Here is a 56,269-nt window from a genome sequence, read left to right as displayed (position 1 = left end):
CTCACCGGGCTCCTTCCGCCCCGTGTTCGCCGTCGGTCGCCGGTGTGCTCGGCGTCGTACGCGCCCCTTCCACGGCGCGCGCGACCCGTACCGCGTCGGCTGTGGCGCGTACCTCGTGCACCCGTACCGCCCACGCGCCGGCGTGTGCCGCGAGGGCCGAGACGGCGGCCGTGGCGGCGTCTCGCTCGCGGGCCGGCGGGGGTGCGCCCTGCGGGCCGGCGAGAACGCGGCCGAGGAACCGTTTGCGGGAGGCGGCGACGAGCAGGGGGTGGCCGAGGGCGTGCAGGCGGTCGAGGTGGGCGAGGAGGCCGAGGTCGTGGTCGGCCTCCTTGGAGAAGCCGAGGCCGGGGTCGACGACGATGCGGTCGGGGGCGATGCCGCCCGCGAGAACGGCCTCCACGCGCGCGTGCAGTTCGTCCACGACTTCGGCGACGACGTCCTGGTACATGCCCTTGACGTTGCCGCCGTCGAGGAAGCCGCGCCAGTGCATGACGACGAAGGGGGCGCCCGTGGCGGCGACCACGGGGATCATGGCGGGGTCGGCGAGGCCGCCGCTGACGTCGTTGACGAGGGCCGCGCCGGCCGCGAGGGACTGTTCGGCGACGGAGGCGCGCATGGTGTCCACGGAGACGACCACGCCTTCGGAGGCGAGGCCGCGGACGACGGGGATGACGCGCCGGAGTTCCTCGGCCTCGTCGACGCGGGTGGCGCCGGGGCGGGTGGACTCGCCGCCGACATCGACCAGGTCCGCGCCCTCGGCGACCAGGTCCAGGCCGTGTTTGACGGCGACGGTCGTGTCGAACCAGCGGCCGCCGTCGGAGAAGGAATCGGGGGTCACGTTGACGACGCCCATGACCGCGCACCGGTCCCATGCCGGTAGACCCGCCACTTCGCCGCGCCCGCTGAGGTTGTTCATACGTTCAGCGTAGGCCCAGGGCGGCACCGTGAACGCGCTGTGGCCCGGGCGGAGGCCCCTGTGCCGGAGGGGGTGGGGCTTCCGCCCGGGCCGGTCGGGGGCCGGTCCGGGAATGGGTGCCGGGACCGTGGGGTCCGGAGGATGTACGGCGACAGGCCGGGGTCAGGCGGCTCGGACGTCGCGTTCCGCGACGGCGTGCGCGCAGGGGCGCTGGGCGGCCGCCCAGCGCCGGCGCAGGAAGCGCGGCAGCGGCAGGGCGAGGGTGACGAAGCCTTCGGCCTGCATGGCGGCGAAGCCGATGCGGGGCAGGTCGGCGGGGGCGCGGTAGACGACGAAGCGCGGCTCCCAGCGCGGCTGGAACTTCGCGTTGAACTTGTACAGCGACTCGATCTGGAACCAGCGGGAGAGGAACACGAGCAGTCCGCGCCAGGCGCGCAGCACCGGGCCTGCGCCGATCTTCTCCCCACGGGCGAGGGCGGAGCGGAACATCGCGAAGTTCAGCGAGACCCGTGTGATGCCGAACTTGGGTGCGGCCTGCAGGGCGGCGACGATCAGCAGTTCGTTCATGCCGGGGTCGGCGCTGCGGTCGCGGCGCATGAGGTCCAGGGAGGCGCCGTCCTCGCCCCAGGGCACGAAGTGCAGGATCGCCTTCAGGTCGCCGTACTCGCCGGGCTGGTCCTCTGCCTTGTGGGCGGTGGCTATCAGGCAGTCGCCGTCGGCGGGGTCGCCGATGCGGCCGAGTGCCATGGAGAAGCCGCGCTCGGTGTCGGTGCCGCGCCAGTCCTCGGCGGCCCGGCGGATGCGCTCCAGCTCGGCGTCGCCGAGGTCACGGATGCGCCGTACCCGGGTTTCGTAGCCGGCCCGCTCGATGCGCTTGACCATCTGGCGCACGTTGCGCATCGCGCGTCCGGCGAGTGAGAAATCCGCCACGTCGACCACCGCCTCGTCGCCCAGTTCCAGGGCGTCCAGGCCGGTCTCGCGCGTCCACACCTCGCCGCCCGTCTCCGAGCAGCCCATGACCGCGGGGGTCCAGGAGTGGGCCTTGGCCTCGTCCATGAAGCGTTCGATGGCGCCGGGCCACGCCTCGACGTCGCCGATCGGGTCGCCGCTGGCGAGCATCACGCCGGAGACGACGCGGTAGGTGACGGCCGCCTTGCCGCTGGGGGAGAAGACGACCGCCTTGTCGCGGCGCAGCGCGAAGTGGCCGAGGGAGTCGCGGCGGCCGTGCTTCTCCAGCAGGGTGCGCAGCTTGGCCTCGTCCTCCTCGGTGAGGCGGGCGGCCGGGTGTTCGGGGCGGAAGGCCAGGTAGATGGTGGTGGCGGCGGTCAGCCAGCCGAGGGCGCCGAGGGAGAAGGCGACCGTCCAGGAGGTGTTCCCGGCGTAGTCCACGGGGCCCTCGAAGCCGAACAGGCCGTAGACGACGTGGGTCAGCCGATCGGCAAGGCTCGGGTCGCCGACCATGCGGTGGGGGTGAACGCTGACGATGACCAGTCCGAGGGCCAGGGAACCGGCGCTCATGAGGACGAAGTTGGCGAGCGCGCGCCAGCGGCTGCGCGGGTCGGGCAGGGCGGCGAACTCGTCGCGGTGGCGCAGCAGCGGCACGAGGAGCGCCGCCGAGACGAGCATGCCGATGAGCGAGTGCCGGTACACGAACTGGGCGACCGCACCGGCCGGCAGCAGGGCGACCGCGGCGCGCCACGCGCGGCGTTTGCGTCGTTTGAGCCCGTGCGCGAGCAGCAGCAACAGCACGCCCGCGCTGAGGGAGAGCGCCGCGGCGAAGGGCCCGAAGGAGCCGGGCAACACCTCGGCCATGGCGTGCATACGGCTGTGACGGAAGCGTGGGAACACGCCCGCCGCAATGTCCACCACGCCTACGAGGGCGCACGCCCTGGCGACCAGGGCGGGGGCGGCCTCGGGGCGCGGGCCGCGCAGTATGCGCCGCGCCCGGCTTGATCGGCTCGGAACCCCGCCCGACATTTCCCCATCTATCCTGACAGACATCGCATCCCGTAGTTCTGCGAGAGACCTTGAATCCGGTGCCGATTGGGGCATCCGGCGACATTGCGCCCTCTAGGACGGTGTCTCGGGGAGAGAGGTTCACTCCCCACCGGAAAGCCGGGTCAAAGGCCAAGGAAAGCCCCGGGCAAGCCCTCGCGACGATGCGTGGACGGCCACGGGCGGAAAGCGCAGGCAGGAAGCAGCCCATGGGTCTCACGAGCAACAAAGTGCTGGCGCTCGCGGTCGTGTTCGCCGCGGTGCTGTTCGTCGCCACGGTGTGGCTGTGGCCGCGGCTCGCCCGGCGGAGCTGGCGGGCCGTCAGCGGGCGGGTCGGCCTGCTCCTTGCCACCCAGCTGGCGCTCTTCACCTCCCTGGGGATCGCCGCCAACCAGGCCTTCGGCTTCTACGCCGGCTGGGCGGACCTGTTCGGCCGGGAGACCGACCAGGGCGTCGTCGTCAACCACTCGGTCAACGGCAGTACGGGCGGCCCGCTCCAGGTGCTCTCCACCGCCGCGGTGCAGGGCGTCAGCGGTTCGCGGCCGCAGACGACCGGGCAGATCCAGCGGGTCGGCATCGTGGGCCGCACGTCCCACATCGCCACACCGGCGTACGTCTACCTGCCGCCCGAGTACTTCCTGCCGCAGTACCGCACGCGTACGTTCCCGGCGGCCGTCGTGCTGACCGGCTACCCCGGTACGGCCCAGGCGCTGGTGAACAAGCTGCACTATCCGCGTGTGGCACAGGAGCTGGCCAAGGACGGGCGCATGCAGCCGATGATCCTGGTGATGCTGCGACCGACCGTGGCGCCGCCGCGCGACACCGAGTGTGTGGACGTCCCGGGCGGCCCACAGACGGAAACGTTTTTTGCGAAGGATCTTCCGGAGGCGGTACTGGCTCACTACCGGGTGGGCGGGCATCCCGGCAGCTGGGGTGTCATCGGTGACTCCACCGGCGGCTACTGCGCGCTGAAGCTCGCCATGCACCACCCGAACGTCTACGCGGCCGGCGCGGGTCTGTCGCCGTATTACAAGGCGCCGCTCGACCCCACGACCGGAGACCTCTTCCACGGCGACGGGAATCTGCGGAATCGCGCCGATCTGTGGTGGGTCCTGGCGCACAGCCCCGCGCCCGACACCTCGCTGCTCGTCACCAGCAGCAGGATCGGCGAACACAACTACCGGGACACGCTCAGGTTCATAGAGCGGGTGCGGGCCACGAACCTGACCCGGATCTCGTCGATCATCCTGGACAGCGGCGGGCACAACTTCAACACCTGGCGGCGGGAGATCCCGGCGACGCTGCAGTGGATCAGCGGGCGGCTGAGCGACCGCTGAGCCACCGGGTACCGTGATGCCGCGTGAAGCCTGCGGTGCGGCTGTCCCCGTGAAGCTGCGGTGTGGCTACTTTTTGCGGGGCGGGGGTCCGCGAACCGCCTACGCGCGGTAAGTTTCTGGCCATGCCACGTGGACGCCACCGCCATTCCCCGCCTCTGCACCGGCTGTTGCCTCCGTCGGCGATCGCCGCAGTCTCCGTCGTCTGCGCGCTGGGTCCCTGGGTGTTCTCCGAGGTCATCGTGTTGCGCACGCTGGCCGCCGGCGCCGCGGCGACGGCGGTCGTCGGCGCGGTCGTGATGCGCCGCTGGGACGCCCAGGCGGGCAGGCAGGTCGCCGACCTCACACGCGCGCGTGCCAGCGACGAGTGGCGCTACGAGGAGCGGGTCGCCGAACTGGAGACCGACCTCGAGGAGTCGCGCGAGCTGCGCACCAAACTGGAGCAGCGACTGCGCGCCAAGCGCGCGGAGCTGGCCGGGCTGCGCAACGAGCACGCGGCCCTGCTGCGCCGCTACGCCACGGCGGAGACCGAGCGGGCGAGCGCCCTGGAGGGGCGCCGGCTGCTGGAGATCGAGGCGGCCGTGCCGTCGGGCGTGCCCGCGCTGCCGCCCGCGCGCAGCGCCGAGCCCGAGGCCGCCGAGACGGCCGGGGCGGGCGGGAAGGAGCCCAGGACCGGCGCCGCGTTCTCCGCCGAGGGTGCCCAGCTGTTCCTGAAGGCCGCGGTGGCACTGTCCCGGCTCGACCGTGACGGGGCGTCAGCCAGGGCCAAGGACGAGACGGTCGAGCCCGAGTCCCTGAAGGCCGAGCCGGCCAAGGCCCAGCCCGCGGTCGAGCCGGCCACGGCCCAGCCCGCGGTCGAACCGGACACGGCCGGGTCCGCCGAGGCCCGGGGTGACGGTCCGGAGAACCAACCCGCGCAGGAGGCCGCTCAGGAGGGCGAGGCCCAGGGGAAGCCCGAGGCGGCCGACGGGCACGCGCGCGCGGCCGCCTCCTCGACCGCGCCGGAGCGGCCCGCCAAGTCCGCCGGCCGGCAGCCCTCCGGTCACTTCACCGTGCCGACCGCGGTCGCCGTCGTGCCGGCCGCGCCCGTCCGGCGCCCGGCGATCGAGGGCGGGTTCGACTTCTTCGGCACCCAGAAGCAGACATCGTCCGCCGCGCTGGAGTCCGTGCAGAACGAGGACCTCGCCGACGTCGTCGGCCAGGAGGCCCTCGCGCTGCACAAGGCGGAGACCGAGGCGCAGTTCAAGCCGGCCGACGCGGAGTCGCGCGGCGTCGGCCAGGTGATCGACCTGACCGCGCACGACGAGACGGAGCAGATCGACATCCAGGGACTGCGCACCGCGGCCTCCTGACACCTCACCAGGCACCGGGCCCGGCTCATCCCCGAGGGGTGGGCCGGGCTCACGCCATCCAGCGGTCCGGGCGGGCGTCCCTGCGGCCGGTACGGGACCGCTCCGCCTGGGCGCACAGCAGCCGCGCCGCGTCCTCGGCGTCCCACAGGCGGGCCGTGACGGTCTTGCCGGCCCCGGTGTCCACATGGACGTCGGCGAGCCGCCACAGACGCTCCCAGGGCCCCTGGGTGAGCCGTACGCTCTGGACCTTGGCGTGCGGAACCAGTGACAGGCGGCGGCGCAGCAGGCCGTGCCGGGCGGCGAACACCGTCTCGGTGACCGCGAGGCCGTGCCCGCGCCACCACACCGGTACGCACCACCCGGCCCGCCGCGGCGGCCGGGACAGCGACGCCGGTACGGTCACACCGGGCAGTATGCGCGCGATGACCGACTCGGCGACCGCGCGCGGGGCGACCGGCACCAGCACGGAGTTGTCGGAACCGGCCACGTCCAGCTCCACCCGGACCCAGCCCAGCCGCCGCCACAGCAGTGGCTCCACGATCCGCACGGTCTGCACGCGCCCCGGAGGCACTGTCTCGTGCGCGCGGTCGAGCAGCCCGTGGTCGATGCGCAGCCCGTCCGGGGACTCGGCCACCGTCCAGTCGTACTCGGTGACGAACCGGCCCGCGCTGCTCGCGCCCGCCGCGCCGAGCAGTGGCAGGCCCGCGGCGAGCACCGTCCACACGCTCTGGGTGGCGAGCCAGAGCACCGGCGGTACGACGAGGGCGGCGATCAGGGAGCCCCAGGTGGCGCCCGTCAGCACCAGGGAGAGCGCCAGCTCGCGCGGCGGCACGCGCAGCAGCTCGTGCGCCGGCGCCTCGCCGACTTCGTGCGCCGTCTCGGGCGCGAAGCCCGCCGCGCGCGCGAGCAGCTCCGCGCGCAGGGCACGCGCCTCCTGTTCACCGAGAAAGGCGAGTTCGTCCTTCTTGTCGGCTCCTACGACGTCGATCCGGAGCTTGGCCACGCCCGCCACGCGCGCGAGGAGCGGACGGGTGACGTCGACCGCCTGGACGCGTTCCAGCCGGATGTGCGCGGTGCGCCGGAACAGCAGCCCGGTGCGGATGCGCAGTTCGCTGTCGGTGACCGCGAAGTGGGTGAACCACCAGGACAGGAAGCCGTAGAGGCCGGCCGCAGGGACCAGCACGGCGAGCCCGACGAGGAGCATGGTGGAGGTCAGCCGCTGCAGCTGCTCCTGCGCGCCGTTCGGGTCGTGCACGGCCCATCCGGCGAGTACGGCGACCGGCGCCCAGGCCCGGCGGAAGGGCGTGACGGGGTGCAGCCGCCGCTCGGCGACGGTCGGGCGCGCCGGTGCGTCGTCGAGATCCGGCGCGGTCACAGGCCCGCCGATCGGGCCTGCCCGAGCTCGGTGAGCCGGTCGCGCAGCCTCTCCGCCTCGGCCGGGTGCAGACCCGGGATGGCCGCGTCGGTCGCCGCGGCCGCGGTGTGCAGCTGCACGCTGGCCAGTCCGAAGTACCGCTCCACGGGTCCCGAGGTGACCTCGACCAGCTGCATCCGCCCGTACGGCACCACGGTCTGCTCGCGCCACAGGACGCCGCGGCTGATCAGCAGGTCGTCGGCGCGCTCGGCGTACCGCCAGGAGCGCCAGTTGCGGCCCAGCAGCCGCCAGCCCCACGCGGCCAGGGCCAGGGGCAGCAGCGCGAAGGCGGCCCAGGCCGGTCCCGCGAGCAGGCCGGGCAGCAGCCCCGCCAAGAGGGCGAGCACGCCCGTCCACATCACCAGCAGCAGCCGCCGCATGCGCAGCAGGCCGGGCGGCAGCCCCCGCCACGCCTGCCCGTCCCCCGCCACCCCGGTCTCCTCCGGGATCCCCGTCTCCATGGCCTCAGCGTACGTAGGGGAAACTGGGTCCATGACTGCGACGGAGACCACGGTCGGCATCGGCGGCGCCGCCGAGAGCACCGACATGGTGCTCAACATCGGCCCCCAGCATCCGTCCACGCACGGCGTGCTGCGGCTCAAGCTCGTGCTGGACGGGGAGCGCATCCAGCATGCGGAGCCGGTGATCGGCTATATGCACCGGGGCGCCGAGAAGCTCTTCGAGGCGCGCGACTACCGGCAGATCATCATGCTCGCCAACCGCCACGACTGGCTGTCGGCGTTCTCCAACGAGCTGGGCGTGGTCCTCGCCGTGGAGCGGATGCTGGGCATGGAGGTGCCCGAGCGGGCGGTGTGGACCCGTACGCTCCTCGCCGAGCTGAACCGGGTCCTGAACCACCTGATGTTCCTCGGGTCGTACCCGCTCGAGCTGGGTGGGATCACGCCGGTCTTCTACGCGTTCCGGGAGCGCGAGGTGCTCCAGAACGTGATGGAGGAGGTCTCGGGCGGGCGCATGCACTACATGTTCAACCGCGTCGGCGGCCTCAAGGAGGACCTGCCGGCCGGATGGACCGCACGCGCGCGCGCCGCCGTCGCCGCCGTGCGGTCCCGCATGGACGTCTTCGACGACCTGGTGCTCGGCAACGAGATCTTCCGGGGGCGTACGCGGGGCGTGGGGGCGCTCGCGCCGGAGACGGTGCACGCGTACGGCGTGAGCGGGCCCATCGCGCGCGGCTCGGGCGTCGACTTCGACCTGCGCCGCGACGAGCCGTACCTGGCGTACGGCGACCTGCAGGACACCCTGAAGGTCGTCACCCGGACCGAGGGCGACTGCCTCGCCCGCTTCGAGGTCCTCCTGGAGCAGACCCACAACGCGCTGGACCTCGCCGACGCCTGTCTGGACCGGTTCGCCGAACTGCCGCCGGGCCCGATCAACCAGCGGCTGCCCAAGGTGCTGAAGGCGCCGGAGGGACACACGTACGCGTGGACCGAGAACCCGCTCGGCATCAACGGCTACTACCTGGTGAGCAAGGGTGAGAAGACCCCGTACCGGCTGAAGCTGCGCTCGGCGTCGTACAACAACATCCAGGTGCTGACCGAGCTGCTGCCGGGGACGCTGGTGGCGGACATGGTGGCGATCCTGGGGTCGATGTTCTTCGTGGTGGGAGACATCGACAAGTAAGGCCAAGTAAGGCCAAGTAAGGCCAAGCAGGGATCAAGCAGGCGCCGAGCAGGGCCGAGCAGGGTCGGGCACGCCTCAGGCGAGGGGGTCCGGGGCGAGTGGGTCCGGAATGCCAACCGGCTGGAGCAGCCAGCCGAAGTCGCCCAGCCCGCCCGGGGCGGTGAGTTCCGCGGCCTCGCCGGCGCTCGCGAGGGCGCGCACGTAGGCCGAGGGGTCCGTGGAGGCCAGCGCGAGTGGGGGGCGCGCGCCGGTGAGGTCCAGGGCGCGCAGAGCGGCGCGTTGCGTGAGCAGGCGTCCGGTGGGGAGCGTGCGCGCCTGCTCGGAGGGCGTGTGCGCTGTGTCGGGGAGCATGTCCGCATCAGGGAGCGTGTCCGCCGTACGAGGTGCCGCGCATGCGGCAGCGCACGCGTCCAGCGCGACGTGTGCCGTGATGTCGCACGACCCGTCCGGCACCGGAGCCGTCTCACGCCCCTCCCGGAAGCCGGTGAGGGTCCCGAAGGGGGGACGTGCGTCCGCGGTGTGCGCGTAGTCCACGGCCACCGCGAGCCCCCGCGCCACCGCGTCCACCGCCGCCGCCCACGCCCGGTCCCTGGGCAGCCCGATCTCCGCACGCAGCCCCTCCTCGGCCGGCAGCGGCCACCACCGCGCCAGCCAGTCCGCCTCCGCGCCCGACACCGGCTCCCCGAGCCGCTCGGTGCCGTCGTCCGCGACCAGCGCCAGCCGGGGCACGCCCGCCGCGTCCACCTCGGCGACGTCCACGGGCACGTTGTCCAGCCACTCGTTGGCGAACAGCAGCCCGGTGATCGCCTCCGGGGGTCGGCTGGACCAGGTGATCCGCTCGTCCAGGCCCGCCGGACGGCCGGCGACCTCGACGGCGTGCCCGCGCGCGCGGGCGGCCACGTCGGACGGCAGGGCGGCGAGCACGCCGGTGACCAGCTCGCCGCGCCCCGCGCCCATGTCGACGAAGTCCAGCGTCCGCGGTCGCCCGAGCACCTCGTCGACCCGGCACAGCAGCCGGGCCACGGCCCGGGCGAACAGCGCGGACGCGTGTACGGACGTACGGAAGTGCCCGGCCGGGCCCTCGGGCCGCCGGTAGAAGCCGCCGGGCCCGTAGAGCGCCTCCTCGGTCGCCTCCCGCCAGCCGCGTCCCTCGTGGCCGCTCTCCGCCGCCGCCTCATCCGTCACCGGGACAGACTAGGCGCACAGGTGATCAGGGCCTCCACCTTGCGGAGTACACGTCCCGCGTGCGGATCGGCCCTCCGGTTGACCCCTGCACGCATCCGGTTTCCCTACTCTGGGTTACGTGCAACGCCTCTATGACTTCCTCCGCAGGCACCCGACATGGGTCGACACCTTCTGGGCCGTCGTCCTGTTCGGGCTCTCCGGCGTGAGCGTGGTGAGTGTCAGCGGGGCGCACGACCACCACATGTCGATCGGTGCGGGGCTCGCGGTGTCCGCCGTCCTGTGCGTCGTCGTCGCCCTGCGCCGGCGCCACCCGGAGGCGATGCTGCTGCTGGCCCTCCTGACCGGGATGGTCCAGCTGGTGCTGGACATCGAGACGACCGTGGCCGACTTCGCCATGCTGGTGATCACCTACACGGTCGCCACGGTCGGCGCGCGCTGGGCCTCCCGGCTCGCGCTCGTCGTCAGCCTGTCGGCGGCGGCCCTGGCGCAGATCCGCTGGCCGGCCCAGCACAGCAGCCTGCTGGGCCAGCTGGCGATCGCGGTGTTCCAGACCGTGCCGTTCGCCCTGGCCTGGGTGCTCGGCGACTCCATGCGCACCCGCCGCGCCTACTTCGCCCAGCTGGAGGAGCGCGCCGCCCGGCTGGAGAAGGAGCGCGAGGCGCAGTCCAAGGTGGCGGTCGCCGCCGAGCGTGCCCGGATCGCCCGCGAGCTGCACGACGTCGTCGCGCACAACGTGTCGGTGATGGTGGTCCAGGCCGACGGCGCCGCCTATGTCCTCGACACCGCCCCCGACCAGGCGAAGAAGGCCCTGGAGACGATCTCCTCCACCGGTCGTCAGGCCCTCGCCGAGATGCGCCGCCTGCTCGGCGTGCTGCGCACCGGCGAGCACCAGGAGAGCGGGGAGTACGTCCCCCAGCCGGACGTCGAGCAGATCGACGAGCTCGTCGAGCAGTGCCGCAGCTCCGGGCTGCCCATCGACTTCAAGGTCGAGGGCACCCCGCGCCCGCTGCCCAGCGGAGTGGAGCTGACCGCGTACCGCATCGTGCAGGAGGCGCTCACCAACACCCGCAAGCACGGCGGGCCGAACGCGGGTGCGAGCGTGCGGCTGGTCTACTTCGACGACGGGCTGGGCCTGCTCGTCGAGGACGACGGCAAGGGTGCCCCGCACGAGCTGTACGAGGAGGGCGGCGCCGACGGCCAGGGCCACGGCCTGATCGGCATGCGCGAACGCGTCGGCATGGTCGGCGGCACCCTGGACGCCGGCCCACGCCCGGGCGGAGGATTCCGGATCAGCGCGCTGCTCCCGCTCAAACCGGCTCACTGACGCCGTCGCACACCCCCTGATGACACCTGTCACACCCCCCGTTGACGGCCCTGAAGCCGCTCAACGAAGACACGCAACGAAGACATGGAAGAGGACTCGATGACGATCCGCGTGATGCTCGTCGACGACCAGGTGCTGCTGCGCACCGGGTTCCGGATGGTGCTCGCCGCCCAGCCGGACATGGAGGTCGTCGCGGAGGCGGGCGACGGTGTCGAGGCCCTTCAGGTCGTGCGTTCCACCGCTGTCGACCGTTCCACCGCTGTCGACGTCGTTCTGATGGACGTGCGCATGCCGAAACTGGACGGCGTGGAGGCCACCCGGCGGATCTGCTCCGAGCCCAACCCGCCGAAGGTGCTGATCCTCACCACCTTCGACCTGGACGAGTACGCCTTCTCCGGGCTGAAGGCGGGCGCCTCCGGCTTCATGCTCAAGGACGTGCCGCCGGGCGATCTGCTGGCGGCCATCCGCGCCGTGCACAGCGGAGACGCGGTGGTGGCGCCCTCAACCACCCGGCGCCTGCTGGACCGGTTCGCGCCGATGCTGCCCTCCGCCGGCACGGAGCCCCGGCACAAGGAGCTGGAGCGGCTCACCGACCGGGAGCGCGAGGTCATGGTGCTGGTCGCCCAGGGGCTGTCGAACGGCGAGATCGCGGCCCGGCTGGTGCTGTCCGAGGCGACGGTGAAGACCCACGTGGGCCGCATCCTGACCAAGCTCGGTCTGCGCGACCGGGTGCAGGTCGTGGTGCTGGCCTACGAGACCGGGCTGGTGCGGGCCGGCGGCCATGGCTGACGCGCTGGGCTGTGGCTGACGCGCTGGGCTGTGGCTGGCGCCTCGGGCCGTGGCTGACGTGCTGGGCTGCGGCTGGCGCCTCGGGGCGTGGCTGACGCCCCGGGCCACAGCTGCGCCACCGGCCAAGGCTGACGCCGCGGGGCAACGGCTGACGCCGGTGGGATCCCGGCGAGCGGGGCGAAGACGTCGGAGAACGTCGTGCGCCACAGGAAGTCGGCCTCGCACAGCCGGTCGGCCAGGCCCCGGTCCAGCCGGGTCGACACGGCGGTCGCCCGGCGGCCCTGCAGCCGCGGGTGGTGGCCGGGCTCGCTGAGCGCGTGCAGCGCCATCCCCAGCTCCGCCGGCGGAGAGGGCACGACGGAAACCCTCTTCCACCTCTCGGCTTCGCTCGAGCCGGGGGCACCCCCATCGGCCGGCAGCCCGGTGATGTCGATGATCACGATCATGCCCCCATCGTGCATCCGGCCACTGACAGCGCCCCCGCCGATCGACGCCCGCCGTCAATCCACAGGACATCCGCCGTGAGCAGGAGCAACCTGAGGACACCGGGGCAGCCGCGGAGCCCGATCAGCCGCGTGAACAACCCTTCAGGTCAATACACCTGGCTAGGCCTTGTCCGGCAGACGGTCCACGAAGTCCCGCACCGCCGCGCGGACGTCGTCGGCGGTCCACTCCAGACCCTTGGCGCGGACGACGACCTCCGTGAACGCGATGCCGGGCCCCGGGTTGTCCCAGCCGTTCGCGAAGAGCATCACCGAGGTCTCCTCGGCCTGGCGCACGGCCGCCTCTGCCACCACGTCCGGCTCGTACGGCAGCCAGACCTGGAACTCGTGGGTGTGCGGCACCTCCGGGTGCACGCGGGCCCAGGGCACCCCGGCCGCCGCGAAGCCCTCGCGCAGCGCGGCGGCCACCACACGCGCGTGGCGCACGTAGGCGGGCAGCCGCGGCAGCTCACGATCCAGGCCGACGAGCGCGGACAGCGCGGTCGGGAACTGCTGGAAGATCATGCCGCCGTACCGGTGCCGCCAGGTCTTCGCCTCCTCCACCAGCGTCTTCGGCCCGGCGAGCGCGGCGCCGCCGAAGCCGCCGACGGACTTGTAGAACGACACGTAGACGCTGTCGGCCAGGCCCGCGATCTCCTCCAGAGGGCGCCCGAAGTGATCCGCGCACTCCCACAGGCGCGCGCCGTCGAAATGCACCACCGCATCGCGCTCCCGCGCCGCCTCGACGACCTCGGTCAGCTCGTCCCAGGTGGGCAGCACGAAACCGGCGTCCCGCAGGGGCAGTTCCAGCATCAGCGCACCGAAGGGCTCTTCGAGGTCGCGTATCTCAGCTGCCGTCGGCAGCTGGGACCCGCTGCCCACCCGGACCGGGCGCAGGCCGCTGACCTGGCTGAACGCGTGCCGCTCGTGTACCTCCGGGTGGGACAGGGGGTGCAGGGCCACCGCCGGGTTGCCGGTGCGGGCCGCCCAGCAGCGCAGGGCCACCTGCTGGGCCATGGTGCCCGTCGGGAAGAACGCGGCGGCCTCCGTGCCGAGCAGCCCGGCGACCCGCTCCTCCAGGGCCGCCACGATCCGGTTGCCGTAGACGTCGGCCGGCTCGTCCAGGTCGTACACCTCGGCCCCCGCCTCCGTCAGATGCGCGAGACGTTCCCGGATGGTCGATCCCCAGCCCCCGCGCGACAGCGTGCGCCGCGCCTGCCGCTGGGCGGCCGCGCGCCGCGCCCGCAACCGCTCCTGTGCCGATCGTTCCGCGCCCTGCTCGGTGTCCTGCTCGGAGTGCTGCCCGGCCGTGTCAGTCATGCTGGGGATCATGCCGTGACGCCCCGGGGAAGGGCACCGGGATTTCCGCGCGGCGGCCCGGTCGGGGCGTGGGGGAACCCACAGCCTGTGGACAACCGGCCGCCACCCCACCCGATAGCGTTAACATGACGAGAAATCGTCCGGTACCCAGAGCGGACTGGAACGGGAAGGCCGCCGTCGCGTGAGTACAGTCCACCAGCAAGACCTCAAGGACCGCCCCGCGCGGCTCACCGTCGGCGTCGTGGGCGCCGGTCGGGTGGGCCCCGCCCTGGCCGCGTCCCTCCAGCTCGCCGGGCACCGCCCGGTGGCCGTCTCCGGAGTCTCCGACGCCTCCCGCAGACGCGCCGAGGCGATGCTCCCGGACGTCCCGCTGGTGCCGCCCGCCGAGGTCCTCCGGCGCGCCGACCTCGTCCTGCTCACCGTCCCCGACGACGCCCTGCCCGGCCTGGTCGCCGGCCTCGCCGAGACCGGCGCCGTACGGCCCGGCCAGCTGCTCGTGCACACCTCCGGGCGGTACGGCGCGAAGGTGCTCGACCCCGCCCTGCGCGCGGGCGCGCTGCCGCTGGCCCTGCACCCTGCGATGACCTTCACCGGCACCCCGGTGGACGTCCAGCGCCTGGCGGGCTGCTCCTTCGGCGTCACCGCACCCGAGGAGCTGCGTCTCGCCGCCGAGGCGCTGGTCATCGAGATGGGCGGTGAGCCGGAGTGGATCAGCGAGGAGAACCGCCCGCTGTATCACGCGGCCCTCGCCCTCGGCGCCAACCACCTGGTGACCCTGGTCGCCCAGTCCATGGAGCTGCTGCGCACGGCCGGCGTCGAGGCCCCCGACCGGATGCTCGGCCCGCTGCTCGGCGCCGCCCTGGACAACGCGCTGCGCTCCGGCGACGCGGCGCTCACCGGACCGGTCGCGCGCGGGGACGCCGGCACGGTCGCCGCGCACGTCACCGAGTTGCGCAGGCACGCCCCGCAGACCGTGGCCGGCTATCTGGCGATGGCCCGAGCCACCGCCGACCGCGCCCTCGCCCACGGCCTGCTGAAGCCGGAGCTCGCCGAGGACCTGCTCGGCGTGCTGGCCGACGGATCCACCGGCACGAACGGCACCAACGGCACCGAGGGGAACGCCCGATGACCACCGCCTTGCTGAGCACCGCCGAAGAGCTGCACGCACGCGTGCGCCACGGCCGCCGCGCCGTCGTGATGACCATGGGCGCCCTGCACGAGGGCCACGCCACCCTGATCCGCACCGCGCGTGAGACCGTAGGCCGGGACGGCGAGGTCGTCGTCACCGTCTTCGTCAATCCGCTGCAGTTCGGCGAGGGCGAGGACCTGGACCGCTACCCCCGCACCCTCGAAGCCGACCTGAAGCTCGCCGAACAGGCGGGCGCCGACGCCGTGTTCGCGCCGTCGGTGGACGAGGTGTACCCGGGCGGCGAACCGCAGGTGCGCATCACCGCGGGCCGGATGGGCGAGCGCCTGGAGGGCGCCTCGCGGCCCGGGCACTTCGACGGCGTGCTCACCGTCGTGGCCAAGCTGCTGCACCTCACCCGCCCCGACGTCGCCCTGTTCGGGCAGAAGGACGCCCAGCAGCTGGCCCTGATCCGGCGGATGGTGCGGGACCTGAACTTCGGAGTCGAGATCGTCGGCGTACCGACCGTGCGCGAGGAGGACGGGCTGGCCCTGTCCAGCCGCAACCGCTACCTCTCGCCCGACGAGCGCCGTACCGCCCTGGCCCTCTCCCGCGCCCTGTTCGCCGGCCGTGACCGGCACGCCGCGCAGGAGGCGCTGCGCGCCCGGGCCCGCGAAGTGCCCTCCACGCACGCGCGTGCCGAGGCGCTGAGCGCCATCGGGGAGTCCCGCGCGGCCGCCGACGCGCACGCCGTGGCCACGGCCGCGCCCGGCGGCCCGGCGGCCGTCCGCGCGGCCGCACGCCAGGTCCTTGACGAGGCCGCCCGCCTCGAGCCGCCGCTGAAGCTGGACTACCTCGCCCTGGTGGACCCGTCGGACTTCACCGGGATCGGCGACGACTTCACCGGCGAGGCCGTCCTCGCCGTGGCCGCCCGGGTGGGGACCACCCGGCTGATCGACAACATCCCCCTCACCTTCGGATCCCTCGGAGCCGCCTCGTGACCAGCACAGGCATACGACTGCACGCACCCGCCCCCGGGTGGTCCATCTCCGCGGACGTGATCGTCGTCGGCTCCGGAGTGGCGGGCCTGACCGCCGCCCTGCGCTGCGAGGCCGCGGGCCTGACGACGGTCGTCGTCACCAAGGCCCGCCTGGACGACGGCTCCACGCGCTGGGCGCAGGGCGGCATCGCCGCCGCCCTGGGTGAGGGCGACACCCCGGAGCAGCACCAGGAGGACACCCTGGTGGCGGGCGCGGGCCTGTGCGACGAGGAGGCCGTACGGATCCTCGTCACCGAGGGCCCCGACGCCGTACGGCGGCTGATCTCCACCGGTGCCCACTTCGACACCGACGACGAGGGCGACATCCAGCTCACCCGCGAGGGGGGCCACCACCGGCGCCGGATCGCGCACGCGGGCGGTGACGCGACCGGAGCGGAGATCTCCCGCGCGCTCGTGGAGGCCGTACGCGCGCGCGGGCTGCGCACCATCGAGAACGCGCTGGTCCTGGACCTGCTCACCGATGCCGACGGCCGCACCGCGGGCGTCACCCTGCACGTGATGGGCGAGGGCCAGCACGACGGCGTGGGCGCCGTGCACGCCCCCGCGGTCGTCCTCGCGACCGGTGGCATGGGCCAGGTGTTCTCCGCGACCACCAACCCGTCCGTGTCGACCGGCGACGGCGTGGCGCTGGCGCTGCGCGCGGGAGCCGAGGTCAGTGACCTGGAGTTCGTCCAGTTCCACCCGACCGTCCTGTTCCTCGGCGCGGACGCCGAGGGCCAGCAGCCGCTCGTCTCCGAGGCGGTGCGCGGCGAGGGCGCCCACCTGGTCGACGCGGACGGGGTGCGCTTCATGGTCGGGAAGCACGAACTGGCCGAGCTGGCGCCCCGGGACATCGTCGCCAAGGGCATCATGCTGCGCATGCAGGAGCAGGACGCCGAGCACATGTTCCTCGACGCCCGGCACTTCGGCGCCGACATGTGGGAGCACCGCTTCCCGACCATCCTGGCCGCCTGCCGCGCCAACGGCATCGACCCGGTCACCGAACCCATCCCGATCGCCCCGGCCGCCCATTACGCCTCCGGAGGCGTGCGCACCGACGCGCAGGGGCGGACGACCGTGCCCGGCCTGTACGCGTGCGGCGAGGTCGCCTGCACCGGCGTGCACGGCGCCAACCGGCTCGCCTCCAACTCCCTCCTGGAAGGCCTCGTCTACGCCGAGCGCATCGCCGCCGACATCGCGGCGGCCCACGTCGAAAACGGCCTGGACGCGCGCGTGCCCGCACCGGTTCCGGACCCCGGAAAGCCCGCGCACCCGCTGCTCGCCCCCGAGGCCCGGTTCGCCATCCAGCGGATCATGACCGAGGGCGCGGGCGTGCTGCGCTCGACGGAGTCTCTCGAGAAGGCCGCGGACGAGCTCCAGCGGCTGCACACCGACGCACGAGACGCCCTGGACGAGAACGGCAAGACCGCCGAGCCTGGCGTCGACACCTGGGAGGCCACCAACCTCCTGTGCGTGGCCCGCGTCCTGGTCGCCGCCGCCCGGCTGCGCGAGGAGACCCGAGGCTGCCACTGGCGCGAGGACCGTGCCGAGCGAGACGACACGAACTGGCGGCGCCACATCGTCGTACGGCTCAATCCGGACCGGTCCCTGGCCGTCAGCACCACGGACACCGCAGTTTTCCCCCCTACCCGGCACCACCAGCGCCCTCAGGAGCAGTGACAGACGTGAGCACCGACGACCTTCCCCTCGCCCCGACCGGCGGCTGCGGCGACGGCTGTGCCTGTGGCGCCGAGGGTGACGAGGAGTACCTGGAGAGCGGTCTCGACCCCGCGCTCGCCGAGCTGCTGGCCGTCGCCGGGCTCGACCCCATCGAGGTCGAGGACATCGCCAACGTCGCCATCCAGGAGGACCTGGACGGCGGTGTGGACGTGACGACCGTCTCGACCATTTCCGAGGACGCGGTCGCCACCGGCGACTTCACCGCGCGCGAGGCCGGCGTGGTGGCCGGCCTCCGGGTCGCCGAGGCCGTGCTCTCCGTGGTGTGCACGGACGAGTTCGAGGTGGAGCGGCACGTCGAGGACGGCGAGCGCGTCGAGGCCGGGCAGAAGCTGCTGTCGGTCACCACGCGCACGCGCGACCTGCTCACCGCCGAGCGCAGCGCCCTCAACATCCTGTGCCGCCTGTCCGGCATCGCGACCGCCACGCGCGCGTGGGCCGACGTGCTGGAGGGCACCAAGGCACGCGTGCGCGACACCCGCAAGACCACGCCGGGGCTGCGCTCGCTGGAGAAGTTCGCCGTCCGCTGCGGCGGGGGCGTCAACCACCGCATGTCGCTCTCCGACGCCGCCCTGGTGAAGGACAACCACGTGGTGGCCGCCGGCGGCGTCGCGCAGGCCTTCAAGGCCGTGCGGGAGGCCTTCCCGGACGTGCCGATCGAGGTCGAGGTCGACACGCTGCACCAGCTGCGCGAGGTCGTCGACGCCGGGGCCGACCTGATCCTGCTGGACAACTTCACGCCCGGGGAGTGCGAGGAGGCCGTCGGCATCGTCGGCGGGCGGGCGCTGCTGGAGGCGTCCGGACGGCTCACGCTCGACACCGCGCGCGTGTACGCCGACACCGGCGTGGACTTCCTGGCCGTCGGCGCCCTCACCCATTCCTCGCCGATCCTCGACATCGGCCTGGACCTGCGCGAGGCGGAGTAACGGCCATGCTGCTCACGATCGACGTCGGTAACACGCACACCGTGCTCGGCCTGTTCGACGGCGAGGACATCGTCGAGCACTGGCGCATCTCCACGGACGCGCGCCGCACCGCGGACGAGCTGGCGGTGCTCCTGCAGGGCCTGATGGGCATGCACCCGCTGCTCGGGGAGGAGCTGGGTGACGGCATCGACGGCATCGCGATCTGCGCGACCGTGCCGTCCGTGCTGCACGAGCTGCGCGAGGTCACCCGGCGCTACTACGGCGACGTGCCCGCGGTGCTGGTCGAGCCGGGCGTGAAGACGGGCGTGCCGATCCAGTTCGACAACCCGAAGGAGGTCGGCGCCGACCGCATCATCAACGCGGTGGCGGCGAACGAGCTGTACGGCGGCCCCGCGATCGTCGTGGACTTCGGGACGGCGACCACGTTCGACGCGGTCTCCGCGCGCGGGGAGTACGTCGGCGGGGTCATCGCCCCCGGCATCGAGATCTCGGTGGAGGCCCTCGGCATCAAGGCCGCGCAGCTGCGGAAGATCGAGGTGGCCCGGCCGAGGAACGTGATCGGCAAGAACACCGTCGAGGCCATGCAGTCGGGCGTCGTGTACGGCTTCGCCGGGCAGGTCGACGGAGTGGTGAGCCGGATGGCCCGGGAACTGGCCGACGACCCCGACGACGTCACGGTGATCGCCACGGGCGGCCTCGCGCCGATGGTGCTGGGGGAGTCCTCGGTGATCGACGAGCACCAGCCGTGGCTGACCCTGATCGGCCTGCGCCTGGTGTACGAACGGAACGTCTCGCGGCTGTGAGGGACCGGCGCCCTCGCGGGGCGCCGGTTCTCGTCGCCCACGCGCGCGGGTGGCCCCGGTCGAGGGAAAGCCGTCAGCGACACGCGGCGACACATCATTCCGATCCGTCACTTTTGTCCGATTAGCGATAGCGTCGCCGCATGCCCACGCCATACGGATCCCGCGGCGGCATGGCGTTCGGTGCGGAGGAGCTGCGTGTGCTCCGCCGCGCTCTCGCCCTCGCCCTTCACCCCGGCCGAGCGTCCGCCGAGGACGTCAAGGAATGCTTCCGCCTCGCCGAGTCCCTCGACGAGGCGATGCGCGAGGGGGCCAGGCTGCGCGCCTTTCTCGTGGCCGACCTGGGCCGCTACCGCGCCGCCCTGCCGGGTACCGCCGCCGGCTACCTCGGCCTTCTCGAGGAGGCGCTGGGTGCCGGGCATCGGCCGACGCCGGACGACCTCGCCGCGCTGCGGGCGCTGCGCGGCGACCCACGGGCGGCCGCTCTGCTGGACCGCTGCCAGGCGCTGGCCGAGCAGGACGTGCGGGCCCGCTTCGCGCAGGGCGCCCGCACGGTCCCCGCGCCCGCCGTACCCCCCTCCAGAACGCGCCTGCTGGCCCTTCCCGGCGACGCGGGCGAGGCCCCGGCCACTCAGGCCGAGGAGCCGGAGAAACCCGCTCAGAAGCCCGCTCCCAAGCCCGGCCAGACCCCGCCCGGACGCCCCGCCGAGCGCCCGGCCGCGGAACCGGCGGCCCCGAAGCGGCCCATTCCCACGCCGGGCGAGGTCTTCCCCCGCCGCAAGCCGCCCACCTCGCCCACGGACCCGGCGGAACACACCGAGTCGCGGCAGCTCGCCGCCGGCTGAGCGGCCGGTTCGCCCACCCCGCCCCTTTCGCCCCGGACCGCCTGGCTACCCTGGATCCATGGACTACGTCTCCGCACTCGTGCCCCCGGTCGTCATGGCCGCGTTCTTCATCGGTGTGGTCAGGGTGATCGTGAAGACCCAGGGCGGGGCCGCCAAGGCCAAGGAGGACGCGGCCGTGGACGCCGCCCTCGCGCGGACGGAGGGCGTCCGCGAGGCATCCGCCGGCGGCGACGCCTGACACCGGGCCGGTCCGCCGCCGGCCGACGACGCCTGGCAGGGCGTACGACTCCTCGCACCCCGGTGCTCTCCGAGTCGTACGCCCTTTTTGTTCGCGTTTGCAGCCTAAGTGCACGTTCCGGCACGCCATTGACGGGATCTCCCACTATTGTTCTGAGCTGTGCCTCGCCCATTGGGAGAACTCGAAGACGCGGTCATGACGCGGGTGTGGAAGTGGAACCGCCCGGTGACCGTTCGAGAAGTCCTGGAAGACCTGCAGCAGGAACGGTCCATCGCGTACACCACCGTGATGACCGTTTTGGACAATCTCCATCAGAAGGGCTGGGTGCGCCGTGAGGCGGAGGGGCGCGCCTATCGATATGAGGCCGTCTCGACCCGGGCCGCGTACGCCGCCGCACTGATGAACGACGCCTGGTCGCAGAGCGACAACCCGGCGGCGGCTCTCGTCGCCTTCTTCGGGATGATGAGCGACGAACAGCGCCAGGCCCTCAGGGACGCCGTACGCATCGTGCAGGGCCCGGAAACCGGGGAAGCCCCGCAAGCCCCGCGGGCCCCGCAAGAGGAGAACCCCGGCTCGGCGGGGGAGACCGCCGGGCGATAGCGTCCGCTCATGGCAGCAGAGCGTCCCGAAGTCACCGCAAAAGCCATCACCGTCCGGCGGGCCCGGACCAGCGATGTCCCGGTGGTGCGCCGCCTCCTCGACGCCTACGTCCGTGACCGCATCCTGCTCGACAAAGCCACGGTCACGCTTTACGAGGACATCCAGGAGTTCTGGGTCGCCGAACGCGACGACAACGCCGAGGTGGTCGGCTGCGGCGCGCTGCACGTCATGTGGGAAGACCTCGCGGAAGTCCGCACTCTCGCGGTGAAGCCCGGCCTCAAGGGCGCGGGTGTCGGTCATCAGTTGCTGGAGAAGTTGCTGCAGACCGCGCGCTGGCTCGGCGTTCGGCGCGTTTTCTGTCTGACCTTCGAAGTGGACTTCTTCGGGAAGCATGGCTTCGTGGAGATCGGGGAGACACCGGTCGACACCGATGTGTACGCGGAGCTGTTGCGTTCCTATGACGAGGGCGTCGCGGAGTTCCTCGGTCTCGAACGAGTGAAACCGAACACCCTGGGCAACAGCCGGATGCTTCTGCATCTGTGATCGTCATTGACCCGGTGCCTCTATGTCCGAAACGCGCATGTTTCCGGACCGGGGCGGGCCCCTGGGTCTCTCCCAGGGGTTTGTGTTTTTCCGGCAAAAGCGGTTTGCTTTCCGGCGTACTGCAGTACTGCATATAACAGGGGCGGCGAAACGGCGGACGCCGCGGACCCTTGACCCTCACGTTATCGATGAAAGGAAATCCGGTGGCACAGAAGGTTCAGGTCCTTCTTGTCGATGACCTCGACGGCGGCGAGGCGGACGAGACCGTGACGTTCGCGCTGGACGGCAAGACGTACGAGATCGACCTCACGACTGCCAATGCGGACAAGCTGCGCGGCCTTCTCGAGCCCTATGTGAAGGGCGGTCGTCGTACCGGAGGCCGTGCCGCGGGCGCACGCGGAAAGGCGCGTGCCGCTTCCGGTGGCAGCCAGGACACGGCGGCCATCCGCGCGTGGGCGAAGGAGAACGGTTACGAGGTCAACGACCGCGGCCGTGTTCCCGCGTCCATTCGCGAGGCCTACGAGAAGGCCAACGGCTGATTTCGCCGGCAGGCGGGCGGGCGGGCGCTCGCGCGCCGCAGCCGGACCCGGTGGCACCACGCTGCCACCGTGTCCACCAGTCGTACGAGATCGGGGGCGCCTTTCGGGCACCCCATGGCCGGCAACGCCGGCAGCGAGGCCTCGACCTCGCCCCCCGGGCCGGGGGGCCGCAGCCATACGGCGGCCCCCTGCAGGGAAACGGCGCGGGCGGGGCCCCCGGGACGCGGCTGAGGTCCGCCGCAGGCCCCCTCGGGCGCGACCGGCGCCTCCATCAGGTCTCCCGTGCCCAGGGCCCGCACGTCCAGCGCAAGCGGTCCCCATTCCAGCCAGTCCAGCACCCCCGGCAGTTCCTCCGCGCTGCCCGCGGCCACCAGCAGTCGCATCCGGTCGCCCCGTAGGGCCACCGGAGAGCCAGGCGCCAGGTGTCTGAGCGCCGCCGCGCCCGCCTCGGCCGGCACGTCCAGGACGTCGAACCGCAGCCCCGTGACCAACCGCAGCGGCCGTCCGGGCACTGTCGCCCACCCCAGATCGTTCTCGTACCAGTGCCGGGCCCGGGCGTCCGGGCCGTCCGGAGGGCCGGAAGCCTCCGGATCGAGCGGGCGACGAGGAAGGGGGACCGCGGAGGTCGCGAGGACCGAGCCAGCCATGCCACGTGCAACCGCCGAAACGAGCCGCAAGTTACGCTTCGTGCCTTCACGATTGCGCAGAGTGCCCGAAAAGGGGGCGCGCGGGGGCTCGGGGAGGCGCAAGGTTGTTCGCCCATAGCGGAGGGAATCGGGGCGCGCGGCATGGAGTGTCAGTCCCTGCGGGTAAGACATCCCTAGTGGGAGGGGGCGACGCGCGGGAAGGGCCGTCTCACGTTCGCCATCGGCGTAGTGGCGAGTGGGGTAACTGCCTGGCCTGCGGGAACATCGTCTCGCACCATCGGGTTGGAGCAGATGTCGGCGTTCGGGGTCAGGAGGCCATCGACGGTGTCGGCAGTTGGAATGAGCGGTCCCCGCTTGCGGGACTAAGCTGCGGAAGGACAGGGAGGGGAAGTTCCCCCCACTGCCTGACCGCTCTGAGGAGCGATTAACGATGTTCGAGAGGTTCACCGACCGCGCGCGGCGGGTTGTCGTCCTGGCTCAGGAAGAAGCCCGGATGCTCAACCACAACTACATCGGCACCGAGCACATCCTCCTGGGTCTCATCCACGAGGGCGAAGGTGTCGCCGCTAAGGCCCTGGAGAGCCTCGGCATTTCGCTTGAGGCGGTCCGCCAGCAGGTGGAGGAAATCATCGGCCAGGGCCAGCAGGCCCCGTCCGGGCACATTCCCTTCACCCCCCGTGCCAAGAAGGTCCTGGAGCTGTCGCTCCGCGAGGCCCTTCAGCTGGGCCACAACTACATCGGCACGGAGCACATCCTGCTCGGCCTGATCCGTGAGGGCGAGGGCGTCGCCGCCCAGGTCCTGGTCAAGCTGGGTGCAGACCTCAACCGGGTGCGGCAGCAGGTCATCCAGCTGCTCTCCGGTTACCAGGGCAAGGAGACGGCCGCCGCCGGCGGCCCGGCCGAGGGCACGCCCTCGACCTCGCTCGTCCTGGACCAGTTCGGCCGGAACCTCACTCAGGCCGCTCGTGAGTCCAAGCTCGACCCGGTCATCGGGCGCGAGAAGGAGATCGAGCGGGTCATGCAGGTGCTGTCCCGCCGTACCAAGAACAACCCGGTGCTGATCGGTGAGCCCGGCGTCGGCAAGACCGCCGTCGTCGAGGGCCTCGCCCAGGCCATCGTCAAGGGCGAGGTGCCCGAGACGCTCAAGGACAAGCACCTCTACACGCTGGACCTCGGCGCCCTGGTCGCCGGCTCCCGCTACCGCGGTGACTTCGAGGAGCGCCTGAAGAAGGTGCTCAAGGAGATCCGCACCCGCGGCGACATCATCCTGTTCATCGACGAGCTGCACACGCTGGTCGGTGCGGGTGCCGCCGAGGGCGCCATCGACGCGGCTTCCATCCTGAAGCCGATGCTGGCCCGCGGTGAGCTGCAGACCATCGGTGCGACCACGCTGGACGAGTACCGCAAGCACCTGGAGAAGGACGCGGCCCTGGAGCGCCGCTTCCAGCCCATCCAGGTCGCCGAACCGTCCCTGCCGCACACGATCGAGATCCTCAAGGGTCTGCGCGACCGGTACGAGGCGCACCACCGCGTCTCCATCACGGACGAGGCCCTGGTCCAGGCGGCCACCCTGGCCGACCGCTACATCTCCGACCGCTTCCTGCCGGACAAGGCGATCGACCTGATCGACGAGGCCGGTTCCCGGATGCGCATCCGCCGGATGACCGCTCCGCCGGACCTGCGCGAGTTCGACGAGAAGATCGCCGCCGTCCGCCGGGACAAGGAGTCCGCGATCGACTCGCAGGACTTCGAGAAGGCCGCCTCCCTGCGCGACAAGGAGAAGCAGCTCCTGGCCGCCAAGGCCAAGCGGGAGAAGGAGTGGAAGGCCGGCGACATGGACGTCGTCGCGGAGGTCGACGGCGAGCTGATCGCCGAGGTCCTCGCCACGGCCACCGGCATCCCGGTCTTCAAGCTGACCGAGGAGGAGTCCAGCCGCCTGCTCCGCATGGAGGACGAGCTCCACAAGCGGGTCATCGGCCAGGTCGACGCCGTCAAGGCGCTGTCGAAGGCGATCCGCCGTACGCGTGCGGGTCTGAAGGACCCGAAGCGTCCGGGTGGTTCGTTCATCTTCGCCGGCCCGTCCGGTGTCGGTAAGACCGAGCTGTCCAAGGCGCTCGCCGAGTTCCTCTTCGGTGACGAGGACGCGCTGATCTCCCTCGACATGTCGGAGTTCAGCGAGAAGCACACGGTGTCGCGTCTCTTCGGTTCGCCTCCCGGCTACGTGGGCTACGAGGAGGGCGGCCAGCTGACCGAGAAGGTCCGCCGCAAGCCGTTCTCCGTCGTCCTCTTCGACGAGGTCGAGAAGGCGCACCCGGACATCTTCAACTCGCTGCTGCAGATCCTGGAGGACGGTCGCCTGACCGACTCCCAGGGCCGGGTCGTGGACTTCAAGAACACGGTCATCATCATGACGACCAACCTCGGCACCCGGGACATCTCCAAGGGCTTCAACCTGGGCTTCGCGGCTTCGGGTGACACGAAGACCAACTACGAGCGCATGAAGAACAAGGTCCAGGACGAGCTCAAGCAGCACTTCCGGCCCGAGTTCCTCAACCGCGTCGACGACGTGGTCGTCTTCCCGCAGCTGACGCAGCAGGACATCCTGCGGATCGTCGACCTGATGATCAGCAAGGTGGACGAGCGCCTGAAGGACCGGGACATGGGCCTCGAGCTCTCCCAGTCCGCCAAGGAGCTGCTGTCGAAGAAGGGTTACGACCCGGTGCTGGGCGCGCGTCCGCTGCGTCGCACGATCCAGCGCGAGGTCGAGGACACGCTCTCGGAGAAGATCCTCTTCGGCGAGCTGCGCCCCGGTCACATCGTGGTCGTGGACACCGAGGGCGAGGGCGATGCCGCCACCTTCACCTTCCGGGGTGAGGAGAAGTCGGCGCTGCCCGACGTCCCGCCGATCGAGCAGGCGGCCGGCGGTGCCGGGCCGAACCTGAGCAAGGACGTGTAAGCGTCCCGACCGGGTGAATCGAGTGAAAGGGGCCGGTGCTTTCGGGCACCGGCCCCTTTCGCATGCCCGGAAAGACTCCGGTTACGACAACTGCCCGTCGTAGTCCGGCAGTTTGAACGTCTTCTCGGCGTGGCCGCCCGACAGGTCGGTGGCGCTGTTCCCGATGTTCGCGATGATCGTGTAGCCCTTGTTCTCGATGTCGGCGCGCTGGGCCGTCTTGTAGGCGGCGACGTCCTTGAAGAGGTCGAAGAAGCCGCGGACATAGAGACCGGAGACGTCGTAGCCGTCGTACTCGAGGTTCCACTCGGTGGGGTCTTCGATGATGCCCGGGCGGGCCGTGACGAAGAACAGCGAGACGCCGTGCTCCTGGGCGTACTTGGCGACGTTCAGCACCGGCTTGTTGGCCGGCTGCGGGTAGCGGAAGCCGAAGTCGGTCTCCAGCGTGGTGTTGTCGATGTCGAAGACGATCGCCTGCTTCTCACCGGGCCCGGCGGCCGCGATGCGGTCCTTCAGGTACGGCAGGGCCTGGTCCATGACGGTCTGGCAGTCCTTCTGCCAGGTGGTGTAGTCGACCTTGGCGGAGGTGGTGCTGCCCGTGCTCGGGGCCGTACCGGCGGCCTCGGCGGGGGCGGCCAGCGCGGCGAGCGCGGCCACGGAGACGGCGGTGACGGATATGCGGCGCGCCCAGGGGCGTCTGGTCATCGGTGGGGGTCCTCTCACGTCCGTACGCTGCACGGCCTGAACGGTGAACTGTCAGGGGCATGATCTTTGGTGAGGGTGGCGCGAGGGGAACCGTAGGGTTACTGGAGGGTAGGTGCCTAGAGGTGTGCGTCACATTTATCCGGCCGCCGGTTTAGCAGGCCGGTGATATGCCGCACAGGCGAAATGTCCGTTACTAACCCTGATAGTGGGACTTTCTATACGGACAAAAGGGCATTTTCGCCCCGGAACCCTCGTAAAACACCGACTTCGAGGCTCGTGTCCATGAGTGGAGCCCCTGTCAAGAAGCGGATGATTTCTGGTTTCTGTACTAATTGACGCCGTAGATGGGGGATTTGGGTAGGGATGGGGTTTCGGGTTACCAATGACGGGTCCCACCGGCGAACGTCTGTGCGCCGGGTGGCCGTTCCGTCCCCGAGTCCACGAGGTCCCGCATGTTCCAGCGCTTCATGTCCCGCTCTTCCCGTACGTCCTCGCTCCGCAACCGCGTGACCGTCCTGGCCGCCGGAGTAGGCGCCACGGCCGTGCTGGGGGCCGGGGTTGCGAGCGCCGCCGCGCCGTCCGCCGGCTGGATCGACCCGGTGAAGAAGTACACGCTCTCCGCGAGCTTCGCCCAGGCCGGCAGCCACTGGGTCGCCAAGCACAGCGGCCAGGACTTCGCCGTGCCGAGCGGCACCGAGGTCCTCGCCGCGCACGGCGGCACTGTCGTCAAGGCCGGCCCCAACGGCGCCGGTGACGGCCCCGCGTACGGCAACGCCATCGTCATCAAGCACGGCAACGGCACCTACTCGCAGTACGCGCACCTGTCCCGGATCGACGTCAAGGTCGGCCAGATCGTCAAGACCGGCCAGCACATCGCCCTCTCGGGCAGCACCGGCAACTCGACCGGCCCGCACCTGCACTTCGAGATCCGGACGACCCCGAACTACGGCTCCGCGGTCAACCCGGTCGACTTCCTGCGCGCCCACGGCGTCACGGTCTGAGTCAGCCCTCGCGGCGGGCGCCCTCGTGCGCCTGCGTGACGAGGTCCAGGGCGACTTCGAGAACGGCATCGCGCCTCTTCTCGAGGTCGCCTTCGATGTCCTGCATCACGAACATCCCGGCGTGCAGCGTGAACATCGCGCTGATGCAGCGGACTTGCTCGACCAGGGGTGCGTCGGGGTCGATGAAGATGTCCCTGAGATCGCGCATGCGGTCCTTGAAGGCGTCGCCGATGCGCAGTTCCCGCACTGTCGCCTGGTTCTCCTGCATGAAGCGGAAGAGCGGCTCGGCGCCGGCCAGGGCCTGGCTGTAGCGCCGTACCAGCTCGTGCTTGGTCTCCAGGGTGTGCGGCTGGGTCCTGCCCCACGCGATCAGTTCCTCGATCGGTTTCGTCAGGTCCTCGAAGAGGCTGACGATGATCTCTTCCTTCGTCCTGAAGTGGTAGTACAGGGCCGCTTTCGTGACGTCGAGAAGCTCGGCGATCTCGCGCAGGGAGGTCTTCTCGTAGCCCTGCTCGGCGAAGAGGTTGAGCGCCACGTCCTGGATGCGCTGGCGGGTGTTGCCGCGGCGCTGCTGCTTGGTGCCGTCCATGGTGACGCCCATCCTCGTACTCCTCGCGCTCCCGCGGAAACTTACTTGACGCCCGGCTAGTGACAGGTTACCTTCCCCAGTGTAGTGAACTAGCCGGGCGGCAAGTAAGTAGCTGTCGCCAGGGGGAGTGGGAGAGATGGCGGACACGCAGGCGGCCGTGAAGGGCCAGGCGAAGCCCGAGAGGCCGGAGAAACAGCCGAAGAGCGTACGGGTGGTCCTGCTCGCGCTCATGATCGCGATGATGCTCGCGATGCTCGACAACATGATCGTGGGTACGGCGATGCCGACGATCGTGGGCGAGCTGGGTGGCCTGGAGCGCCTGTCCTGGGTGGTGACCGGGTACACGCTCGCGACCGCGGCCTCGACCCCGGTCTGGGGCAAGCTCGGTGACATGTACGGGCGCAAGGGCGCCTTCCTCAGCTCGATCGTCATCTTCCTGATCGGCTCCGCGCTGAGCGGCATGGCCCAGGACATGGGCCAGCTGATCGGGTTCCGGGCCGTTCAGGGGCTCGGCGCCGGCGGTCTGATGGTCGGTGTCATGGCGATCATCGGTGACCTCATTCCGCCGCGGGAGCGTGGCAAGTACCAGGGCATGATGGCCGGCGTCATGGCGCTGGCGATGATCGGCGGCCCGCTGGTCGGCGGCACGATCACCGACAACTGGGGCTGGCGCTGGGCCTTCTACATCAACCTGCCGCTGGGTGCCGTGGCGCTGGCGCTGGTCACCGCCGTGCTGCACCTGCCGAAGAAGCGGGCCAAGGCGGGCATCGACTACGTCGGCGTCGTGCTGCTGACGGTCGGCATCACCTCCATCGTGCTGGTCACCACCTGGGGCGGCACCGAGTACGCCTGGACCTCCGCGCGGATCATGGAGCTGATCGGCATCGGCGTGGCCACGCTGGTCGGGTTCGTGTTCTGGCAGACCAAGGCCTCCGAGCCGGTGCTGCCGCTGCACATCTTCCGCAGCCGCAACTTCACCCTGATGTCCCTCATCGGCTTCGTCACCGGCTTCGTGATGTTCGGCGCCACGCTCTTCCTGCCGCTGTACCAGCAGTCGGTGCAGGGTGCCTCGGCGACCAACTCGGGTCTGCTGCTCCTGCCGATGCTCGGCGCGATGCTGGTGACCTCGATGGTGGCGGGGCGCGTCACCACCAACAGCGGCCGTTACAAGGTCTTCCCGATCGTCGGCGGTGTGCTGATGATCGTCGGCCTGTACCTGCTGTCGCTGATGGACACCGGCACCACGCGGCTGACCTCCGGCCTCTACATGGCCGTGCTCGGCGCGGGCATGGGCTGCCTGATGCAGATCACCATGCTGGTGGCCCAGAACAGCGTGGAGATGAAGGACATGGGCGTGGCATCCTCCTCCACCACCCTGTTCCGTACGCTCGGCTCCTCCTTCGGTGTGGCCATCATGGGCGCGCTGTTCAACCACCGGGTCCAGGACGTGATGGCGGAGCGGGCCGGCGCGCTGGGCAAGAACCTCACCGAGAAGTCGGCCCAGCTGGACGCGGCGAGCCTGGCGAAGCTGCCGGTGCAGGCGCGGGAGGCCTACCAGCACGCGGTGTCCGCCGGTACGCACTCGGCGTTCCTGCTGGGCGCGGTGATCGCGGTGGTCGTGCTCGTCGCCGCGCTGTTCGTGAAGGAGGTTCCGCTCAAGGGCGGGCCGCAGAAGTCCTCGGCGGACAGCGCGGAAGCCGCTCCGGCGCCGGTGATCGAGGCGGTCTGAGCGACTGCCCGAACCGAAGGCCCCCGGCTGGTGTCCGCCCCGGGGGCCTTCTTCGTGCCCGGCCAGGCGCCGGGGAGGAGGTTCCCCCATCGTCTGGGGGACCTCCCAGCGGTAGCTGGGGGAGGAACGCCCGCCCACCGCGGTAGCGGTGGGGGCAGCGCGCGTTCACCTTGTGCTGTGTCGTGTACAACCCTTTGTTCACCACTCGTGTCGTATGTCGCTGAAGCCTCGGTTCACCGACGGGAGCATGATTTGCGCATACGTACCTTCGCCGTGGTGGCCGCTGCTGCTCTTGCCCTTACGGGGCTGGGTGCTCCCGGTGCCGCTGCGGCGCCCTCCGGGCTGTGGGACGACTTCAACGGTGACGGCTATCGCGATCTCGCCATCGGCACGCCCAAGGCGAGCGGTGGCACGGTCACCGTCCTCTTCGGCTCGTCTTCCGGCGTCAGCCCCGCCCGGTCGGTGAACATCACCCAGAACACCCCGGGCGTTCCCGGTACCTCGGAGTCCGAGGACCAGTTCGGCGAGAACGTCACCAGCGGTGACGTCGACGGCGACGGCTACGCCGACCTGATCGTCGGCGCTCCCTCCGAGCAGATCACGGGTAAGCCGAGCGGCTCGGTGACCATCGTCTGGGGCGGAGTGAAGCCGTTCACGTCCGGCGGCACCGTGCTCACCGCCCCGAACGCCGAGGCCTTCGGGTTCGGGACGGGCGCCGCCTTCGCCGACCTCGACGGCGACGGCACCGGCAACCTGGTCGTCGTCGGTGCCAACACCTTCTGGTGGTACGCCGAGGGGAAGCCCACGCAGGACGGTGCGCTGGCGCCGGAGGTGGGGTTCCTGCCCGAGAACGTCCGCCTGGACGGTGTCGTCGCCGGTCACTTCTCCGGTACCGACGGCAGCGACTTCGTCCTGCACGGCCGGCGCACGGACAGCACCGGCACCATCACGGGCAAGTACGTGGGCCTGCTCCGCGGCGGTCCCGGCGACATCGGCTCCTCCTACTCGGTGCTGGCCGAGGGCAGCGCCGCGGGCGGCGCCGCCTGGGACCGGGCCGTCGCGGCGGGAGACATCAACGGCGACGGATATGACGACCTGGTCACCGGGAACACCGATGTGCCCAACGGCGGTTCGTTCACTGTGCGGTACGGCAAGGCGGCCGGACTGCCCGCCACGGGCGGGACATACACCCAGGCCAGCCCGGGTGTACCGGGAACCGACGAGAGCTACGACTACTTCGGCGCCGCCGTTGCGGTGGGCGACGCGACCGGCGACGGCTACGCGGACCTCGCGGTCGGCGCCTCGTACGAGGACGTCGACGGCCACCGGAACGTCGGCAACGTCGTGTTTCTCAGGGGCAGTTCGGCCGGACTGACCACGAGCGGGGCCCGCTCCTTCCATCAGGCCACGCCGGGCGTACCGGGCGCCGCCGAGGCCGGTGACCACTTCGGCTCCTCGCTGCGCCTGCGCGACATCAACGGCAACGGCAGGGCTGACCTGGCGATCGGCGCGTTCGGCGAGGACGTGGTGCCCGGAGGGTACGACGACGGGGCGGCGTGGGTGCTGCGCGGCACGACCTCGGGCCTGACGACGTCGTACGCAACCTCCTTCAACGCGACGGACTTCGGCTATCCGGTGGTGGAGGGCCGCAAGTTCGCGGATGTCCTCGCCCGCTGACCACACCGGTGCACACCGACTGCCGAACTGTCGGACCCCCCTGGGCACCGGCGACCCGCTGTCGGAACCTCAGGCGGTGCCCCCGGACAGCGGCAGCAGCGGGTAGCTGCCCGTGCTGGTGGGGGCGTGTTCCGGGAGCCAGAGGACGGCCACCGCGCCCTCGGCCGGGATGTGGGCGGGGGCACCGGCGGACCGTACGTTGCGGAAGGTCAGGCGGGCGCCCAGCACCCGGGCCTGGCCGGCCGCGATCGTCAGGCCCAGGCCGTGACCCTGGCCCGCGCGGTCCATGCTGCCGGTGCGGAAGCGGCTCGGGCCCTCGGCGAGGAGTTCCTCGGGGAAACCGGGGCCGTGGTCGCGGACCCGGATGACCCGGCCCTCGACGGTGACCTCGATCGGCGGTCTGCCGTGCCGGGCGGCGTTGGCGAGGAGGTTGAACAGCACCCGCTCGAGGCGGCGCGGATCGGTGGTGAGCTCCGACTCGTGCACCACCCGTACGACGATGTCCGGGTCCTTGGCGGCCACGCGCCGGGCCACGAACTCGCCCAGCATGATGTCCTGCAGCTCGGCCCGTTCCGAGGCGCCGTCCAGCCGGGCCACCTCCAGGACGTCCTCGACGAGGGTGCGCATCGCCTTCGCCCGGTCCAGGACCAGTTCCGTCGGGCGGCCGGGGGGCAGGAGTTCGGCGGCCGTGAGCAGGCCCGTCACCGGGGTGCGCAGCTCGTGCGCGATGTCGGCGGTGACCCGCCGCTCGGCCTCCAGGCGCTGCCGCAGCGCGTCCGCCATGGCGTCCACCGCGCGCGCGAGATCGTCGGTCTCGTCCCGTACGACGCCGCCGATGGCCTCCCGCACCCGTACGTCGGTCTCCCCCTTGGCGACCTGGCCCGCGGCGGCCGCCGCCTTGCGCAGCCGCCGCGACAACTGCCCGCCGATCAGCACGCCGAGCGCGCTGCCGCCCATCACGACCGCGATGGACCCGATGATCAGGGCCTGGTCGAGGTCCTTCATCACGTCCGTGGAACGGTCCGGAAAGCGGCTGTGCAGGGACAGCACATGACCGTCCTTGACCGGTACGGCCGCCCAGATGTCCGGCGGTCCTCCGCCGTGCTCCGAGACGTCGCTGGCCCGGCGGCCCTCCTGGACCTTCTCGCGCAGGGCGGCCGGCAGCTCGGGATCGTCGATCTTGATGTCGGGGAGGTTGGTCCGCTTGTACCGCTCGTAGTTGCCCTGGGCGACCTGGACACGCTCGTTGGCCAGGTCGCGCGCGTTGTCCAGCATCGAGACCCGGGCGGCGTTGTGCACGACCAGGCTGAGCGCAATCGCCACGAGCCCGGCGACCAGCGCGATCGCCGCGCTGAGCTTCCATCTGAGCCCGGTGCGCAGGCCCGCGCGTTCCACGCGCCGGACCGGGTGTCGAATGATCCCCCGCATGCCCCTGCCCCGCTCAGGCCTTCAACTTGTAGCCGAAGCCGCGGACCGTCTCGATGCGGTCCTGGCCGATCTTCTGCCGCAGCCGCTGCACATGGACGTCGACGACCCGGGTGTCCCCGCCCCAGCCGTAGTCCCACACCCGCTCCAGCAGCTTGTCGCGGGAGAGCACAGTGCCGGGCGCACCGGAGAACTCCAGCAGCAGCCGCATCTCGGTCGGGGTGAGCGCCACCGGCAGCCCGGCCCGGCGCACCTCCATGCCCTCGGTGTCGATCTCCAGGTCGCCGAAGGTCAGCGGGCCGCCGTTCAGGTGCGAGGGGGACACCTCCGCGTGCGCGGCCAAGCCGGCGTGGCCGAAGCGGCGCAGTACCGCCCGGATCCGGGCGACCAGGACGGCACCGTCGAACGGCTTGGTCACGTAGTCGTCCGCGCCCGCCTCCAGGCCGAGGACGACGTCGATGGAGTCGGCGCGCGCCGAGAGCATGATCACCGGCACGGTCGACTCGTCCCGGATACGACGGCACAGGCTGACCCCGTCCAGACCCGGGACCATGACGTCCAGCAGCGCGATGTTCGGCCGGTTCGCGCGGAACGCCTCCAGGCCCGAAAGGCCGTCGGGCATGGCCGTCACCGCGAAGCCGTCCCGCTCCAGGGCGAGCTGCGTGGCCTCGCGGATGACGTCGTCGTCCTCGACGAACAGGACATGGGTCTGGTCTGCCATCCCGGTGCTCTCAGTCCTCGGTGATGTGGTCGGTCAGTTGTCCGGTGTGGGCGTCGGGTCCCCGCCGACGGCATTGCTGTAGAACCTGTGGACGCCCTTGCCCTGGACGAACCGCCCCGCCTTCCACCGGTAGGGGATCACGTCCTCGCCGGACGGACTCGAGATGGGGTCGCCCTTCCGGTAGAACTGCTTGGTCACCGACAGGACGCCCTCCTCGATCTCCGCGTAGACCGGGGACTCCTCGCTCTTGAAGACATTCTTGTACGCGCCGTCGTCGTCCCGGTACACATACGAGCCGATGCCGACGGCGTCGGCGCAGGTCAGCACGTTGACGACGACGTCGTCCACCGAGCCGTCGGTCAGGTCGCCGTAGGAGACGTCGACGGGGTAGTCGTCGCCGCTGCACGGCTTCAGCTCCCGCTTGACCGCGACCGACACCGCGGGATCCCGCTTCACCAGCGCCACGGCATCCACACGCCGGTAGGAGTCGGAGGGACTCGGCACCGGTGAGGCGACGGCGCCCGCCACCGCGGAGGCGTGCGCCGGGCCCTCGTCCCGCGCGCCCGTCCCCCCGGTGCCGCAGGCGGCGACGAAAAGGGCGAGGGCGGCGAGCGCGGCCGCCGCCGCGATCACCGCCTGTGTACTGCCTCGGGCCCCCCTGGGCCCGGCCCCGGTCAGGCCGCGCAACGCTCCCGCTCCTCACGCTCCAGCGCGCGTGCGTCCAGATCGCGGGCCTCCAGCTCCTCGCGGAGCCGGGCGAGCGCCCGGTGCAGCGTGCTCTTGACCGTACCGGCCGACATGCCGAGGGCCGCGGCCGTCTCTTCGGTGGACATCTGCTCCCAGTGTCGCAGCACCACGACGCTGCGCTGCTTGGGAGCGAGCACCTTCATGATGTCCATCAGCAGGGCCCGGTCGGCGTGCTGCTCGGTGGAGTCGTCCACGGACGCGTCCGGCAGCTGCTCGGTCGGGACCTCCTCCAGCTTGCGAGCCCGCCACCACTCGGTACGGGTGTTGATCATCACCCGGCGCAGATAGGCGTCCGCGAGCCGCTTGTCGGCGATGCCCTCCCAGCGGCCGTACGTCCGCACCAGCGCGGTCTGGAGGAGGTCCTGGGCATCGACCGGGTCCGGAACCAGCCGGCGGGCGCTGCGCAGCAACGCGTCCTGCCGAGTGCGGACGTACTCCTCGAACTCGAGCACCTCGCCGTGCGCCATGATCAACCGCCTCCGTTCCCCGTGTACTCCGGCTCACGCCCGAAGTCCCGCTGTCCCGCTGTGCCGTGGTCTGCCGGGCACGAGTAAGAAGTTACGGAGCGGTTGTCACGGGGCTGTGCGGAGCAGCCTGCGGCTAGCAATCGGCTGTCCGTCGGTTGTGTAACGGAAGTAGGTGGGGGGTAAAGGGGGTGGTGACTATGTCCCCTTATGGGGCGCTTTGTTGGGCAGGGTGGTGCGCAACGAGGGCCCAGCGGCTGTGACTTGTCTGTACGTCAGGTCAGTGGCAGTCGGTACAGACCGCCGGGCAGCGGCTCCACGAGACCGTCCGTGACGAGTCCGTCGAGCGCGCGGGCGCGCTGCACCGGCTCGTGCCACACCCGGTCCAACACCGACTGCGGCACCGGCGCGTGCGCCTCCCGCAGCACGGCCAGCAGCTTGCCGCGTACCTGGCGGTCCGTGCCCGCGTACGTCTGCCCGCGGCGCGGCGGCCCCTCGTGCTCCGGCTTGCCCGCCAGCCGCCAGGCGCACTGCGCGGCGATCGGGCAGCGGTGACAGCCCTCGTTCTTCGCCGTGCACACCAGGGCGCCCAGCTCCATCGACGCGGCGGCCCAGCGGGCGGCGGTCTTCTCGTCCTCGGGCAGCAGTTCGCGGGCCAGGCGACGCTCGGCGGCCGTGGTGGCGTTCGGCGGGTACCGCACCCCCGTCACCGCGCGTGCCAGGACCCGGCGCACGTTCGTGTCCAGCACCGGGTGCCGCTGCCCGTACGCGAAGGAGGCCACCGCCGCGGCCGTGTACTCACCGATGCCGGGCAGCGCCAGCAGCTGCGCGTGGTCCGTCGGCACGTCCCCGCCGTGCCGCTCCTTTATGGCGACCGCGGCGCCGTGCAGACGCAGGGCGCGGCGCGGGTAGCCGAGCCGGCCCCAGGCGCGCACCGCTTCCCCGGGAGCCTCCCCTGCGAGGTCGGCGGGGCGCGGCCAGCGGGTCAGCCACTGCTCGTAGACGGGCAGGACGCGGCTCACGGGGGTCTGCTGGAGCATGAACTCGCTGACCATGACGCCCCACGGGCCCGCCTCCGGGCGGCGCCAGGGGAGGTCGCGGGCGTGCGCGTCGAACCAGGAGATCACGGGGGTGTGGAGCTTCTCAGTCATGGCCTTCCGATCCTGCCACGGGTCGGGCGGGCATGGTCGGCGACCGCGCGATTGCGGAGCGTTGCGTCGGGTTGCGGTGCGTGAAGGGTCCTTTCGCCTCGGACAGTTGCCGGGATGATGATCCGGAAAAGTTGGGCTCCGGGCGGCGGGTGGCGCAAGCAAGCGTGCCGATCTCTCGTACAGTTTGCGCCGTGGGATCTCTGCGCAATCCGGTCGGGCCGCTTCCCTCCTCCATCTACTGGCGACGGAGGGCCGTACTGCTGTCCGCGGTCGCCCTGTTGGCGCTGGTGATCACCTGGATCGTGACGTCCGGCGGCGGGGGCGGCAAGAACGGCGCCGACGGGCCCAACGGCAAGAATCCCGCGTCCACGATCACGCCGGGGCCCTCCCCGTCCGGGTCCGCGATCAGCCAACACCCGGGTGGGCGCGACGATTCCGGGGGCGGGGGCTCCGGTGGGAGCGGCTCCGGGGCGGCCGACGGTTCGGGTTCGGACGGCAAGGGCGGCTCCGGGGCGTCGGGGGCCGAGGGCGGTTCGGATGCGGGTTCGGGTTCGGGTGGCGGCAACGTCGGTACGGGCGACGTGCTGCCGGCGTCCTCCTCGCTGCCCAACTGCACCGCTGGAACGGCCACGTTGAGCCTGCGCAGCCTGCACAACTCCTACTCGCCGGACCAGACACCGACGTTCGAACTCACCGCGAAGAACACGTCGTCCGGCGACTGCAAGGTCGATCTCGGGCCGAAGAGCGCCGTGTTGACGATCACGCCGGCGGACAGCAGTGACGACTACTGGTCCTCGGCCGACTGCCCGAAGGGCGCCGCGAGCCTGGTGTTCCGGGTGCCCGCGGGGCAGAGCATCGCCTACGACGTGAAGTGGGACCGCAAGCCGAGTGCTCCGCAGTGTGCGACTCCTGCGGCGGGGTCGGCGAAGCCGGGGACGTATCTGCTGGAGGCCAAGGCGCCGGGCTTCGCGAAGGCCCAGGCATCGTTCGTGCTGTCGGCGGACTAGCCGAGCCAGGCTGCGACCGGGCGGGGGTGGGTCTTCGCCCGCCTCGCCGAAGGGCGCCGCCGTGTCCGCCCGTGCCCCCGGCGGCGGCCCGGCTGTGCGGCTACTCGCAGAGCGCCGTACGGCCGCTGCGGCACCTCATCAGACGTACCGCTCCAGAATCGACGACTCGGCCAGGCGCGACAGTCCTTCCCGCACACTTCTCGCCCGGGCCTCGCCGACTCCGTCCACCGTCTGGAGGTCGTCCACGCTCGCGGCCAGCAGCTTCTGAAGGCCGCCGAAGTGGTCCACCAGGCGGTCGATGATCGCACCCGGCAGACGCGGTACCTTCGCCAGCAGCCGGAAGCCCCGCGGGGACACCGCCGAGTCGAGGGTCTCGGGAGAACCCGTGTAGCCCAGTGCGCGCGCCACCGTGCCGAGTTCGAGGAGCTCCGCGTGGCTGAGGGCGTCCAGTTCGGACAGCGCCTCCTCCACCGTGCGGGAGCGCTTCGCCGTGGGCTCGGGAACGTAGTCCCGGACGACCAGCTCGCGGTCGGGCTCCACGCCGGCGATCAACTCCTCCAGCTGGAGGGCCAGAAGTCGACCGTCGGTGCCCAGTTCGACCACGTATTCGGCGATTTCGGTGGCGATGCGCCGGACCATCTCCAGACGCTGGGCCACGGCCGACACGTCCCGGACCGTCACCAGGTCCTCGATCTCCAGCGCCGACAGCGTGCCCGCGACCTCGTCCAGCCGGAGCTTGTACCGCTCCAGGGTGGCCAGCGCCTGGTTCGCTCGGGAGAGGATGGCCGCCGAGTCCTCCAGGACGCGCCGCTGCCCGTCGACGTACAGCGCGATCAGCCGCATGGACTGGGAGACGGAGACCACCGGGAATCCGACCTGCTTCGAGACGCGGTCGGCGGTGCGGTGCCGGGTGCCCGTCTCCTCCGTCGGGATCGTGGGATCCGGGAGCAGCTGCACGCCGGCCCGCAGGATCTTCGACAGGTCGGAGGAGAGCACGATGCCGCCGTCCAGCTTGCACAGCTCGCGCAGCCGGGTGGCGGTGAATTCGACGTCCAGGACGAAACCGCCCGTGCACATCGCCTCGACCGTCTTGTCGGAGCCCAGGACGATGAGTCCGCCGGTGTTGCCGCGGAGGACCCGCTCCAGACCGTCACGCAGGGGCGTGCCGGGAGCCACGGCGCTCAGCGAGGCGCGCATCAGGCCATCGGTACCGGCACTCCCACCGGACTTTCCGGGAGCTCCTGCCCGGTCGTTGGCTGCCACTGCACTCCTCCGGTCGCAGGTTCTGGGCACTGCCTTCGTGCGCACTCGGTTCGTACGGACGGGCGACACCTGGGCAAAGTCTACCGGCGGTCCTCCGCCTCCCGTGGGGCCTCTCGGCGACGGGAGCGCGGCAGGACCCTGAGCGCGTCCCCCATGTCGGCGACTTCCAGGACCTTCATCCCGGGCGGGACCTTGCCCGGATCGCCCGGCACCAGCGCGTGCGTGAAGCCCAGCCGGTGGGCCTCGGTGAGCCTGCGCTGCACGCCCGTGACCCGTCTCACCTCGCCGGCCAGACCCACCTCGCCGATCGCGACGAGGTTCTTGGGGAGAGGAGTGTCACTGGCGGCCGAGGCCAGGGCGAGGGCGATCGCGAGGTCGGCGGCCGGTTCCGACAGCTTCACGCCACCCACCGTCGCCGAGTAGATGTCCCGCTTGCCGAGCGCGCTGATCCGGCCGCGCTGCTCCAGCACCGCGAGCATCATCGACACTCGGGAGGTCTCCAGGCCCGAGGTGGTCCGGCGGGGGGAGGGGATCTGGGAGTCCACGGTCAGCGCCTGCACCTCCGCCACCAGCGGGCGGCGACCCTCCAGGGTGACTGTCAGACAGGTGCCGGGCACCGGTGCGTCACGACGGGTCAGGAAGAGCCCGCTCGGGTCGGCAAGGCCCGTGATGCCCTCGTCGTGCAGTTCGAAGCAGCCGACCTCGTCCGTGGCGCCGTAGCGGTTCTTCACGCCCCGTACCAGGCGCAGCCGCGCGTGCCGGTCGCCCTCGAAGTGCAGGACGACGTCCACCAGGTGCTCCAGCAGCCGGGGGCCGGCGATCGCGCCGTCCTTGGTGACGTGGCCCACCAGCAGCGTCGACATCCCGCGCTCCTTGGAGGCGCGGATCAGCGCGCCGGCCACCTCGCGGACCTGGGCCATGCCGCCCGGCGCGCCGTCGATCTCCGGGGAGGCCACCGTCTGCACCGAGTCGAGGACCAGCAGGGACGGCTTCACCGCGTCCAAGTGGCCGAGGACGGCGGCCAGATCGGTCTCGGCGGCCAGATACAGGTGGTCGTCGAGGGCGCGGATGCGGTCGGCGCGCAGGCGGACCTGGCTCGCCGACTCCTCGCCGGTCACATAGAGGGTCGGGTGCTCCTCGCTCGCCGCCTTGGCGGCCACGTCCAGCAGCAGGGTGGACTTGCCGACCCCGGGCTCGCCCGCGAGCAGCACGACCGCGCCGGGCACCAGCCCACCGCCGAGCACCCGGTCCAGCTCCGGTACGCCGGTCGAGCGGGCGGTGGCCTGCCGGCCGTCGACCTGTCCGATGGGCAGCGCGGAGCTGGTGACGCGGCCCGGCGCCGTTGTACGGACCGCGGGGGTGCCGTACTCCTCGACCGTGCCCCAGGCCTGGCACTCGGGGCAGCGGCCGAGCCACTTGGCCGTCTGCCAGCCGCACTCGGTGCAGCGGTAGGACGGTCGGTCCTTGGTGGTCTTGGTACGGGCAGCCATGCGGAAACCGTAGCCCGCGGCACTGACAACGTCCGCCCGGGGCGCATGTGGGTGATCCGGTATCGGCCATGACCCATGGGGTTCGAGCCACGGAATGAAGGGTTTCTGTCCCCTTATGAGGGATCGTTTCACCCGTACGGATTAAAAGTGCTCAAGGTACAAGAAGGGACACTCTGCCGCCGCCTACGGTCGCACGGGTGATGAGCAGCAGTTCTCAGACCACGACCCGCACCACCGGCGCACACCGAGCGCACCGGGAGGCGCGCGATCGAGCCGCCGCGCGCACGCTCGCCCAGCGGTCGCCGGCGCGCTACGAGCCGTACCTGGACGGTCTGTTCACCTACTGCCTGTCGGTGCTGTGCGACCACGACGCGGCCACCGCCGCCCTCGGGGACGTCCTGGCGCTGGCGGAGCGGCGCGGGCAGCGTGTCCCCCAGGCCGCCGACCGCAGGGCCTGGCTGTACGCGCTGGCCCGCTGGGCGTGCCTGCGGGGGCTCGCCGAAGCCAAGCAGAAACGTCAGGCCACCCACGCGGCGGGCCGTCCCGCAGCCGCCCACCAGACACCCGATCCGTCCGTCTCCCCGGAGGTCCAGGAACAGCGGCGCCGCGAACTCGCCCTGCTCGCCTGGCCGGAGGCGGCCGGCACCACCCCCGAGCAGCGCGAGGCCCTGGAGCTCGCCGTCCGCCACCACCTGGACGCCCACGAGGTCGCCGCCGTCCTCGGTATGGCGCCCGCGGCCGCCCGGGAGCTGCTGTCCTCCGCGGCCTGCGAGGTCGAGCGCACCCGTGCCGCGCTCGCCGTGGTCGAGGCCGGCGGCTGTCCGAGCGTGGCCCACCTCACCGGAGACAGCCGGCTGGTCCTCAGTACGGCCCTGCGCCGTGAGCTGGTCCGGCACGTCGACGACTGCCCGCGCTGCCGCCGTACCGCCGCGTGTGCCGTGCCCGGCCGCTGGCCCGGCGCCACGGTCACCCCGGCCGAGCTGCCTGTCCTGGAGGCGCCCCGCGCGGCCCTGCACGCCGCCCTCGCGCACCACCCGCGCGCGCGGGGCGCGGCCGTGCCCCGTTTCGACCGGCGCGGCTTCCCGATGGACCCCAAGGACCACGCGGCCCGGCGGGACCGCCTGCGGGCGCGTGCTGTCACCACCACCGTCGTCGCCACCGTCGTCGCGGCACCCGTGCTCGCCCTGTGGGCCGCCTACCGGGGCACGCCGACCGCCGACGAGGACGGCCGCGCGGCCACCGCGCGCGAGGCGCAGGGCCCCGACGCGCTCGGCAGCGACACCGCGGGCGGCTACGAGAACGCGGGAAACGCCAGCGTGAAGCCCGGCGGCGGTCTCGGCAAGAACGGCAGGCCGGATGTCTCCGTCGAGGTCGTCAGCGTCAAGGGAGGAGGCCGGAAGGGTGCAGGACAGCTCGCGGTCAGCGCGGGCAACGACGGCGACACCACGCTCGTCACCCTCACCGCATCCGGTTCCGGTCCGGTCCGCTGGTCCGCCTCCACCTCGGCGGCCTGGCTCTACCTCAGCCGGTCCACGGGAACCCTCGCCCCCGGCGACACGTTGACGATCAAGGTGTACGTCGACCATCTGCGCGAGCCGTCCGGCCACTGGCACGCACAGGTGGCGATCTCACCGGCCGGCGCAGTGGTCTCCATCGACGGCTACGGCACCGCCCCGAGCGGCCCCTCGACCCTGCCCCCGGCACCCGGTCCCCACCCGAGTTCGCCGCCCTCGACGCCCACGGACCCGCCGACCAGCCAGTCCCCGCCCCCGACCGACCCGAGCCCCAGCCCCACCGACCCGACCCCGTCCGAGCCGCCGAGCTCGTCACCCCCGCCCACCGATGACGGCAGCCCGAGCCCGGCGGACAGCTAGTAGTGCGGTGGCCGGAAAGGTGTGCCGGAAACCTCGCGGCGTCCGGTGCTGGGGTCACCCCCCCATGCCGTTCAGGCAGTGGGGAGCATCGCAAGGCGGAGCATCGCCCGCGTACGGGACGTGCCCGGGTGATGCGACAACGCGGCGAGGTGCCGTGCCGGGCGTCGCGAGCCGGTGAACCTTTCCGGTCGGCACTGGGTACTGCGGTTGCCCGGAGCCGGCCTGATCCGCCGGGCGGCCCCTAGGAGCGCGGCGCCGGATCCGCCGGGTGCGTTGCCACCAGCGGCAGCTGCGACGCCAGCCGCTGCTCGCACAGCTCGACCAGGCGGTCGTAGCCCGCCGGGCCCATGAGCTCGGTCAGCTCGGCCCGGTAGGAGACGTAGACCGGCTCGCCCGCGCCGTGCGCCGAGGTCGCCGACGTGCACCACCAGTGCAGGTCGTGGCCGCCCGGGCCCCAGCCCCTGCGGTCGTACTCGCCGATCGACACCTGCAGCACGCGCGTGTCGTCCGGCCGGTCGATCCAGTCGTAGGTCCGCCGGATCGGCAGCTGCCAGCACACGTCCGGCTTGGTCTCCAGCGGCTCCCGGCCCTCCTTCAGGGCCAGGATGTGCAGCGAGCAGCCCGCGCCGGCCGCGAAGCCGGGACGGTTCTGGAAGATGCACGAGCCCTGGAAGGGCCGGGTCTGCCGGGACCCCTCGTCGTCCTCGGAGATCCAGCCGTTCCGGGTGCCCTCGTCGTGGTTCTGCCAGAGCTCCGGAGTGAGCCGGGCCACGTGCTCGGCGACCCGCTTCTCGTCGTCCTCGTCGGAGAAGTGAGCACCCAGCGTGCAGCACCCGTCGTCCGCGCGGCCGGCCTGGATGCCCTGGCAGCCGCTGCCGAAGATGCAGTTCCAGCGAGAGGTCAGCCATGTCAGATCGCAGCGGAAGACCTGCTCGTCGTCCGCCGGATCAGGGAACTCCACCCACGCGCGCGCGAAGTCGAGCCCCTGCTCGTCGCTCACCTTCGACACCTTGGCGGATTTGGCGGCCTTGCCCGCCTTGTCCGTCTTTACAGCTTTCCCGGAGTTCGCCTTTTTCGTCTTTGGCACGCCTTCAGGGTAAGTGGCCCGGGGCCGCTCCGAGGACCGAGGACGTTGGATCTGGCAGTAGCGTTCCGTACATGAGACTCGGTGTCCTGGACGTGGGTTCGAACACGGTGCATCTGCTGGTGGTGGACGCCCACCCTGGCGCGCGCCCGCTGTCCGCGCATTCGCACAAGGCCGAACTACGGCTCGCCCAGCTGCTCGACGACAGCGGTGCCATCGGCGACCACGGCATCCACCAGCTGATCGACGTCGTGCACGAGGCGCTCCAGGCCGCCGAGGACAAGGGTGTCGAGGACCTGCTTCCGTTCGCGACCTCCGCGGTCCGGGAGGCCACCAACGCCGACGACGTCCTCGCGTGCGTGGAAGAGGAGACCGGCGTACGACTCCAGGTCCTCACCGGCGAGGAGGAGGCCCGGCTCACCTTCCTCGCCGTCCGCCGCTGGTTCGGCTGGTCCGCCGGAAAACTGCTGGTCCTGGACATCGGCGGCGGCTCACTCGAGATCGCCTACGGCATCGACGAGGAGCCGGACACCGCCGTCTCCCTGCCGCTCGGCGCCGGCCGCCTCACCGCCGGCTGGCTGCCCGGTGACCCGCCCGACCCCGAGGACGTCCGGGCCCTGCGCCGCCACGTCCGCGCGCAGATAGCCCGGACGGTCGGCGAGTTCAGCCGCTTCGGTGCCCCCGACCACGTGGTCGCCACCTCCAAGACCTTCAAGCAGCTGGCCCGTATCGCCGGTGCCGCCCGCAGCGCCGACGGGCTTTACGTCCAGCGCGAGCTCAAGCGCGAGTCCCTGGAGGCGTGGGTCCCCCGCCTGTCCGGCATGTCCACGCAGCAGCGCTCCGAACTACCGGGCGTGTCGGACGGCCGAGCCGGCCAGCTCCTGGCGGGCGCGTTGGTGGCCGAGGGCGCGATGGACCTGTTCGGCGTGGAGAGCCTGGAGATCTGCCCGTGGGCGCTGCGGGAGGGCGTGATCCTGCGGCGCCTCGATCACATGGGTTCGGACTGAGTGCCCACGGGACGGGGGTGTGCGGCGAGCCGCAGCGCGCCCGCACCCGCAAATGGCGAACGTCACAACGGCGAATAGGCACCCCACATCCGCACCACTCGACCCCGTAAGGTGACGGACGTGGCTGAACCAACGGACGTGAGCATCGCGCTGTCCACGGCCTCCGTGTATCCGGAGTCGACCGCGACGGCTTTCGAGACCGCCGCGCGCCTCGGTTACGACGGCGTCGAGGTCATGGTGTGGACCGATCCGGTCAGCCAGGACATCGAGGCCCTGCGCCGCCTGTCCGACTACCACGGCATCCCGATCCTGGCCGTCCACGCCCCCTGCCTGCTGATCACCCAGCGGGTCTGGTCCACCGACCCCTGGGTCAAGCTCCAGCGGGCCCGGGCGGCCGCCGAGAAGCTGGGCGCCTCCACCGTCGTCGTGCACCCGCCCTTCCGCTGGCAGCGGCAGTACGCCCGCGACTTCGTCTCCGGGATCTGGCGGATGGCGAACGAGACGGACGTGCGGTTCGCCGTCGAGAACATGTACCCGTGGCGCTACCGCGACCGCGAGATGCTGGCGTACGCGCCCGACTGGGACGTCACCAAGGACGACTACCGGCACTTCACGATCGACCTCAGCCACACCGCGACGGCCCGCACCGACGCGCTGGACATGATCGACCGCATGGGCGACCGGCTCGGGCACATCCACCTCGCCGACGGCCGCGGCTCGGCCAAGGACGAGCACCTGGTCCCCGGCCGCGGCACCCAGCCCTGCGCCGAGCTGCTGGAGCGCCTCGGGCGCGGCGGCTTCGACGGTCACGTCGTGATCGAGGTCAACACCCGGCGGGCGATGTCGAGCGCCGAGCGCGAGGCCGACCTCGCCGAGGCCCTGGCCTTCACCCGCAAGCACCTGGCCTCGGCCGTGAAGGTGCCCCGGCGATGACCGGCGCGACCGGAGCCCGCCGCCGCGGCCGTCCGCCGCGCACGGAGTCGGCGGACACCCGGGACCGCATCCTGACGGCGGCCCGCGAGGAGTTCTCCGAGCACGGCTACGAGAAGACGTCCGTACGCGGCATCGCCAAGGCCGCCGGGGTCGACCCGGCGCTCGTCCACCACTACTTCGGCACCAAGGAACAGGTCTTCGAAGCGGCCGTCGCGGTCGCCTTCGCCCCCGCCCTGAACGCCCCCGACGCGGTGGCCGCCGGTCCCCTGGACGGGGTGGGGGAGCGGCTGACCCGCTTCGTCCTCGGCGTCTGGGAGAACCCCGCGACCCGTGCGCCCCTCCTCGCGATCCTCCGCTCCGCCGTGAACAACGACACCGCGGCCGCCGTCTTCCGCCGTCTCGTCGCCTCCCAGCTGCTGCGCCGCATCTCCGCCCAGCTGGACCTGCCGGACGCGGAGCTACGGGCCGAGCTGGCGGCCGCGCAGCTGGTGGGCACGGCGATGATGCGCTACGTCATCAAGCTGGAGCCGCTGGCGTCGGCGGACCTGGAGCAGATCATCGCGCGGGTCGCGCCGGTGGTGCAGGGCCATCTGACGCAGCCCTGAAGCAGGCGGTTCGTGAAACGCGCGTCCCGCATTCCGGACAACCTTGTCCAGTCCTTGGAGGGGCGGCGTACGCTCGGAGAGAGTCAGAACTCTCTGGCGGATGGTCTTCGAAGGAGCGAGCGACGATGCCCGAGCTGAGGTCCCGCACAGTCACCCACGGCCGCAACATGGCGGGCGCCCGCGCCCTTATGCGCGCCTCCGGTGTACCCGGTGCGGACATCGGCCGGAAGCCCGTGATCGCGGTCGCCAACTCCTTCACCGAGTTCGTGCCGGGCCACACCCACCTGCAGCCGGTCGGCCGGATCGTCAGCGAGGCGATCAAGGAGGCGGGCGGCATCCCGCGCGAGTTCAACACGATCGCCGTGGACGACGGCATCGCCATGGGCCACGGCGGCATGCTGTACTCGCTGCCCTCCCGCGACCTGATCGCCGACTCGGTCGAGTACATGGTCGAGGCCCACTGCGCCGACGCCCTGGTCTGCATCTCCAACTGCGACAAGATCACCCCGGGCATGCTGCTGGCGGCCCTGCGCCTGAACATCCCGACGGTCTTCGTCTCCGGCGGCCCGATGGAGTCCGGCCGCGCCACGCTGGTCGACGGCACGGTCCGCACCCTCGACCTGGTCGACGCGATCTCCGACGCCGTCAACGACAAGATCTCCGACGAGGACATCCTCCGCATCGAGGAGAACGCCTGTCCGACCTGCGGCAGCTGTTCCGGCATGTTCACCGCCAACTCGATGAACTGCCTGACCGAGGCCATCGGTCTCTCCCTGCCCGGCAACGGCTCGGTCCTCGCCACCCACACGGCCCGCAGGGCGCTGTACGAGAACGCGGCCCGTACGGTCATGGACCTCACCCGCCGCTACTACGAGCAGGACGACGACACGGTCCTGCCGCTCAACATCGCCACCTTCCAGGCCTTCGAGAACGCGATGGCCCTGGACATCGCGATGGGCGGCTCCACGAACACGATCCTGCACCTGCTGGCCGCGGCCCAGGAGGCGGGCGTCCCCTTCGGCCTGGAGCAGATCGACGCCGTCTCCCGCCGCGTCCCCTGCCTCGCCAAGGTCGCGCCCAACGTCGCGAAGAACCGCACGTACTACATGGAGGACGTGCACCGCGCCGGCGGCATCCCCGCCCTGCTCGGCGAACTGCACCGCGCGGGCCTGCTCAACGAGGACGTCCACGCGGTCCACAGCCCCTCCCTGTCCGACTGGCTGAAGACCTGGGACGTCCGGGGCGGCTCCCCGTCCCCGGAGGCCGTGGAGCTGTGGCACGCGGCACCCGGCTGCGTCCGCTCCGCCGAGGCCTTCTCCCAGTCCGAGCGCTGGGAGGCCCTGGACGACGACGCCGAGAACGGCTGCATCCGCAGCGTCGAGCACGCGTACTCGAAGGACGGCGGCCTCGCGGTCCTCAGGGGCAACCTGGCCGTCGACGGCTGCGTGGTGAAGACGGCCGGCGTCGACGAGTCCATCTGGACCTTCGAGGGCCCGGCCGTGGTCTGCGAGTCCCAGGAGGAGGCCGTCCAGCGGATCCTCACCCAGGAGGTCAAGGACGGCGACGTCGTCGTCATCCGCTACGAGGGCCCCAAGGGCGGCCCCGGCATGCAGGAGATGCTCTACCCGACCTCGTACCTGAAGGGCCGCGGCCTGGGCAAGACCTGCGCCCTGATCACCGACGGCCGCTTCTCCGGCGGCACCTCCGGCCTCTCCATCGGCCACGCCTCCCCCGAGGCGGCCTCCGGCGGCACCATCGCCCTGGTCCAGGACGGCGACCGCATCCGCATCGACATCCCGAACCGCACCATCGAGCTGCTGGTCGACGCACCGGAACTCGCCCGGCGCGAGCAGGCCCTCGGCGGGGTGTACGCCCCGAAGAAGCGTGACCGCAAGGTCTCCGCGGCACTGCGGGCGTACGCGGCGATGGCGACCAGCGCGGACAAGGGCGCGGTGCGCGATGTGAGCAAGCTGGGCTGACCCGTCGACCCGGTACGGGGCCGCCTCCGGTGGGGGTGGCCCCTTCGTCGTCTCCCGGTCCGAGAGGAACTGACGTCCGTATCAGCGGTCCGGGTGGCCGTGGCGCCCTCGAGCCTGCCCGGCGGGAGGTCTCACCAGGCCGAGGGGTCCCTTCCGTCGAGGGCGAAGACCGAGCCGTCCGGGGCGGTGGCGTAGACGCGGGTGCCGACGACCAGCGGAGCCGGCAGTGCAGCGGGGACCTCTCCCGAGTTCGTGCCGAGCCGCGGCGGTGTCTGCGCGACCAGGCTGCCGTCGTCGGCGTCCATGGCGAGCAGACGCCCGTCGGCGCCCGTGAAGTAGACGTGTCCGGCGGTGGCGATCGGCGCGGAGCCACGGCTCACGGACGTTTCCAGATGCCACAGCCGCTTGCCGGTGCCGAGGTCGAAGGCGTCCAGTGAGCCGCCCGCGGCCAGGAGATGGACGACGTTGCCGCGTACGGTGGCCTGCGGTGCCGTGAGCGGGACGGGCAGCGCCACACGGCGCACCGCCTTCGAGGCCGGTGAGTACCGAAGGACCCCGTTCGTGACGGCGGCGGCGCGGTCGACGGACAGCAGGAACAGGGAACCGCCCTGGCTGCCGATGGGACGCAGCGATCCCTTCAGCCGCGCCTGCCAGCGTGCGGCACCCGTCAACGGGTCCAGGGCGGTGACCTGCGTGTAGGCGCCGTCCGCGGAGGGAGTGGACGCATAGGCCAAGGGGTCGCCGCTGTAGGAGGCCAAGGCCGGGATGTCACGACCGGGCACACGACGGTGCCACTTCGTGTTCCCGGATGCGGCGTCCACCCCCGTGATCGTCCCGTCCGTGCCGGTGACGAGGACCATGCCGCCGGTGAACCGCATCCCCCTGTTGCGGGGCATGTCCCGCTGCCAGCGCGGCAGGCCGGAGGCCGGGTCGAGCGCCTGCACCCGCCGGCCGCCGTCCGTCGGCAGCAACAGCAGGCCCCCCGACACGGCGGGCGCATCGCTCATCCGTTCCTTGGCGACCGAACGACGCCAGAGCAGCGTGCCGTCCATGGGGTCGAGGGCAAAGGCCACCCCGGAACGGAAACACAGCAGCTTCCCGGCCCCGTAAGCACATCGAGGCATGCCGGAACCGCTGCCGTCCGGTTTGGCGCGCCACGCGGCGAACCCGGCCGTCGCCGCGGCGTGCGTGGTGGTCCCCTCCGCGACGGGACCACCGCCGGCGTCCGGCCCCAGCAGCCCGGTGAGTACAGCGCCGACGGCGAGCGCGAGCGACCCGGCGGCAAGGATCGTGCGCCTGCCGACGTTCCTCCGTGACGCGGGCGCGCGTTCGGCTTCGGACGGCTGCTGCCTCGGCACGCCGTCATCAGTGCGCTGCGCCGGTATGAACGCCTGTGTGTCGTACGAGGCCGCCACCGACCGCAGCTCGCGCATCAACTCGTCCGGCGTCGGCCGCTCTTCCGGCTCCTTGGCCAGACAGCGCAGCACCAGCGGCGCCAGACTCTCCGGCACCGCGGTCAGATCCGGCTCGTCGTGCACCACCTGGTACGCGACGACATACGGACTGTCGGAGTCGAACGGCCCGCGCCCGGTGGCCGCGTGCACCATCACGGATCCGAGCGCGAAGATGTCCGCCGCGGACCCCACCTCCCGCGGCCGCCGGAACTGCTCGGGTGCCATGAACGGCGGCGTGCCGATCAGCTTTCCCGTCTCGGTGCGCAGTTCACTGTCCTTGGGCCGGGAGATGCCGAAGTCGATGACCTTCGGCCCGTCCTCCGCGAGCAGCACATTGCTCGGCTTGAGGTCCCGGTGCACCACGCCCACCCGATGGATGTCGCGCAACGCCTCCGCCAACCCGGCCATGAGCCGCCGCAACTGCGCCGGTTCCATGGGCCCGTTCCGCTTCACATGGTCGGAGAGTGTCGGACCGGGAATGAACAGCGTGGCCATCCACGGCCGTTCCGCCTCCGGGTCGGCATCCACGACAGGCGCGGTGAAGGCACCGCTGACCCTCCGGGCGGCGGCCACCTCCTGCCGGAAACGGCCCCTGAACTCGGGATCCCTGGCGAACTCGGCGTGTACGACCTTGACCGCGAGCCTCAACCCCGAGGTGCTGCGGGCGAGATGGACGACCCCCATGCCACCGGACCCCAGACAGGACTCCAGGTGGTAGTGACCGGCGTACTCGGGAAGTTCCGCTTCCGCGCCCGCTCCCGTGCTGCGCTGTGGCGCCATGGACCACCCCCGTGCTGTTCGTCGGCGCGCGCGACGCACGGAGCCTAGTCGATGACTCGTACGGGACAGAGGAGGCTTGCTAGCCTCCGCGTGCGAGTTGCGCACATGTGTTTCGTGACTTGCTTCAGGGGAATCGACGGGCCCCATGACACTCATGGGGCAAAGGGGGAGGTCTTTCATGTCTGTTGACCACGCGGAAGCAGCCGCGGGTGACGGCGGGCGCGAGTCGCTTGCCGCGGGAGCAACCGTGCGCACGTACGCAGTGGCGCCGGGCGTCCGCCTGAACGTCCGCAGCGGCCCCGGCACCAACTACAACCTCCTCTACGTGCTGCCCGAGGGGTCCCGCGTCCCGATCTTCTGCCAGACGCCGGGAACAGCGGTGACCGGCCCGTACGGCACGTCGAAGATCTGGGACAACATCGACAACGGCGAGTTCGTGTCGGACGCCTACGTGCAGACGGGCACCGACGGCTACGTCGCCTCCCGTTGCGCCTGAGATCCACCGCGACGGCTGCATCGCCCCGCGCTGTGGCCGACCCGCCCGGAGCCCGCCCCCGCCCGGAGCCCATAATCGTCCCGTGAGCGACGAAACCGGCACCCCGGACACCCCCGCGGGCTCCACGGGCGGCGGCCCCCGCCCCGAGCCCCTCCGCTTCTTCGGCACGTCCTGGGTGAACCACGACAACGGGTACGCGGCCCGCCGAGCCGGCGTGGCCGCCGGCTCCCTCGCCGCGGCCGTCGTCTCCTGCCTGGTCCTGCGCTTCGCCTACGAGGGCATCCAGATCGCCGACAGCGGTGCCTTCGTGACCGTGCTGGTCGTCGCCATGTTCGCGATCTGCAGCGCGCTCGCCTTCCGCAACACCTGGGAGGGCTTCGGCAAGCGGCACGACCCCCAGCGCCAGGCCTCCCTGCGCGGACTGCTCGCCATCGGCTTCGTCGGCTCCCTGCTCGCCTACTTCTTCCGCTCCCTCACCGAGGCCCCGGGCGAGAGGCTGCACCGCGAGGAGTACGACACGGCCCGCGAGGAGTACGAACGCCGCTCCTCCCGGCGCACCGGCAACCCGTCGAGGAAGAAGCGGCGCCGGTGAACCGCGACGGTCAGTAGTACCGGCTCATGACGGCGGTCGCCCACTCCGGCTGACGGGTCCCGCCCCGGGGCCCGAACTCCGCCATGTACGGCTTGATGTCCAGCACCGGCGTCCCGTCCACGGCATCGAGTCCCTCGACCTGCACGTCCAGTCCGTCCACCCGGACGACCCGGAGCGCGAGACGCCGATCCGGTTGGGCCGGTTCTTGCCGCGCTGGGCGAAGATGCCGACCTTCGGCCAGTCGGTGTTGCCGCGGGGATGCCGGGCCCCGGTCTCGATCCTCTCCTCCGGCACCCGGTCGAAGTGGTAGACGACCTCCAGGTGGGAGAAGGCCGCCAGCCCGGCCAGCGCCTCGGGCCCGAAGCGGTCGCCGTCGATGCGGATCACCGCGCGGACCTCACCCCACTCGTCGTCCCGGACCTCCGCCCGCCCGCCGACGACCCGCCCCACCGGATACGCCACCACGGCGTCCCCGACCGCACCGCCCCGCTCGGCCATGTCTCCCACCCGTCGTCAACCTGACGTTGTCACAAGGAACTCGACCCACGCCAGGGCCTGTTGCAGGCCCTGCGTGGGCCGCCCGGTCCCGGCGCCGCGGCCCCGGATATTCACTGTCGCCGTACCCCCCACCCCACGACCATGGCCGTATGACCACGACGCAGCCGCCCTCCCACGCCGCCCGCGCCCACTCCTTCAACGCCGCCGCGGCCCAGTACGCCGCGAACCGCCCCTCCTACCCGCCCGCCCTCCTCGACACCGTCGAGGAGCTGGCCGGCCGGCCGCTGTCCGGTGCCCGGGTCGTGGACGTCGGCGCCGGGACCGGGATCGCGACCGCACTGTTGCACGCCCGTGGCGCCGAGGTCCTCGCGGTCGAACCCGGTGAGGGCATGGCCGCCGAGTTCCGCCGCGTACTGCCGCACATCCCGATCGTGCGGGGCAACGGCAACGCGCTCCCCGTCGCCGACGCGCACGCCGACCTCCTCACCTACGCCCAGGCCTGGCACTGGACCGACCCCGCCCGCTCCGTACCGGAGGCGCTGCGCGTGCTGCGGCCGGGCGGTGCGCTGGCGCTGTGGTGGAACAGGGACGCGCTCGACATCGCGTGGATCGCCGAGGCCGCCGACCGCACGGGCCGGTTCTTCGGCGTGGACATCGCCGCCGAGAAGCGCAAGGCCGGGGACCGCCCCGAGCGTGCCGACCCCAGCGGCAGGCTCCGCTTCACCCGCCGCGAGGTCCGCTGGAGCCGCCGCATCCCGATCGACACCCACCTCGCCAACATCGGCAGCCACTCGGCCTTCCTGGTCTCTCCGAAGGAGCGCAGGCGCGCCTTTCTGGAGGAGGAGCGCGGCCATCTGCTGAAGGTCTTCCCGGACGGCATCGTCGAGGAGACGTACGACGTGCTTCTGCTCGTCGCGACCAAGCCCTGACCCGACAGCTCTCCAGCGGCGGCGGCCCGGTTCCTTCCGGGCCGCCGCTTTCGTTTGCCGCACACCGTCGCCCCCCTTGACGGCAGGGCCCGCCCGGCCGATTATTCATCGCATGATGAATTATATGCCCGACCCGCCCCACCCCGCGGCCCCGGACGCCGTCCACGCCGAAGGCCTCACCGTCGTCCGCGGCCCCCGCACCGTCCTCCACCACCTCGGCTTCACCGTCCCCCGCGGCCAGATCACCGGCCTGCTCGGCCCCTCCGGATGCGGCAAGTCCACCCTGATGCGCTCCATCGTCGGCACCCAGGCCAAGGTCACCGGCACCCTCGACGTCCTCGGCCGCCCCGCCGGCCACCCCGCCCTGCGCAGCCGCATCGGCTACGTCACCCAGGCCCCCTCCGTCTACGACGACCTGACCGTCCGCCAGAACCTCGACTACTTCGCCGCGATCCTCGACCCCGGACGCCCCGCCGCCGAACGCCGCCACGACGTCGAACGCGTCCTCACCGACGTCGATCTCACCAGCCGCGCCGACGCCCTCGCCGGCAACCTCTCCGGCGGCCAGCGCAGCCGCGTCTCCCTCGCCGTCGCCCTCCTCGGCACCCCCGAACTCCTCGTCCTCGACGAACCGACGGTCGGCCTCGACCCCGTCCTGCGCCGCGACCTGTGGAACCTCTTCCACGAGCTCGCCGCCACCCGGGGCGCCACCCTCCTCGTCTCCTCCCACGTCATGGACGAGGCCGAGCGCTGCCACCGCCTCCTCCTCATGCGCGAAGGCCGGATCCTCGCTGGGGGCACCTCCCGGCCGGAGGCTGGGGGAGACACACCCGACGCCCTGCGTACCCGTACCGGCACCGACACCGTCGAGGCCGCCTTCCTCCGCCTCGTGGACGAGGCAGCCACCGCGGACCGCACCAAGGAGACGACCCGATGAGCACGACGACACCCGCCGCCCCGGCCGCACCCACCAGCGCCCTGAACGCCGGCCGCACCACCGCCACCGCGGCGCGCGTCCTGCGTCAGCTCCGCCACGACCCGCGCACCATCGCGCTGTTGTTCCTCATCCCCTGCCTGATGCTGATTCTGCTGCGCTACGTCTTCGACGCCAGCCCGCGCACCTTCGACAACATCGGCGCCTCGCTGCTCGGCATCTTCCCGCTGATCACGATGTTCCTGGTCACCTCCATCGCCACCCTGCGCGAACGCACCTCGGGCACCCTCGAACGCCTCCTCGCCATGCCCCTCGGCAAGGCCGACCTCATCGCCGGTTACGCCCTCGCCTTCGGTGCCCTCGCCATCGTCCAGTCGGCCCTCGCCACCGGACTCGCGGTCTGGCTCCTCGGCCTCGACGTCACCGGCTCACCCTGGCTGCTTCTGCTCGTCGCCCTCCTCGACGCCCTGCTCGGCACGGCCCTCGGCCTCTTCGTCTCGGCCTTCGCGGCCTCGGAGTTCCAGGCGGTCCAGTTCATGCCCGCGGTGATCTTCCCCCAGCTCCTCCTCTGCGGCCTCTTCACTCCCCGCTCCGACATGCACCCCGTCCTGGAGACCATCTCCGACGTCCTGCCGATGTCGTACGCCGTCGATGGCATGAACCAGGTCCTCCACCACACCGACATGACGGCGACCTTCGTCCGCGACGTCCTGATCGTGGCCGGATGCGCCCTCCTCGTACTCGGCCTGGGAGCGGCGACCCTGAGGCGCCGCACCGCCTAGCGACCGTCCGTGTTCCGCCTGCCGGACAACCACCCGTACCCCGCCAAGCCGGTGCGAGGATGACTCCATGAGCCAGAAAGTCGCAGTCCTCGGCACCGGCAAGATCGGCGAAGCCCTGCTCAGCGGAATGATTCGCGGTGGCTGGGCCCCCGCCGACCTCCTGGTCACCGCCCGCCGCCCCGAACGCGCCGAAGAACTCCGCAACCGCTACGGAGTCACCCCGGTCGGCAACGCCGAGGCCGCCAAGACCGCCGACACCCTGATCCTCACGGTCAAGCCGCAGGACATGGGCGCCCTTCTGGACGAACTCGCCCCGCACGTCCCCGCCGGCCGTCTGGTCATCAGCGGGGCCGCCGGCATCCCCACCTCCTTCTTCGAGGAGCGCCTCGCCGCAGGCACCCCGGTCGTCCGCGTCATGACGAACACCCCGGCCCTCGTCGACGAGGCCATGTCGGTGATCTCCGCCGGCAGCCACGCCACCGCAGACCACCTCGCCACCGCCGAGGAGATCTTCGGAGCCGTCGGCAAGACCCTGCGCGTCCCCGAGACCCAGCAGGACGCCTGCACCGCCCTGTCCGGCTCCGGGCCCGCCTACTTCTTCTACCTGGTAGAAGCCATGACCGATGCCGGCATCCTGCTCGGCCTGCCCCGCGACAAGGCACACGATCTCATCGTCCAGTCCGCCATCGGCGCCGCCGTGATGCTCCGCGACAGCGGCGAGCACCCCGTCAAACTCCGCGAGAACGTCACCTCCCCGGCCGGTACGACGATCAACGCCATCCGTGAACTGGAGAACCACGGAGTCCGCGCCGCCCTCATCGCCGCACTGGAGGCGGCCCGTGACCGCAGCCGCGAACTCGCCTCCGGCAAGAAGGACTGAAAGCCGACGGCCCGGAAGGCGGCGGTCACCCCGCCGCCCCACGCCTAACGAGCGGTTGCGCTCACCGGCTGGGCCGCGGGTGGCAGCAGCCCGATCGCCCGATAAGCGGTATCGACGATCGGCCGAGCCATCGCCCGAGCCTTCTGCGCACCATCCCGCAGCACCCCCTCCACATACGCAGGATCCGCGCACAACTCCCTGTGCCGGTCCTGCACGGGCCTGAGAACCTCCACCACCGCCTCCGCGGTGTCCTTCTTCAAAGCGCCGTACGAGTCGTAAACGGCCGCCAGTGACTCAGGGTTCCCGCCCGTGCACGCGGCGAGAATCTCCAGCAGGTTCGCGACCCCGGGCCGCCCCTCCGGGTCGTACTCCACGTCCCGCCCGCTGTCGGTCACGGCCCGCATGACCTTCTTGCGCACCACGTCCGGCTCGTCCAGCAGATAGACGATCCCCGGCCCCGAGTCGTCCGACTTCCCCATCTTCGAACCCGGGTCCTGCAGGTTCATCACCCGCGCCGCCACCGCCGGAGGCGTCGCCTTCGGCACCGTGAACGTGTGCCCGTACCGCTGGTTGAACCGCACCGCCAGATCCCGGGTCAACTCCACGTGCTGCGTCTGGTCGTCACCCACCGGCACCTCGTCCGTGCCGTACACCAGGATGTCCGCCGCCATCAGCGCCGGATAGGTAAGGAGCGACAGCCGCACGCTCCCCCCGCGCTCCCGCTCCCGCGCGGCCTTCTCCTTGTACTGGATCATCCGGCGCATCTCGCCGTCCGTCGCCACGCACTCCAGCAGGTACGACAGCCGCGTGTGCTCATCGACATGGCTCTGCAGGAACACAGTGCACAGTTCGGGGTCGAGCCCCGACGCCAGCAGCAGCGTGGACGCCTGCCGGCTGAGCCTGCGCACGCGCGCCGGATCGTGGTCCACGGTCAGTGCGTGCAGATCGACGATGCAGAACAGCGCGTCGGACCGGTGCTGGTCCACCTCGGCCCAGCGCCGCATGGCCCCCAGGTAGTTCCCCAGGGTCAGGTGTCCGGTCGGCTTCACACCGCTGAAGACCCGCGTCATCTCTACTCCACCTCCTGGTCGAGACCGCCGTCCCGGCCGGCCCCCGAAGCCCTGGAGGGAGATACGAGAACGGCCGCCGAGGCGGCGGCCGTTGAGTGCATACGTGCGTACGGCCGCCGTCAGGCGGCCCACCACTGCTGGGTACACGTACGCGTAGTCACGCCCCCCAGAGTACGCCGGCGCAGGGGCCCGGGGCAGCGAGTTGACACACCCCGGCCCGCTCCGTACTCTTCTCCGAGTTGTCCGACGTGAGCGCCGACTCCGGTCGGTCCCCGGACAGCCATTCCGCAAGCACCACCCACTCATCGACGCTTCGGCGCCGACTGTTTTGGCGTGCGTATTTGCGAAATGAGGAATCCGCGTTCGAAAGGACGCAGCCCCCGATTAGCTCGGGAGCCGGGAATCCGCTAAAGTTTCACTCGTCGGAACGGCCCAACAGCCGCGAAGACAAACCCGCCGACTGGGAATCGGACGCCGAAAGGATCTGATAGAGTCGGAACCGCCGGAAAGGGAAACGCGAGAGCGGAAACCTGGAAAGCACCGAGGAAATCGGGTCGAGAAAAGATCTGATAGAGTCGGAAACGCAAGACCGAAGGGAAGCGCCCGGAGGAAAGCCCGAGAGGGTGAGTACAAAGGAAGCGACCGTTCCTTGAGAACT

The 56,269-nt window shown here is 71.5% G+C and carries 51 protein-coding genes and 2 pseudogenes (1 of these 53 cut by a window edge); 31 read left to right on the top strand and 22 right to left on the bottom strand.

The annotated features are described in order from the left end of the window. The 3 genes from ACFZDC_RS37445 to ACFZDC_RS37435 all read right to left on the bottom strand — a co-directional run. Window positions 1–5, bottom strand: the start of a protein-coding gene (locus tag ACFZDC_RS37445; protein WP_391330953.1) for a nuclear transport factor 2 family protein. It extends 535 nt beyond the left edge of the window; only the first 5 of its 540 coding nucleotides appear in the window; the start codon lies at window positions 3–5; its stop codon lies off the left edge, out of view. After that, window positions 2–916 (bottom strand): dihydropteroate synthase, encoded by a 915-nt coding sequence (gene folP, locus ACFZDC_RS37440; RefSeq protein WP_391330951.1) that lies wholly within the window; start codon window positions 914–916, stop codon window positions 2–4. The genes ACFZDC_RS37445 and folP overlap by 4 nt, the downstream gene beginning before the upstream one ends. Before the next feature lie 162 nt (window positions 917–1,078). Continuing rightward, complete coding sequence (locus ACFZDC_RS37435) at window positions 1,079–2,893, bottom strand: phosphatidylglycerol lysyltransferase domain-containing protein (RefSeq protein WP_391330949.1); 1,815 nt, start codon at window positions 2,891–2,893, stop codon at window positions 1,079–1,081. Between the two features lie 227 nt (window positions 2,894–3,120). Here ACFZDC_RS37435 and ACFZDC_RS37430 point away from each other — a divergent pair, with 227 nt between their 5' ends. Continuing rightward, complete coding sequence (locus ACFZDC_RS37430) at window positions 3,121–4,248, top strand: alpha/beta hydrolase-fold protein (RefSeq protein ID WP_391330947.1); 1,128 nt, start codon at window positions 3,121–3,123, stop codon at window positions 4,246–4,248. 122 nt (window positions 4,249–4,370) lie between these two features. Beyond that, window positions 4,371–5,597 (top strand): hypothetical protein, encoded by a 1,227-nt coding sequence (locus ACFZDC_RS37425; RefSeq protein ID WP_391330946.1) that lies wholly within the window; start codon window positions 4,371–4,373, stop codon window positions 5,595–5,597. A 49-nt stretch (window positions 5,598–5,646) separates the two neighbouring features. Here the strand turns inward: ACFZDC_RS37425 and ACFZDC_RS37420 are convergent, their stop codons facing one another. Both ACFZDC_RS37420 and ACFZDC_RS37415 read right to left on the bottom strand, forming a co-directional pair. Next, window positions 5,647–6,972, bottom strand: a complete 1,326-nt coding sequence (locus ACFZDC_RS37420; RefSeq protein WP_391330944.1) for a PH domain-containing protein — start codon at window positions 6,970–6,972, stop codon at window positions 5,647–5,649. Next, on the bottom strand, window positions 6,969–7,472 hold the full coding sequence (locus tag ACFZDC_RS37415) for a PH domain-containing protein (protein WP_391330943.1): 504 nt from the start codon (window positions 7,470–7,472) through the stop codon (window positions 6,969–6,971). Before ACFZDC_RS37415 ends, ACFZDC_RS37420 begins: the two co-directional genes overlap by 4 nt. Window positions 7,473–7,503: 31 nt before the next feature. On the opposite strand from ACFZDC_RS37415, the gene ACFZDC_RS37410 reads away from it, so the two are divergent. Further along, a complete protein-coding gene (locus tag ACFZDC_RS37410) occupies window positions 7,504–8,652 on the top strand; it encodes an NADH-quinone oxidoreductase subunit D (protein WP_391330942.1) in 1,149 nt (382 codons plus the stop codon). Window positions 8,653–8,727: 75 nt separating this feature from the next. On the opposite strand, the gene ACFZDC_RS37405 is transcribed toward ACFZDC_RS37410, so the two are convergent. Continuing rightward, window positions 8,728–9,837 carry an SAM-dependent methyltransferase gene (locus ACFZDC_RS37405; RefSeq protein WP_391330941.1) on the bottom strand — a complete coding sequence of 370 codons (1,110 nt, stop codon included), beginning with the start codon at window positions 9,835–9,837 and terminating at the stop codon, window positions 8,728–8,730. A gap of 118 nt (window positions 9,838–9,955) precedes the next feature. Here ACFZDC_RS37405 and ACFZDC_RS37400 point away from each other — a divergent pair, with 118 nt between their 5' ends. Continuing rightward, entirely contained in the window at window positions 9,956–11,161 is a 1,206-nt protein-coding gene (locus ACFZDC_RS37400; RefSeq protein WP_391330939.1) for a histidine kinase, read from the top strand. Between the two features lie 99 nt (window positions 11,162–11,260). Then, window positions 11,261–11,950 (top strand): response regulator, encoded by a 690-nt coding sequence (locus ACFZDC_RS37395; protein WP_391330937.1) that lies wholly within the window; start codon window positions 11,261–11,263, stop codon window positions 11,948–11,950. A gap of 158 nt (window positions 11,951–12,108) precedes the next feature. On the opposite strand, the pseudogene ACFZDC_RS37390 reads toward ACFZDC_RS37395, so the two are convergent. Beyond that, window positions 12,109–12,396, bottom strand: a pseudogene (locus ACFZDC_RS37390) (DUF5937 family protein); the annotation flags it as partial. A 159-nt stretch (window positions 12,397–12,555) separates the two neighbouring features. Then, window positions 12,556–13,752 (bottom strand): beta-eliminating lyase-related protein, encoded by a 1,197-nt coding sequence (locus ACFZDC_RS37385; protein WP_391330935.1) that lies wholly within the window; start codon window positions 13,750–13,752, stop codon window positions 12,556–12,558. A gap of 181 nt (window positions 13,753–13,933) precedes the next feature. Here ACFZDC_RS37385 and ACFZDC_RS37380 point away from each other — a divergent pair, with 181 nt between their 5' ends. From ACFZDC_RS37380 to ACFZDC_RS37335, 10 genes are all read left to right on the top strand, one after another. Then, complete coding sequence (locus tag ACFZDC_RS37380) at window positions 13,934–14,881, top strand: DUF2520 domain-containing protein (protein WP_391330934.1); 948 nt, start codon at window positions 13,934–13,936, stop codon at window positions 14,879–14,881. Continuing rightward, window positions 14,878–15,879 (top strand): pantoate--beta-alanine ligase, encoded by a 1,002-nt coding sequence (gene panC / locus ACFZDC_RS37375; RefSeq protein ID WP_391330933.1) that lies wholly within the window; start codon window positions 14,878–14,880, stop codon window positions 15,877–15,879. The genes ACFZDC_RS37380 and panC overlap by 4 nt, the downstream gene beginning before the upstream one ends. Further along, entirely contained in the window at window positions 15,876–17,597 is a 1,722-nt protein-coding gene (locus ACFZDC_RS37370; RefSeq protein WP_391330932.1) for an L-aspartate oxidase, read from the top strand. Before panC ends, ACFZDC_RS37370 begins: the two co-directional genes overlap by 4 nt. A gap of 5 nt (window positions 17,598–17,602) precedes the next feature. Next, window positions 17,603–18,580 carry a carboxylating nicotinate-nucleotide diphosphorylase gene (gene nadC / locus ACFZDC_RS37365; protein WP_391330930.1) on the top strand — a complete coding sequence of 326 codons (978 nt, stop codon included), beginning with the start codon at window positions 17,603–17,605 and terminating at the stop codon, window positions 18,578–18,580. Between the two features lie 5 nt (window positions 18,581–18,585). Continuing rightward, the gene (locus tag ACFZDC_RS37360) at window positions 18,586–19,383 is read left to right on the top strand and encodes a type III pantothenate kinase (RefSeq protein WP_391330928.1); all 798 of its coding nucleotides are present in this window, start codon (window positions 18,586–18,588) and stop codon (window positions 19,381–19,383) included. Window positions 19,384–19,553: 170 nt separating this feature from the next. Continuing rightward, window positions 19,554–20,225 (top strand): hypothetical protein, encoded by a 672-nt coding sequence (locus tag ACFZDC_RS37355; protein ID WP_391330971.1) that lies wholly within the window; start codon window positions 19,554–19,556, stop codon window positions 20,223–20,225. 58 nt (window positions 20,226–20,283) lie between these two features. Continuing rightward, window positions 20,284–20,463 carry a hypothetical protein gene (locus tag ACFZDC_RS37350; protein WP_391330926.1) on the top strand — a complete coding sequence of 60 codons (180 nt, stop codon included), beginning with the start codon at window positions 20,284–20,286 and terminating at the stop codon, window positions 20,461–20,463. Window positions 20,464–20,658: 195 nt separating this feature from the next. Next, a complete protein-coding gene (locus tag ACFZDC_RS37345; RefSeq protein ID WP_391330924.1) occupies window positions 20,659–21,063 on the top strand; it encodes a BlaI/MecI/CopY family transcriptional regulator in 405 nt (134 codons plus the stop codon). A gap of 9 nt (window positions 21,064–21,072) precedes the next feature. Next, a complete protein-coding gene (locus ACFZDC_RS37340; protein WP_391330922.1) occupies window positions 21,073–21,606 on the top strand; it encodes an amino-acid N-acetyltransferase in 534 nt (177 codons plus the stop codon). Window positions 21,607–21,809: 203 nt separating this feature from the next. Further along, window positions 21,810–22,145: a histone-like nucleoid-structuring protein Lsr2 gene (locus tag ACFZDC_RS37335; RefSeq protein ID WP_391330921.1), complete on the top strand. Its 336-nt coding sequence runs from the start codon at window positions 21,810–21,812 to the stop codon at window positions 22,143–22,145. Here ACFZDC_RS37335 and ACFZDC_RS37330 read toward each other — a convergent pair. Beyond that, window positions 22,124–22,792, bottom strand: a complete 669-nt coding sequence (locus ACFZDC_RS37330) for an SCO3374 family protein (RefSeq protein ID WP_391330920.1) — start codon at window positions 22,790–22,792, stop codon at window positions 22,124–22,126. The two genes, ACFZDC_RS37335 and ACFZDC_RS37330, sit on opposite strands and share 22 nt — an antisense overlap. A 430-nt stretch (window positions 22,793–23,222) precedes the next feature. Between ACFZDC_RS37330 and ACFZDC_RS37325 the strand changes: the two genes are divergently transcribed. Continuing rightward, on the top strand, window positions 23,223–25,748 hold the full coding sequence (locus ACFZDC_RS37325; RefSeq protein ID WP_391330919.1) for an AAA family ATPase: 2,526 nt from the start codon (window positions 23,223–23,225) through the stop codon (window positions 25,746–25,748). Window positions 25,749–25,829: 81 nt separating this feature from the next. On the opposite strand, the gene ACFZDC_RS37320 is transcribed toward ACFZDC_RS37325, so the two are convergent. Further along, a complete protein-coding gene (locus ACFZDC_RS37320) occupies window positions 25,830–26,450 on the bottom strand; it encodes an HAD family acid phosphatase (RefSeq protein ID WP_391330918.1) in 621 nt (206 codons plus the stop codon). A 452-nt stretch (window positions 26,451–26,902) separates the two neighbouring features. On the opposite strand from ACFZDC_RS37320, the gene ACFZDC_RS37315 reads away from it, so the two are divergent. Beyond that, entirely contained in the window at window positions 26,903–27,451 is a 549-nt protein-coding gene (locus ACFZDC_RS37315; RefSeq protein ID WP_391330916.1) for a peptidoglycan DD-metalloendopeptidase family protein, read from the top strand. Window position 27,452: 1 nt separating this feature from the next. On the opposite strand, the gene ACFZDC_RS37310 is transcribed toward ACFZDC_RS37315, so the two are convergent. Next, window positions 27,453–28,052: a TetR family transcriptional regulator gene (locus ACFZDC_RS37310; RefSeq protein WP_391330914.1), complete on the bottom strand. Its 600-nt coding sequence runs from the start codon at window positions 28,050–28,052 to the stop codon at window positions 27,453–27,455. 124 nt (window positions 28,053–28,176) lie between these two features. Between ACFZDC_RS37310 and ACFZDC_RS37305 the strand changes: the two genes are divergently transcribed. After that, on the top strand, window positions 28,177–29,769 hold the full coding sequence (locus tag ACFZDC_RS37305; protein WP_391330912.1) for a DHA2 family efflux MFS transporter permease subunit: 1,593 nt from the start codon (window positions 28,177–28,179) through the stop codon (window positions 29,767–29,769). Window positions 29,770–30,021: 252 nt separating this feature from the next. After that, window positions 30,022–31,446, top strand: coding sequence for an FG-GAP-like repeat-containing protein (locus ACFZDC_RS37300; protein WP_391330910.1), 1,425 nt, complete (start codon window positions 30,022–30,024; stop codon window positions 31,444–31,446). A 69-nt stretch (window positions 31,447–31,515) separates the two neighbouring features. Here the strand turns inward: ACFZDC_RS37300 and cseC are convergent, their stop codons facing one another. From cseC to ACFZDC_RS37275, 5 genes are all read right to left on the bottom strand, one after another. Next, complete coding sequence (gene cseC / locus ACFZDC_RS37295; protein WP_391330908.1) at window positions 31,516–32,874, bottom strand: two-component system sensor histidine kinase CseC; 1,359 nt, start codon at window positions 32,872–32,874, stop codon at window positions 31,516–31,518. Between the two features lie 13 nt (window positions 32,875–32,887). Then, window positions 32,888–33,592, bottom strand: a complete 705-nt coding sequence (gene cseB, locus ACFZDC_RS37290) for a two-component system response regulator CseB (protein ID WP_391330906.1) — start codon at window positions 33,590–33,592, stop codon at window positions 32,888–32,890. 33 nt (window positions 33,593–33,625) lie between these two features. Further along, on the bottom strand, window positions 33,626–34,279 hold the full coding sequence (locus ACFZDC_RS37285) for a hypothetical protein (protein WP_391330904.1): 654 nt from the start codon (window positions 34,277–34,279) through the stop codon (window positions 33,626–33,628). After that, a complete protein-coding gene (locus ACFZDC_RS37280) occupies window positions 34,267–34,806 on the bottom strand; it encodes a SigE family RNA polymerase sigma factor (protein WP_116149009.1) in 540 nt (179 codons plus the stop codon). The genes ACFZDC_RS37285 and ACFZDC_RS37280 overlap by 13 nt, the downstream gene beginning before the upstream one ends. Before the next feature lie 272 nt (window positions 34,807–35,078). Beyond that, window positions 35,079–35,954, bottom strand: a complete 876-nt coding sequence (locus tag ACFZDC_RS37275) for an A/G-specific adenine glycosylase (RefSeq protein WP_391330902.1) — start codon at window positions 35,952–35,954, stop codon at window positions 35,079–35,081. A gap of 191 nt (window positions 35,955–36,145) precedes the next feature. Here ACFZDC_RS37275 and ACFZDC_RS37270 point away from each other — a divergent pair, with 191 nt between their 5' ends. Then, a complete protein-coding gene (locus ACFZDC_RS37270) occupies window positions 36,146–36,961 on the top strand; it encodes a hypothetical protein (RefSeq protein ID WP_391330900.1) in 816 nt (271 codons plus the stop codon). Window positions 36,962–37,099: 138 nt separating this feature from the next. Here the strand turns inward: ACFZDC_RS37270 and disA are convergent, their stop codons facing one another. Both disA and radA read right to left on the bottom strand, forming a co-directional pair. Further along, window positions 37,100–38,224, bottom strand: coding sequence for a DNA integrity scanning diadenylate cyclase DisA (disA, locus tag ACFZDC_RS37265; protein ID WP_391330898.1), 1,125 nt, complete (start codon window positions 38,222–38,224; stop codon window positions 37,100–37,102). Between the two features lie 80 nt (window positions 38,225–38,304). After that, window positions 38,305–39,714: a DNA repair protein RadA gene (radA, locus tag ACFZDC_RS37260; RefSeq protein ID WP_391330896.1), complete on the bottom strand. Its 1,410-nt coding sequence runs from the start codon at window positions 39,712–39,714 to the stop codon at window positions 38,305–38,307. A gap of 200 nt (window positions 39,715–39,914) precedes the next feature. Between radA and ACFZDC_RS37255 the strand changes: the two genes are divergently transcribed. Continuing rightward, the gene (locus tag ACFZDC_RS37255; protein WP_391330894.1) at window positions 39,915–41,588 is read left to right on the top strand and encodes a hypothetical protein; all 1,674 of its coding nucleotides are present in this window, start codon (window positions 39,915–39,917) and stop codon (window positions 41,586–41,588) included. A gap of 241 nt (window positions 41,589–41,829) precedes the next feature. On the opposite strand, the gene ACFZDC_RS37250 is transcribed toward ACFZDC_RS37255, so the two are convergent. After that, window positions 41,830–42,675 carry a hypothetical protein gene (locus ACFZDC_RS37250; RefSeq protein WP_391330892.1) on the bottom strand — a complete coding sequence of 282 codons (846 nt, stop codon included), beginning with the start codon at window positions 42,673–42,675 and terminating at the stop codon, window positions 41,830–41,832. A 71-nt stretch (window positions 42,676–42,746) separates the two neighbouring features. Here ACFZDC_RS37250 and ACFZDC_RS37245 point away from each other — a divergent pair, with 71 nt between their 5' ends. The 4 genes from ACFZDC_RS37245 to ilvD all read left to right on the top strand — a co-directional run bounded on the left by ACFZDC_RS37245 (window position 42,747) and on the right by ilvD (window position 47,196). After that, complete coding sequence (locus ACFZDC_RS37245; protein WP_391330890.1) at window positions 42,747–43,679, top strand: Ppx/GppA family phosphatase; 933 nt, start codon at window positions 42,747–42,749, stop codon at window positions 43,677–43,679. Between the two features lie 111 nt (window positions 43,680–43,790). Further along, window positions 43,791–44,612, top strand: coding sequence for a TIM barrel protein (locus ACFZDC_RS37240; RefSeq protein ID WP_391330888.1), 822 nt, complete (start codon window positions 43,791–43,793; stop codon window positions 44,610–44,612). After that, the gene (locus ACFZDC_RS37235; RefSeq protein ID WP_391330886.1) at window positions 44,609–45,217 is read left to right on the top strand and encodes a TetR family transcriptional regulator; all 609 of its coding nucleotides are present in this window, start codon (window positions 44,609–44,611) and stop codon (window positions 45,215–45,217) included. Before ACFZDC_RS37240 ends, ACFZDC_RS37235 begins: the two co-directional genes overlap by 4 nt. Window positions 45,218–45,342: 125 nt before the next feature. Then, window positions 45,343–47,196, top strand: a complete 1,854-nt coding sequence (gene ilvD / locus ACFZDC_RS37230) for a dihydroxy-acid dehydratase (RefSeq protein ID WP_391330884.1) — start codon at window positions 45,343–45,345, stop codon at window positions 47,194–47,196. 131 nt (window positions 47,197–47,327) lie between these two features. On the opposite strand, the gene ACFZDC_RS37225 is transcribed toward ilvD, so the two are convergent. Further along, on the bottom strand, window positions 47,328–49,430 hold the full coding sequence (locus ACFZDC_RS37225; protein WP_391330882.1) for a PQQ-binding-like beta-propeller repeat protein: 2,103 nt from the start codon (window positions 49,428–49,430) through the stop codon (window positions 47,328–47,330). 178 nt (window positions 49,431–49,608) lie between these two features. Between ACFZDC_RS37225 and ACFZDC_RS37220 the strand changes: the two genes are divergently transcribed. Beyond that, entirely contained in the window at window positions 49,609–49,926 is a 318-nt protein-coding gene (locus tag ACFZDC_RS37220) for an SH3 domain-containing protein (RefSeq protein WP_391330880.1), read from the top strand. Window positions 49,927–50,008: 82 nt separating this feature from the next. After that, window positions 50,009–50,518, top strand: a complete 510-nt coding sequence (locus tag ACFZDC_RS37215) for an EamA/RhaT family transporter (RefSeq protein ID WP_391330878.1) — start codon at window positions 50,009–50,011, stop codon at window positions 50,516–50,518. Window positions 50,519–50,528: 10 nt separating this feature from the next. On the opposite strand, the pseudogene ACFZDC_RS37210 reads toward ACFZDC_RS37215, so the two are convergent. After that, window positions 50,529–51,016: pseudogene (locus ACFZDC_RS37210) on the bottom strand (SAM-dependent methyltransferase). Between the two features lie 149 nt (window positions 51,017–51,165). Between ACFZDC_RS37210 and ACFZDC_RS37205 the strand changes: the two are divergent. From ACFZDC_RS37205 to proC, 4 genes are all read left to right on the top strand, one after another. Then, a complete protein-coding gene (locus ACFZDC_RS37205) occupies window positions 51,166–51,945 on the top strand; it encodes a methyltransferase domain-containing protein (RefSeq protein ID WP_391330876.1) in 780 nt (259 codons plus the stop codon). 112 nt (window positions 51,946–52,057) lie between these two features. Continuing rightward, window positions 52,058–52,882 carry an ATP-binding cassette domain-containing protein gene (locus tag ACFZDC_RS37200; RefSeq protein WP_391330874.1) on the top strand — a complete coding sequence of 275 codons (825 nt, stop codon included), beginning with the start codon at window positions 52,058–52,060 and terminating at the stop codon, window positions 52,880–52,882. Further along, entirely contained in the window at window positions 52,879–53,661 is a 783-nt protein-coding gene (locus tag ACFZDC_RS37195) for an ABC transporter permease (RefSeq protein WP_391330872.1), read from the top strand. Before ACFZDC_RS37200 ends, ACFZDC_RS37195 begins: the two co-directional genes overlap by 4 nt. Window positions 53,662–53,728: 67 nt before the next feature. After that, a complete protein-coding gene (gene proC / locus ACFZDC_RS37190) occupies window positions 53,729–54,541 on the top strand; it encodes a pyrroline-5-carboxylate reductase (protein WP_391330870.1) in 813 nt (270 codons plus the stop codon). A 44-nt stretch (window positions 54,542–54,585) separates the two neighbouring features. Here the strand turns inward: proC and trpS are convergent, their stop codons facing one another. Beyond that, complete coding sequence (gene trpS / locus ACFZDC_RS37185) at window positions 54,586–55,611, bottom strand: tryptophan--tRNA ligase (protein WP_391330868.1); 1,026 nt, start codon at window positions 55,609–55,611, stop codon at window positions 54,586–54,588. Window positions 55,612–56,269: the final 658 nt, after the last annotated feature.

This window comes from Streptomyces sp. NPDC007905 (genome assembly GCF_042959345.1).
GTDB lineage: Bacteria > Actinomycetota > Actinomycetes > Streptomycetales > Streptomycetaceae > Streptomyces.
The sequence above is the reverse complement of the archived record's forward strand: the minus strand, read 5'-3'. Positions and strand labels throughout refer to the sequence as shown.

Excerpts from the sequence above, each read along its gene's own strand:
- ACFZDC_RS37340 (WP_391330922.1), top strand. The coding sequence starts at position 21,073 with ATGGCAGCAGAGCGTCCCGAAGTCACCGCAAAAGCCATCACCGTCCGG.
- ACFZDC_RS37205 (WP_391330876.1), top strand. The coding sequence starts at position 51,166 with ATGACCACGACGCAGCCGCCCTCCCACGCCGCCCGCGCCCACTCCTTC.
- ACFZDC_RS37320 (WP_391330918.1), bottom strand. The coding sequence starts at position 26,450 with ATGACCAGACGCCCCTGGGCGCGCCGCATATCCGTCACCGCCGTCTCC.
- ACFZDC_RS37430 (WP_391330947.1), top strand. The coding sequence starts at position 3,121 with ATGGGTCTCACGAGCAACAAAGTGCTGGCGCTCGCGGTCGTGTTCGCC.
- panC (WP_391330933.1), top strand. The coding sequence starts at position 14,878 with ATGACCACCGCCTTGCTGAGCACCGCCGAAGAGCTGCACGCACGCGTG.
- ilvD (WP_391330884.1), top strand. The coding sequence starts at position 45,343 with ATGCCCGAGCTGAGGTCCCGCACAGTCACCCACGGCCGCAACATGGCG.
- ACFZDC_RS37195 (WP_391330872.1), top strand. The coding sequence starts at position 52,879 with ATGAGCACGACGACACCCGCCGCCCCGGCCGCACCCACCAGCGCCCTG.
- ACFZDC_RS37255 (WP_391330894.1), top strand. The coding sequence starts at position 39,915 with ATGAGCAGCAGTTCTCAGACCACGACCCGCACCACCGGCGCACACCGA.
- cseC (WP_391330908.1), bottom strand. The coding sequence starts at position 32,874 with ATGCGGGGGATCATTCGACACCCGGTCCGGCGCGTGGAACGCGCGGGC.
- ACFZDC_RS37245 (WP_391330890.1), top strand. The coding sequence starts at position 42,747 with ATGAGACTCGGTGTCCTGGACGTGGGTTCGAACACGGTGCATCTGCTG.
- ACFZDC_RS37345 (WP_391330924.1), top strand. The coding sequence starts at position 20,659 with ATGACGCGGGTGTGGAAGTGGAACCGCCCGGTGACCGTTCGAGAAGTC.
- ACFZDC_RS37200 (WP_391330874.1), top strand. The coding sequence starts at position 52,058 with ATGATGAATTATATGCCCGACCCGCCCCACCCCGCGGCCCCGGACGCC.
- ACFZDC_RS37225 (WP_391330882.1), bottom strand. The coding sequence starts at position 49,430 with ATGGCGCCACAGCGCAGCACGGGAGCGGGCGCGGAAGCGGAACTTCCC.
- ACFZDC_RS37360 (WP_391330928.1), top strand. The coding sequence starts at position 18,586 with ATGCTGCTCACGATCGACGTCGGTAACACGCACACCGTGCTCGGCCTG.
- ACFZDC_RS37310 (WP_391330914.1), bottom strand. The coding sequence starts at position 28,052 with ATGGGCGTCACCATGGACGGCACCAAGCAGCAGCGCCGCGGCAACACC.
- radA (WP_391330896.1), bottom strand. The coding sequence starts at position 39,714 with ATGGCTGCCCGTACCAAGACCACCAAGGACCGACCGTCCTACCGCTGC.
- folP (WP_391330951.1), bottom strand. The coding sequence starts at position 916 with ATGAACAACCTCAGCGGGCGCGGCGAAGTGGCGGGTCTACCGGCATGG.
- ACFZDC_RS37385 (WP_391330935.1), bottom strand. The coding sequence starts at position 13,752 with ATGACTGACACGGCCGGGCAGCACTCCGAGCAGGACACCGAGCAGGGC.
- ACFZDC_RS37275 (WP_391330902.1), bottom strand. The coding sequence starts at position 35,954 with ATGACTGAGAAGCTCCACACCCCCGTGATCTCCTGGTTCGACGCGCAC.
- ACFZDC_RS37315 (WP_391330916.1), top strand. The coding sequence starts at position 26,903 with ATGTTCCAGCGCTTCATGTCCCGCTCTTCCCGTACGTCCTCGCTCCGC.
- proC (WP_391330870.1), top strand. The coding sequence starts at position 53,729 with ATGAGCCAGAAAGTCGCAGTCCTCGGCACCGGCAAGATCGGCGAAGCC.
- ACFZDC_RS37350 (WP_391330926.1), top strand. The coding sequence starts at position 20,284 with ATGGACTACGTCTCCGCACTCGTGCCCCCGGTCGTCATGGCCGCGTTC.
- ACFZDC_RS37435 (WP_391330949.1), bottom strand. The coding sequence starts at position 2,893 with ATGTCGGGCGGGGTTCCGAGCCGATCAAGCCGGGCGCGGCGCATACTG.
- ACFZDC_RS37425 (WP_391330946.1), top strand. The coding sequence starts at position 4,371 with ATGCCACGTGGACGCCACCGCCATTCCCCGCCTCTGCACCGGCTGTTG.
- trpS (WP_391330868.1), bottom strand. The coding sequence starts at position 55,611 with ATGACGCGGGTCTTCAGCGGTGTGAAGCCGACCGGACACCTGACCCTG.
- ACFZDC_RS37415 (WP_391330943.1), bottom strand. The coding sequence starts at position 7,472 with ATGGAGACGGGGATCCCGGAGGAGACCGGGGTGGCGGGGGACGGGCAG.
- ACFZDC_RS37220 (WP_391330880.1), top strand. The coding sequence starts at position 49,609 with ATGTCTGTTGACCACGCGGAAGCAGCCGCGGGTGACGGCGGGCGCGAG.
- cseB (WP_391330906.1), bottom strand. The coding sequence starts at position 33,592 with ATGGCAGACCAGACCCATGTCCTGTTCGTCGAGGACGACGACGTCATC.
- ACFZDC_RS37325 (WP_391330919.1), top strand. The coding sequence starts at position 23,223 with ATGTTCGAGAGGTTCACCGACCGCGCGCGGCGGGTTGTCGTCCTGGCT.
- ACFZDC_RS37355 (WP_391330971.1), top strand. The coding sequence starts at position 19,554 with ATGGCGTTCGGTGCGGAGGAGCTGCGTGTGCTCCGCCGCGCTCTCGCC.
- ACFZDC_RS37305 (WP_391330912.1), top strand. The coding sequence starts at position 28,177 with ATGGCGGACACGCAGGCGGCCGTGAAGGGCCAGGCGAAGCCCGAGAGG.
- ACFZDC_RS37395 (WP_391330937.1), top strand. The coding sequence starts at position 11,261 with ATGACGATCCGCGTGATGCTCGTCGACGACCAGGTGCTGCTGCGCACC.
- ACFZDC_RS37410 (WP_391330942.1), top strand. The coding sequence starts at position 7,504 with ATGACTGCGACGGAGACCACGGTCGGCATCGGCGGCGCCGCCGAGAGC.
- ACFZDC_RS37280 (WP_116149009.1), bottom strand. The coding sequence starts at position 34,806 with ATGGCGCACGGCGAGGTGCTCGAGTTCGAGGAGTACGTCCGCACTCGG.
- ACFZDC_RS37330 (WP_391330920.1), bottom strand. The coding sequence starts at position 22,792 with ATGGCTGGCTCGGTCCTCGCGACCTCCGCGGTCCCCCTTCCTCGTCGC.
- ACFZDC_RS37235 (WP_391330886.1), top strand. The coding sequence starts at position 44,609 with ATGACCGGCGCGACCGGAGCCCGCCGCCGCGGCCGTCCGCCGCGCACG.